Source organism: Lactococcus cremoris subsp. cremoris KW2, from assembly GCF_000468955.1.
Classification (GTDB): Bacteria; Bacillota; Bacilli; order Lactobacillales; family Streptococcaceae; genus Lactococcus; species Lactococcus cremoris.
On sequence record NC_022369.1, the window covers coordinates 1,614,797 to 1,672,467 of the forward strand.

Here is a 57,671-nt window from a genome sequence, read left to right on the forward strand (position 1 = left end):
AGTGATTGTGTTAATCCAGAGCAGCATGTCTTTTCGGTCATCCCAACCCATACCAATATAATCTCCCTGACTTTTCCCATGGCCTCTTAAATCAGGAGTAACAACATTATAACCTTTATTATAAAAATGACGTGTCCAACTAGCCATATCACTTGATTGACCGCCATAACCATGCACAACAATCGCCCACTTATTTGTCTTTGATTTTTGAATATAATCTGCCGCATAAAGTTTCAATTTTAACTTATCAGAGGAAGTGACATAAGAGGCTGTTGGCTTAACCTGAGCCATAAAGGCTTCATTTTGCTCTTTTCTCGCTTCTTCTTTTTTAGAAAGTGGTTTTTTCTTTTTTGAATCATTATTCCCAGTCAAAAAGGATTTGCTGGTATGAGCATTAATAGCCATATCGTAAAAATAATTTCCGATTGCAAAATATCCTCCGACCAAAATCACGGATAAAACTACCAGAATCCATATAATCATCTTTTTCCTTTTTTTCATAATATTCCCTTTTATATTTATATTTTACTATTGTAATATTAAAACCTCTTTTTTGCAAATTCTTATATTCTTTAGTACTAATTTTACAATACGTCATCTTTCGTCATATAAAAAATCATAGACTTCTCAAAGCTAGTGCTTTCAAAAAATGATATAATAGTGAAGTATGCTTTCTCTTTTTATATAAAATTATTCTATGACAAACTGATAAGTTTGATGAGATAAACCTGAAAAGAAAGGCTTGAGGGAAATCTAAAATAGTTTAGCATAAAATATATTTTAGACCCTTGATAAAAGATTGGAGTAAAATAAAAACAACTTATGAATATAAATGATTTTGATTTTGATTTACCAGAAGAATTAATTGCACAAACGCCTTTGGAAAAACGCTCTGAATCACGTTTATTGATTCTCGACCCCAAAACAGAAGAACTTGAAGATAGACATTTTTATAATATTATTGATGAACTCGAGGCCGGAGATGCTTTAGTTTTAAATAATACACGTGTGCTTCCTGCTCGTTTGCACGGTGAACGTGCTGAAACGGGTGGCCATATCGAACTACTTCTGCTCAAAGATATGGGAGAAAATCGTTGGGAAACTTTAGCTAAACCTGCTCGTAAAATGAAAGTTGGCGAGGAAGTTGTTTTTGGTGACGGTCGTTTGAAAGCTGTTGTTGTTGAAATTCTCGAACACGGTGGTCGAATTGTTGAATTTAAATATGACGGAATTTTTCTCGAAATCTTGGAAAGCTTAGGAGAAATGCCATTACCACCATATATTCATGAGCAACTTGAAGACCAAGAACGTTATCAAACCGTTTTTGCTAAAGAAAATGGTTCTGCCGCAGCTCCAACTGCTGGTTTGCATTATACACCTGAACTTTTAGAAAAAATTGCTGACAAAGGGGTTAAAATCGTTGAGTTGACTCTCCACGTTGGCTTAGGAACTTTTCGTCCTGTCAGTGTAGATAATGTTGATGAACATCATATGCATAGTGAATTTTATCGTCTGACAGAGGAGGCTGCCGCCCAACTCCGAGCCGTTAAAGCCAGTGGTCATAAGATTGTCGCTTCTGGAACAACGTCAATTCGTACTTTAGAAACGATTGGTAGCAAATTTGATGGAGATATTCAAGCTGATTCTGGCTGGACTGATATTTTCATTAAACCTGGTTATGAATGGAAAGTTGTCGATGCCTTTAACACTAATTTCCACTTACCAAAATCAACTTTAGTTATGTTAGTTGCCGCTTTTGCTGGACGTGACTTCGTTCTTGAGGCTTATCAACACGCAATTGATGAAAAGTATCGCTTCTTCAGTTTTGGTGACGCCATGTTTGTTCGTCCTAAAAAATAAATAAATTCTAATTAATTTTTATAAAAAAAAGCCTCATAAGGCTTTTTTTATTTATAGTTTCTACTCAGTTTACTTTATTTAGAAGACAACAACCATTCTTGACAAATGATGCATAAATCTTTTTTCTGATAATCATTAAGACTTTCAAAAATAATTCTGGTTCCATTCTTTTTTTTGTCATTGCTTATCCCTAGCAAATACTCCGGTGTCACTCCGAAATAATGGGCCAATTCAATCAGTCGAATTCCCGAAGGTTCCACGCCGTTTTTGTAATTATGAAGCGCATTTCTAGGGTATCCTAGATCTCTTTCAACTTGATTAAAGGACTTTTTTGATAGTCTTATTAATTCTTCTAATCGTGGATAGAATAGTTGATTCTCGGCCATAAAAACCTCCTTCAATTTGTTTTGCTTTACTCAACTTTAATAAACGTAAATAATCATAATTAGAAAATCTAAGTAGATCCTAAATATCTGTCCCATCAGAATTATTATCTTTATTTATTTGTGCTCTCATAGCTTCAAGTTGAGCTTTCAATTTTTCTTTTTCTAAATCTTGCTCTTCTTCCCCAGCCTCTTCTTCCTTTTTACGTCTCTTCCATAAAACAAAGAATAAGAAGAAAAGAGCTAAAAGAATTAATAATAAGCCTAACCAGATAAGCCAATTTTCATACCAAGGAGTTTTTTTAACCGTTACATCCTTCGAATTTAATTTACTTGCTGTTTTACCAGAAACTGTAAAGTCTTTTGTAAATTTCCATTGATAATCAAATTTTTGTTCTTTTCCTTTTGAATTAACATAAGTAAACTTTCCATCATTATTTTTTTGCCCATATACTGTCATTGATAGACGATACTTACCTGCTTCAAGCTTATTTCCATCACCAATAGAAACAGGATAATCAAAATTACTATTAGGTGCCATTTGCAACATCTCTTTGTTGGCCTTATAAGATAATTTAGAATTACTTACACCTTTGACCTCTGCTTGGACATACATCTGATTTAGATATCCAGCCATTGGATTTTGCAAATTGGCATTGATTACATTTCTATAATTAACCTGACTCGGCTCTACCTTATTTAATTTCAAATCTGGTGCAACAGTATTTTTATTTTGTTGCATCAGTAAAGCTACAACATAAGCATATTTATTTTGAATACTTAATCCCTTAGAATTGGAATTTGTTTTCTCTGAGTCTTTCTCTTTAAAAGTAATTCCTCCAGCAATTACACCATTAAAAATTTCCTTTGGCATAGTAACACTCACTTTTACTTGTTGTGAAGAATTTGGTTGAAGTGATACTTCTTTTGGAATTGAGGCATGGTCTACTAGATTATACTTTAGTGTTGAATCTGCTTTAATTTTATTTGGTGAATATTCAACCACACCATTAATATTTGTTGTCGCACTTGCTATTTCTTCTTCAACCACCACTGTTTTGTCAGTAGTATTTTTCAAAGTAATCGTCAAAGTTTGCGATTGCCCTGGACTCATTTGTAAATTAAAGTATCCGTTCTCGCCAATTTGGTTTTCTGGAAGAACCGGGTTCACAGAAAAATTAAATTCATTTGCATGAACTTCTTTACTGACAGTCCCTAAAGTAAAGATAGTGGCAATGAACAGTAAAACTTTTTGATAAATTTTCATAATGTTCTCTTTCTAGAACTACATCTCTGTAGTATTTTGATTAAAATCTTATAATAAAATTAAAATAAGTCCATTATACAAAGTAGGATTAATCCCACTTTGTATAAAATGCTATAAGCAACTAATTAGAAGGTACATTATTTAAAGACCAAGTTAATTGTCCCTCGTATGTTCCCTTCTCTTGATGATCAACCGGAATATTCAATTGGATTCCTTCGTCAGAGCTTGAATTCCAGTTTTGGTTTAACTTAAATGTACCAGTAGTTGGTGAAGTATTGGCATAAATCTGTAAAGCATCACTTGTGATTACTTTACTTTCTGTACTATCCTTGAAGAAAAGATATGAAGCCAAATTATTATTATTCGTCAAACCTTTTAAATCTTGAGTTTGTGCGACACTTACATACCAAGGCTTTAGGGCAGAACCTGTCCGGGTGTCCGTAACAACCACATCACTGGCAGGACTTTTGGCCCATGAAATTAATGGTTTAGGACTTACGTCTAATGTACCAAAGTCGTAAGAATTTGGTGTAGAAAGACTTATAGATCCAAAAGTTAGATTAAGTGTAATATCTTTTGATAATCCATTGTAAGTATAAGTAACAGGACGAATATTACCATCTCCATCAATGATTGGATTATTGGCTTGTATTGTTTGCAAGGTTGTAACCAAATCTGACGGACTGCTAATCACTGGTTCTTCTATCGTTCCATCCGCTTTAAATGCTAAAGCATAAGTCCAATTACCATCCAAATCTTTTTGATCCTTTAAATTATGAGCATCATCACTTGTCATACTTGCATCATAAACATTTAGGGCTGTTTGACTATCTGATGAAATAACTGCTGCCTGTGGTAAAACAACAATGTTACTATTGGTAGAATTTTTTCCCAAAGTCCAGGTCACAGGTATTTCTGCATATGATTTATCTTTTACATTAGTATCACTAGTAGTAGGATCTTGAATCGTATTACCTGCATTATTTATTGAAGCTAACGGATTACCACTCGTCGTAATATCAGTTATTACACCCACCCCTTTTAAACCAACAATTTTTTGGAGTTGTGCTTGAGTCAACAAAGATGCATTTACTGCAGACCCTTTATTTGGCAGGATATAGTTTCCAGCACTTAGACTAGTAGTATTATCAGTAGTCACATTTTGTACAATATAGCTTCCATATGTTGCTTGATCGTTTGTACCATCTTGTTGATTTCCTACAAAGTAGTCTCTCGTACCAAAGTTACGTGTAGCACCAGTAGTCCCAGCATTGACATCAAAATTAGGATTAGTTGATGGATAATTATTTAAAACCTTTCCATCAAATGCCGTGGCTGTTCTAGATTTTATGTAATATGGTGCTTTAGCAGTAAAGCTAAAAGGAGCTGTTGTGCTATCACTATATCCCATCACATACATTACTTTGATAGAACTTGCATCAGTATCAGATGCTACCGAGGCCCACGCTTGCATCGTTTGACCAGCAACAGGATTCCCTGTTGTAATGTTAGATTTTAAATGATGCTGCCAATTTCCTGAATCTGCATCGCCAGTTGTATTATATACACGCACCTGTCCCGGAACAACATAACCAATCCAAGTTGGATTACTTGGGGTGGAGAGGGAAGACATTGTATAATCTCCTAAAAATGCATAATTCTTTGCCGAATCCACACCAGAAAAATTATTAGGCGTAATATTTGCTGCGCCAGATTTTGTTGAAGTATCTCCACCATTAAATGTCAAAATTGGGAAAGCCGATTGTGTCCCCCAATAGGCTCCATTATAGGTATTACTAATACTTGCTGGTGGATTACCGATAGGCTTCCAAAATAAATTACCCTTGTTAGTTGAAAGGTCTAAATCGGATAAATTAATCAATCCAGAAGTTTGGACATAGGGTGTAGAAAGTGTTGCATTTGGATAGGCAGTCAACTTACTCCCTGATATCACTGATGTTGATGAAGATACGGCCAATATAGAATCTTCATCCATTTCGATCGTACCATGTTTAGAATAAGTTGCAGCATGGTTTGTTGCTGTAGCATTTGTTCCGTTTAAAAGGCCACCAGATACAGTTGTATTAACCCCTGAAATCACTTTAGCAGAAGTGAAATTAACGACTTTTCCTGTAATCATAATAGGATTAGAGGCTCCACCAGATCTGTCACCAAACTGAACCATAGAAACATTACTACCAGAATTAGCATAAACAGAGGTCAAATTATCGCTTGAAGCACTGTTGTATATGCTACCCGCAATTGTAGTTCCTTCTCCAATTTTTGTAGTAACATTACGAGCTAATCCACTTGATGAAATGATTGAACGATTTGATGCATAAACATTACCAACTGTAGCACCATCAGCGTCAATTAACATATTAATAGTTCCAGCCTTAATATTTGTTGAGTTAGAACCATCTCCATAGATTGTCGCACTAGATAGTTTCGTTGCTGTACTAGCGTTCGCTTTAATAGTTAGATTAATCGTATTTTTGGCATCTGTACCACTTTGAACACCTGTTTTGTTATAACCTGGTCCTGCCGAAAGATATGTATTTTGTGACGGAAATTGAAATGTATTACCATTTGGTCCTGTCAAATCAAGTGTCAATGAGCTATTACCATAAACAACTGAATTACCTGAGTTGAAGTTACCTCCACATACTGTTTTAGGACCATCCTGACGTGGAGCATTTGAGAAATCACCACCATAGATATATACGCTAGAATCTCCACCTGTAACATTATTCCCGGCAAGGGCATAATTTCCACCTGTATTAGCAGGAATTACGCCATTATTTACTATTGTTGTCATATTTCCAGATATATATCTACCGTTCCAAGCTCCACCTGATAAGAACCAGTCCGTTTGTCCATTATTGAATTGGGCACTAGTATTTCCATATACAGTACCACCGCTCCCATACATTCCTCCTTCAAGTGTATCTGTCACAGCTCCATTATTGAAGTTATAAGAATTACCTATTTGGTTTCCTGACCAACCTGCTCCATATGTCCAACGAGCTGCAGAATTGTTTTGTATAAGGTATGAGTCACCAACTTGCCAATAATTTGAACCATTACCAGCATCGTTACCACCCCCTCCAACAATATCATTGAGATAATATGAATTGGCAATATTTGTATTATTACCATTGTAGTTCACTCCATTTGCTGCTTCAGTCGAAGCAAGAGAGCCATCCCCTTGATCACCTATTACAACAAATCCTGAACCACCGATACCAGTACGAGTTGAGGACGAACGACTACCGTCGGTTACTCCATTCTCACCACTTGTATTCCCTCCTGGTGCGGTTGAAGCATCTCCGACTTCCATAATTGTATTACCTTTGATGAAACCATATCCACCGCCAAGTACAATATTATAATCATAGCCTGCACCAACTAGTCCCGAGCGAAGCCAAGTATAAGCGTTACCGTAAAGTTTCTCTGAGGCGGAAGACTCAGCTGTTGCTGCTGCTGCTGTTGGATTAGCATCATTAGCTGTACCAGATGCAGGCATTTTTGTATTATAAAGATAATCCGCACCATAAGCACCTGCAGCCCCGCCCATAAAACTAGTACCGCTTGTACCGTATCCTGTTTTCGTATAGTTAATGACATTACCATACACAGTAACAGAATTACTATTACTTCCTCCAGCATTATTAGCTCCAGCTATTCCAGCAAAATTAGCATAGCCACCAGTAAATTTTGAGGTATCATAATCATTTACAATTGCGGAATTTGTGACCCCAGATACTCCAACAGTACCATTTTGAACACCGCCATTATACATTTCTTCGCCATTGTATGATCCCAACCCCTTAAAAGTATTGTAGATTGTACCTTTAATTGTTCCGTAACCTGCACCACCATAGTAAGTACCGTTGTAACTTGCACCAGAAATTGTAGAGTTCCAATTGTTATAAACGTTACCGTTCACAGTAACAGGATTAGCACTCGTACCAACCCCTGCTCCATACATGGATGCAATATTACCAGTAAATCCTGTTACCGAGACATTGGTGTCCCCACTAATTATCCCACCAGAAGCATTACCTCCTGTAACAGTTCCCAAGCCAGAAGCATTTATTATAGATACATGAGTATTACCTGAGATATTTCCTCCAGCGCTATTCCCGCCGTAGAAACTCATTGTTCCAGTACCAGTTGAACCTACATAAATATTGGTATCGCCCATTACGCTTGAAGTACCATCTGAACCACCATAGACCGATATACCTGTTCCTGTAAAGTTTGAACCAGGCATAAATGCAATGGGATTTCCCTGTGCATAAAAATTATCATTTACCGCTGCAACATTGACGTTACGAAAAGCAGTTGATGCACCAAAATAGTTATTGGTTGGTGTTGTAATGGTGTAATTTCCTGACGCTGCGACGTTTGGGGAACTTACTAAGCTATCTGTAGTATTCGCAATAATCGTAATGGATTTTACTTTACCATTCAAACTAGCAAAAGTTCCGCCAGTTGTTGTATTGGACATCGTGGTTGAACTAAGTGTAACGTTACCTCCGATGAAAAGTACAAAGTCACTTGAGCTATCCGCATTGGAATAAATATATTGTAATGCAGTTTGTACATTAGAATCGGTTACACTTGTATAATTTTGGACAGGAACACCATTTTTTATAACTTCAATCTGCCCTGCAGTAATCCCCGTTAAACCAGCTATACTACTTTGATATCCAAAGCTGGTTCCGTTGGTCGCCTCTGTTGGCAATTTCATATTTAAAGCTGGACGACTAGGTTGTGGGATTGTAGTCCCTTCAAAATCAACACTACCAGTTGGAACAACGCTTTTAAGCATGGAACTCATGTGAGTATTAGACGTTGTCGCTCCTACTTCTTGAGGTGATAACATCTTCCCAAGAGATGTTGGCGTAACACGTCCGCTATTAAAATCTTGAGGAATCGTCCCCAGGTTCATAGATGGGACCAATGCTAGCAACATTATAAAAGTCACAAGTTTAAATTTATATTTTCTTTGCATGAAATCTCCCTTGCTTGTTTTTCACCACTAACAATATTAATTAGATGGTGTATCGTCAAGTGTCCAGGTTAAATCTGCTGTATACTTGGCTGCACCTGCAACGCCTGCCGGAACAGAAAGTTTGATGGCTGTGTCTTTTGTAGCTCCATCTTTCCCACCAAAGTCAAGCAAACTATTACCAGAGCCGTGACCAGCCGTTGCTCCCAATATTGTTGTCGATTGTACTCCAGGTGTCAAAACTGTAGTAGCTGAAGAAATATCTGCTGGGTTTGCTGTACCAGCTCCTTGAATCTCAGCATCACCTAGAGTCACTGTTGCTCCTGTTAATGTACCATGACCATTCGCTACTAAATTGCTATCTGCTGTGGTGAAATCGGTCATTTGAACTTTTAAATTCCAACCTGAGAAAGTCCCACGATTATCTGCAACTTGAACATAGTTGGTACGTGTTGTATTATCATCTAATTTTTGTGCAGCAGCGTTGTAAACTTCTGCTTTATTGCTTACAGGGTGACTTCCAAAATCAAAACTTGAGGCATAGACAATAGTCAAACCACTATCAGGCATCGTTGGTCCTACCGGATTAACGCCATCCGGCTCAGTTGGTTTTACTGGAACGGTTGGGTCTTGGGGGTCAACTGGACCTGTGGTATCTGTTCCGGCGGTAAAAGTCACCTCTCCCTGCGTGCCATATGATTGCGTTGTAGCTGCACTGGCAAGTTGTGGAGTTACTGATGCTGCTAATAGCCCTAAAGTTGCTAGAGAGATATATTTTGTTACTGATTTAGACATATAATGTCCTCTTTTCTATAATAATGTGTGTTACAAATTAATTTGGTGCGTTTGTCGGTAAATCAGACAATATCCAATTTAAAGTTGTAGTGTAAGCAGTCGCATCCTTGGGGGTATCTCCAGGAACAAATAATAAAACTGCTGTTGTTAAGCCATCTTCAGTGACCATTGAATCGTTTCCCCACCGAATTACCCAAGTTCCAACTCCTTCGCCAGTTGAGGCAAGAGCTACTTGAGTTTCAACACCGGGAATAAGTCCCGAAATTGTTTGTGTTTTGGGAGATTTTTCATTAGTAAAAGAAGCTGTTTCTGAACTTTTTAAATTAATCGTTGCTCCTTTAAGTACTTTGTACTTCTGAGGGCCTGAGTCAATTTGAGTAAATTGTGTTTTCTCGACTACTTTTAAGTTCCAACCGGCAAATGTTCCTCGACGATCGGTTATTTGAACATAATTCGGTGTTAAAACTTCAGAATCAAAATACTTTTGGGCTTTAGCTAAATATGTTTGATCTTTATTAGAAATTTTATGATTTCCAAAGTCAAAACTTGAAGCAAAATCAATTGTCAGTGAGCCATTCCCCCCTGGATTAGGCTTTGAACCATCTGGATTTTGTGGAAATACAGGTAAGGTTGGATCAGGTTTGTTAGGATTAACAGGGGGTTGAATTCCGCTACCTGGACCAAAACCAACTATTCCTTGCGAATTATAGCTTTGAACTTCTGCTGCATTAACTCGAATTTCCAATCCTAATGTCATTAAGATGAGAGGTATACTTAACCATCTTATTTTTTTCACAGTACCCTCCTTTTCATAGTTTAGAAATTATAGACATTTAATTTCCTGGGGTATTCGTTAAGGACCAAATTAATTGTGTCGTATATGAGGTCGCTTTATTTGTACCAGCAATAACTTTAAGACTGATTGGTGATGCTGTAGAAACTGCTTCATTACCCAGATGCGCTCCACCATTTTCTTGGTAATCTGCATTAGCTCCTAGACCATATACCCAAGTTCCCATCCCTTGATTTGGACCAGCTCCTAAAATTTTGCTAGCAGCTGTACTAACAACAAAATTAGTGGTATTGATATAACCGGGTTTTGCAGTAGTGGTTCCATCGGTATAACCTTTACCAAAAGATAGTTCTGCTCCAGTTAGCTTGTCTCCTGAAGCATTTTGAAATTGATCGGATTCTGCAACAGTCAAGGTCCATCCAGCCCAGGTTCCGCGTGTATCAGTAACTTGAACATAATTAGGACGTGTCGTATCAACTGCACTTCCATCTTTATCTTTGCTAATCCACTGGGCATGAGCATAGTATGTGGCATCATTTGAAGAAATTTTTTGTGTTCCAAAACTTAGACTTGAAGCAAAATCGATTGAAAGTGCTCCTCCTGTTCCAGGTGTTGGGTCGGTACCATCAGGATTTGTTGGTCCTACAGGGACAGAGGGGTCTAAAGGATCAACGGGGTTAATTCCAGTATTATCTCCTTCAGCAAAGTTAACATAACCATTTGATGTATAATCTCCCCCAGTGCTTGCGGCATCAGCTTCACTGACAATTATTGGTCCCACGATTAATGCAGTAGTTAGCAGTACCGTTGATTTCAATAAAATTTTATTCATTTATTCTCTCCTTTTATCAAAATCAAACTTATGGTACTGGTGTAACCGCAGATGTATTTCCGTCCCAATCATTTCCTGGAACGGCTTGTAAGCTCCAATACAAATCTGTAGTATATGGTGCTGCCTTCTCAATCAAACCTGCAGGAACAGCCAAACTAATTGCTGATTTTGTTGCCACTTTAGTATGATCTGTGGTATTGGCTGTATCAACTGAACTTGCATCATAAGCATCTACATCGCCAAAATTATATAACCAAGTTCCAGCTCCTTCATTTTTTGCAGCTGAAACTAGTTTTGTTGCTACTCCTGGTGTAAGCGCTCCTGAAGCTACAACGTCACTTGGTTTCCCAGCAGTAATGCCGTTTCCTCCAAGAAGAGTGCCACCGGTAAAGCTAATTTGTGCACCACTAAGTGCATATCCAGGATCTGTTGATGTTCCAGTAGTCATATGAAGATCTGAAGCCTGTGTTAAACTTAATGTCCAACCTGATAGCTCTCCTGATTGGTCTGTTACTTGAGCGTAGTTAGGCACTACTTTTACAGCGTTAGATTGATCTTTTACCATATCAGGATGTGCATAATAAGTTTTAGATTGAGTGGAAATTGATTGGGTTCCGAAGTAAAGTGTAGATCCATAATCGACAGTAAGATTTCCAGAAGCACCTGGAGTACCAGGATCTACTGGTGTTACAGGATTAGTTGGATCTGTTGGATCAAGAGGGTCGACTGGACCAGTTCCTGCTTGTAAAGTCAGATTTGCACTTGAAGTGTAATCCCCGCCTGTAGTCGCCGCACTAGCAGTTGTGATTATCATAGGTGCAGAGATCAGTATGCCTGCAAGAAGTGTTGTTGATTTTAAAATTAGTTTATCCATTAAGTTTCTCCATTTGTTTTATCCTTAAAAAAGGTGCAGTAATTGACGATTATTTATTTTCTATAAAGTTAACCTCCCTCTTTCTTTTTTATAAACTATTATGCTTGCCAAAATTAATAAGCCAACATAACTAGTTAGCATTGATGAGAATTCCATATCTCCTGTTTTCGGGAGTATGGTCTGAGTAATTGGAAGGCCTTTTTTAGGATTTTCTTGACTACTTGATTCTGGATTTATCCAATTTCCCGTAAATCCGACTTGACCTTTTGTATCATAACTTGTTGTATCTGCTGAACTCTTGTTCGCCAATAAAATCGACGATGAGAATAGCAATAAGATAATTAATACGAATTTTTTCAATATTCTTCCCTTTCTTAATCTTTACATTTACACACTTTTATCCTTGTAATCAATAAAAAGCCTCTCTTTCTCTCTATTTTCTAATGTAATTTTCAGAAAAACTTCAATTTTTCTGAAAATTTTTCATTATATTGCAATATTTTTGCTTTATTTTAGGTCTTGATTTGTGTAGGTAATTGAGCAATGTGTAATTTTACAGATATATTTATTAATAATTGTGTAGTTAATCTTGTACAAAATAATTTATTATTATATAATATACTTGTATGTATCTAATTTTTTTAGTTACAAAATAATTCTACAGTGAAAATTGGATAAGTTATCTTGTATTCTTTCCGAAAAATTGAAGTTTTTCGGAAAGAACCTTGGTAATAAATCGTATTTTATGCTATTTTTTCTAATCAATCTTTATATTTACTAAAAAAACAATTTATTACTTTATAAATTGTTTTTTTTGTATCATTTAATTGTGTGTAGATATGAAAAAAAATAGTATAAAATTTACCAAAAGTGATACAATGATAAGAAACATTTGCAAATTTAACACCTCTTCTGTCAGTAAAATTTACCCAAAACCTTACTGACAGAAATTTTTAAGGAATTTATACCATGAGTTTTATCAATATTGTCATGTTACCTGATTTTATCAGCGTCATCTCCGATGGACAAATTACGACCAATGAACTTCTGACGCAAAGTCATTTTAAAAAATTTGAAAGTAATCCGAATGGTTTTGTTGTTGGAATTACAGGATTTGAATTAATCACTAATAATATTCGAAAAAAATTCTATTATCAGCCAAATTTATCTTTTGAGGATGCTGAGCTTTTACTTAGAAATGAACTCGAAAAATATAAAAATAAACAAGTGATTTTTGGTCAGAATATCTCATTTAATGCAATGATTGCTGGGTTTCCTCTGGCAGCTCCGTTTCTGCCAAGAGCAATCAGTTTTCACGTTGAAAATCAAACGATTTCTGAACAAAATTATGAAAAATCAGCAGTTCTTTCTCTAGTTCCTGACGATATCAATTTTAATCCTAATCAAATTATCACTGATAATCTTCATAAGACGAATAATATCAGCCCAGTTTTCCAAATTCAAACTCTTCAACGTAATGCACTCTATAAAGTTGCTGACCAATCTAAAACGGTCAATAAAGTCATTTTTCAGGAAATAATTCAAGCCAAAACTACTGACAGAAGACAATAATCTCTCTGTCAGTAAAACTATAAATTTCGTCAATAAAAAAAGACTGAATTAATCAGTCTTTTTTTCATCATTTTTCTGTTGATTAGCCTTTGATAAAGTCAATTTACCGTGAGGATTGTATTTTTTTAATAAGTCATCAATCCGTTCATCTGTCCAATAATCGGCTGAGGCAATAAAATTTCCGTCTTTGTCACGGTCACCAATAATTTTAAATCCCATTTTTAATCTCCGAAAATATTGATATTTTTAGTCTACAAATTCAAATTCAAATTTTTGAATTCGTACATAATCTCCGTCTTTGGCACCCATTGAGCGAAGTGTTTCATCGACACCGAAGGCACGCATTTGCCGAGCGAATTTCATTACTGATTCATCATGGTCAAAGTTTGTCATGATAAAGAGTTTTTCAATTTTCTCACCAGATAAACGCCATCCACCATCATCATCGCGTGAAACTTTGAATGGTTTTTCTTCGTCTTCAAAGCCATAGTAAGCTACTTCATCACCCAAGGCATCTTCATCATAAAGTAAGAATTCTGGTGTTTGAGCAAGTAATTCACTCGTACGAGCTAACAAGCCTTGTAATCCTGTTTTAGTCAACCCAGATACTTCAAAAATTTCAGGCATTTCTTGATCTGCTTCTAAATCAGCAGCTAATTTTTCTTTAAATTCGGCCAAACGTTCTGCTGCTTCTGGCATATCCATCTTATTGGCAACAATAAGTTGTGGACGTTCCATCAAGCGGAGATTGTAAGATTCCAATTCATCATTGATTGTTTTGTAATCTTCATAAGGGTCACGTCCCTCAAGTTCAGACATGTCAAGAATATGAAGAAGGACACGTGTCCGTTCAATATGACGCAAAAATTGAATTCCAAGTCCTGCACCAGAGTGTGCTCCTTCAATTAATCCTGGCATATCCGCCATAACAAAACTATCGCCATAACCGACTTGAACCATCCCAATATTTGGTGTAATTGTTGTGAAATGGTAAGCTCCAATTTTAGGACGAGCATTTGAAACTACTGACAGCAAAGTAGATTTCCCAACTGATGGGAATCCAACTAAACCAACATCTGCTAAAACACGAAGTTCCAAAAGTAGAATCTTATCTTCTCCAGGTTCTCCATTTTCTGCCACTTCTGGCGCTGGATTACGTGGTGTAGCAAAGCGAATATTTCCACGACCACCGCGGCCACCTTTAGCAACCACAAATTCTTGATTTTTTTCAATCAAATCGACTAAAACATCGCCAGTTTCATTATCTTTAACAGTTGTCCCTTGAGGAACATGAACAATTAAATCTTCGGCTCCACGACCGTGCATCCCTTTGTTCATCCCTTTTTCACCGGGTTTCCCACGGAAGATGCGGTTGTATCGGAAATCCATCAAAGTTGACATTCCTTCATCAACTTTAAAGATTACAGAACCCCCTTTACCTCCATCACCACCGGCAGGACCGCCATCTGGTACATATTTTTCACGACGAAAAGCAACTGCGCCATCGCCACCTTTACCAGCTTTTACTTCAATTCGTGCTGTATCTAAAAATAAAGACATACAGTTTCTCCTCTAAATTTTCTTTAAATATTTTATATATTATTTTTCCACAAAAATGCGTGCTATTCATTATAGCATTTTATCCAGCTTTTTTATAGCTTGCCCTATGCTAAAAAAGTGACAATCCTAAATTATCACTTTTTTACTTTTAATTTGAACTTGTCGTTGTACTTTGAGCAGTACTCTCTCCGCTTGTTTCAGCCTTTTTAGCATTTTGAGCCGAAATAGAAGCCGACTTAGAAGTGGATAATTGAGAAAGATAAGCATCATAGGCCGCTTTAGGTTTCGTATAAATTCCCGCTTCCATATCCACTACTTGTGGAGCCTGAACTTGTTTAGCAATGCTTGGATAATAAGGAAGTCGATCAGCCATTTGACTGAGAGAGACACGAACCTGATTTCCATCACTCATATCAATTGCGATAAAATCTTTGGTCGCATCTGTAGGAGTTTTCGTTACATTCGTCATCAAAGCTTTGATAGCTGGTTTAAGAGTTTCATAGGCTTTGACAAAAGTCTGGACTTCCTCATCAGTAAAATCTTGTAAAACTGGCAATTTTTCAAGTTTGCTGGCATCAACCGGTGTCTTAATCACATAGCCATTATTTAAGACAAGATAAGTTTGATTATTCCTTTTGACATAAACACTATTGGTATGTTCTTGAACAACCGCCTCAAATCGATTTGGAAAATGATAGTTAATCGTGACAGTAGAAATTCGAGGAAATTTTTGTTCAATTGTTGACTCAATTTTCGCCTTATTATTAAGAATTTTAAAAATACTATCACTTGTCTTAATTTCTGAAGCGAGGGCTACTTGTTCTGAACTTTCATTTTTATTCCCTGACACGTTAAAAGTTGATATTTTACTCAAAGGTGAAATCAAATAGAGGGAGCCCAAAAAGACCAGAATAACAACCAATAAAGCCGGCCACATTTTCTTTAAAAGTGGAGCTGAGCCTTCAAACAACTTTGAAAATCTAGCTTTTTTTGGCTTCTCTTCTTCTTCGACTTCTTGAGAAAGAGAATCTAGTTGAGCAACAATTTGTTCATTTTCAGTTGAATATTCGCTTGATTGGCTTTCTTCTTGGTTTACTTCCAAGTTTTCATCTAACAACTCAGCTGACTCAGCTTGACCTTCAGTGTCATCAAAGTTTTTTTCAGTTTTTGGAAGACTTTTAAGAAAAGGAGAGCTCAAGCGAGCCTTTTTAGGCTGATTTGCTTTCTTTTCTTTTTTAGCTTCTTCAGCTTTTCTTTTCTGATATTCAAGATGTTTTTGCTGCCAAGGGGTTAAGTTATTATCTTTTTCACTCATTTAGTTACTAATCTCTTTCACTAGATTGTAAAGGCGTTGGCTAGCATCTGGAACGCCTGCTTTTAGACTAGCTCTTTGCATTTCTTGATATTTTTCTGTGTTTTCAAGAATATCTGAAATCGCTTCGACTAAACTTTGACCATTCAATTCTTCATCTTTTACAATAATTGCTGCTCCTTGATCAACGTATTCTTGAGCATTTTTAGTTTGTTGGTCTGCTGTGACATTTGGACTAGGAACATAAACCGCTGGTAAACCTAAAGCTGTCACTTCCGCGATTGTTGTTGAGCCAGAACGCCCTAAAAAAAGTTGACTTTTTGCTAAAAGTTCAGTCATATTATTGATGTAAGGTCGAATATCTAAATTTGGATTTTCTTTATATTGATCAAAAGTTTCTTTGTAATCATCATAATAAATCTCACCTGAAGCATAAACTGTTTTGAATGAACGTTTAGCCAATTCAGGCAGGGCTTCAATAAAAGCATTATTAAGTTTTAAAGCTCCACGAGAACCCCCAAAAATCACTACTGTTGGTTGTTCAAACTTTTCAACTTGAGCAGCTGCATCAGCAACTTCTTGAGCTCTTGGATTTCCTGTGAAACTTGTTTTTTCACTAGGAAAATATTGCTCCGCTGCATGGAAACCTACGGCAATTCGGTCAACTTTTTTGGCAAGAAAACGATTGGTAATTCCTGGAAATGAGTTTCCTTCATGAATAATTGTTGGAATTTTCAATTGTGCCGCTGCAAAAACGACTGGTCCTGCCACATATCCACCAGTTCCTAACACAACATCTGGCTTAAAATCCTTCATAATTTTTTTAGCATCTGATACTGATTTAAAAAATTTAAAGGCAGTTTTTATATTTTGTGGACTTAATGAACGTCTTAGCCCTTGAATATCAACTGTTTTCAATTGAATTCCTGCTCGTGGAACAATTTTAGATTCTAAACCTTTTTTAGTTCCAATATAAAGGACCTCTGTATCTGGTTCCTCTTGTTTTAAATATTTCAGGAAAGCTAGGGCTGGGTAAATATGACCGCCTGTGCCGCCACCTGTAATGATAATTCGCATATTTATTCTTCTCCAATGGTTTGGGGATTTGCTGATAGATCTAAACTTTTTGAGCTTTAACCGCTATCTTCTTCACTCAAATCAATAAATCGAAAAAAGTGGACGACAACGAAATAAATAACCTACGAGTTAGACCTAATAATTGTCAGTAAAATGAACTTGTTTATATTAATCTGTCAGTAAATTGAGTATTCAAATTAGTCCCAATTATAATTGTCAGTAATTTATTCTATCATATTTTTTATTTTAAGCTCTCAAAAGCCTCGATAAATAAATCGCCTCGTTCTTCAAAGGTTTTATATTGATCCCAACTTGCACAAGCTGGGCTAAGTAAAATGGTATCACCAACTTGCGTTTGAGGCATGATTTCTTTAAGAGCAGTTGCAACATTTTGACTAGCAAACACAGGAATATTCAATTTTTCAGCCGTCAACCGCAATTTATCCGCAGTTTGTCCAAAGACAACCATTCCTTTTAAGTCTTCTAAATCTTTTTCTAAATCTTCAAAGCCATTGCCTCGGTCAAGTCCACCAGCTAAAAGCCAAAGTTTACTGTTGTCAAATCCTGACAAGGCTTTTTGAGTAGCCAAAATATTAGTTGCTTTACTGTCATTATAGACTTTTCGTCCATCAATTTCACCTAGATATTGCAACCGATGTTTTACACCTGCAAAACTTGTCAGTACTTCAACAATTGCTTCATTTTCTGCTCCACGTAATTTTGCAGCGACAATTGCCGCCAAAGCATTTTCTAAATTATGATCCCCAGGAAGTGAAAGCTCAGAAGCTTCCATGATAAATTCATCTTTAAAATAAATTTTCCCTTCATTAACATAAGCACCTGAAACTTTTTCTTTAGTTGAAAAAGCAAGGACCGTTGCCTTTGTTTTATCTGCTAATTTACGGCATTTTTCTTGGTTAAAATTGAGAATTAGGAAATCATCTGCTGTCATATTTTCTTGAATCCGCCATTTAGCAGCTTCATATGCTTCTTGTGAACCATGGTAGTCCAAATGAGCAGAAAAAAGATTTGTAATTAAAGCAATTTTAGGTCTGAAAGTATCAATTCCCATCAATTGGAAACTTGAAAGTTCCATCACTAATGTGTCAGTAGCTTGAGCTTTTTGGGCAACTTCTGACGCTGGAAAACCAATATTACCTGATAACTTAGCAGATTGACCATCAGCATTTAAAATATCAGCAATTAATGTCGTTGTTGTCGTTTTACCATTTGTTCCTGTGATGCCAATAATTGGTGCCTCACTCACTAAATATGCAAGTTCAACCTCAGTAATCACTGGAATTTTTAGAGCTTCTGCTCGCTCAACCATAGGATTATCATAACGAATTCCTGGATTTTTAACCATCAGTGCAAAATCTTCGTCCAACAAATCAATTGGGTGACTTCCTGTGATGACTTTAATCCCTTCTTCTAATAGCACTTGAGCTTCTTTATTTTCTTCAAAAGGTTTGCCATCATTAACTGTAACAATCGCTCCCAACTCATTGAGCACAAGAGCAGCAGCCATTCCAGAACGGGCAAGTCCAAGAACTAAGATTTTTTGATCTTTAAATTTCGTTATTTTTTTCATTTTCTATTCCTTTTTAAGTTGTCAGTAAAATATTTCACTGATGACTTTATCTAATCTATTTTACCCCTAATCAGCCTTTTTTTCAACAGTCATAATTACTGACAGCACTATCAATAATTTTTCAAAGAAAACAAAAAAAGGCTGACCCATTTGTCAGCCCATGTTTACTTACAATGCTTGGGCATCTTCTTCTGATGTCCGAATACGAATCACACGTTCTACTGGTTGAATGAAAATCTTTCCATCTCCCACTTCACCAGTTCGCACTGCTTTAGTGATTACATTAACAATTTGATCAACTTTCTCATCAATTGAGACAATTTCTATTTTTATTTTAGAAAGTAAAGTTGTTTCAATTCGCTGACCACGAACATATTCCGCAAAACCTTTTTGTTCACCATAGCCAAGAACTTGCGAAACAGTCATTCCATGTACCAAGCCATTGTCTGATAGAGCTTTTTTCAAATCTTCTAATTTATCCGTTCGAATAATCGCTTCAATTTTTTTCATATTTTTTCTCTCTTATCTTTAAAAATACATTTCCTTCATTTTTTAATATAAATTTACTGACAGACTTATCAATAAACTAAAATCAAGAATCTAAACCTAAAAATGTTGGATACGCAGTTTCTTCATGCTCACTATCATCAAGACCAATTGCCTCAGCACGGTCAGTAACTCGAATCGGCATAATAAGTCCAATCACCTTAATAATAATCCAACTGACAAGGGCCGTAAAAATAACTGTAAAAACAACCGCAGTAAGATTAGCCAAAAGTAATTTTCCTGACCCATAAACTAGCCCTACATAACCTTTTTCTGGAGCCAAAGCTGGTGTTGCGAAAATTCCTGTCATAATTCCGCCAAACATTCCACCAATTCCATGACAACCAAAAGCATCCAGTGCATCATCATAACCAAATTTCTTCTTAACTACAGAAATCATGAAATAAGACAAAGGACTAACCAATAAACCAATGATTATCGAAGACCAAAGAGAGACAAAACCAGCACCTGGAGTAATCGCAACTAAGCCAACAACCGCTCCAGAACAAGCACCAACCACTGAAGGTTTACCAATCATAATTTTTTCAATAATCATCCAAGAAAGCATCGCTGCCGCTGCGGCCGTATTAGTAGTCATAAAAGCATTAATCGCAACACCATTGGCAGCAAGAGCAGAACCTGCATTAAAACCAAACCAACCAAACCAAAGAAGACCAGCTCCTAAAACAACGAAAGGAATATTATGTGGACGATAATCTAAACGTTCATAGTCTCGCCTCTTTCCAAGCACCAATGCTAGAACTAGACCTGTAACCCCACTAGAGATATGAACAACGTCTCCCCCAGCAAAGTCAATCGCATGAATTTGAGCCAAGAAACCGCCACCCCAGACCATATGAGCCAGAGGATAATAAACCAAAATCAACCAAGCTCCCATAAAAAGTAGAATAGGAGTAAATCTCATTCTCCCAACTACCGAACCTGTAATCAAAGCGACCGTAATAATCGAAAACATCATCTGAAAACCAGAAAAAAGACCGTCAGGAATGTGATTGGCAGGAAATAATGAATTTTTGGCCATATCTACACCATTCATAAACAAATGGTCAAAATTTCCAATCCAACTATTATTTCCAGAAAAAGAAAATGAAAAGCCAATAATTACCCATAAAATGGAAGCCAGAGCCATTGGTGCCAATGACATCATCATTGTATTCAATACATTTTTACGCCTTCCAAGCCCCCCATAGAAAAAGGCCAGTGCAGGTGTCATTAATAAAACCAAAGCTGCACAAATTAAAATAAATGCAATCGATCCTGTGTCCATAAAAATTCTCCTTTAAAATTTCGAGATTAAATAAGAAATTTACCGATATTTTCTGAATATTTAATCATGTCATAAAATATAACACAGTTTTTTATCAAAGTCAATCATTTACTCATTTCATGTTATATAACATAACATGAAATGAGCAGATAAATAGGAATTATCTAAAAGATAATTCCTATTTATCACATTTTTGGAAATTTTAAGGTAAAAGTTGAACCAATCCCAAGCTCAGAACTAACTTCAATCTCCCCTTGATAATTTTCGGCTAAACGAGCAAGAATTGGTAAACCTAAACCAGTTCCGCCAATCTCACGGTTACGTGCCTTATCCGCTCGAAAGAATCGCTCAAAAAGATGATTAATATCTTCTTCGGCAATTCCGATTCCTTTATCAGAAACACTAGTAATGACAAACTGTTCATCTTCTGAAACAGTAATCACAATCTCCTTTCGATCATCCGGAGAATACTTAACAGCATTATCTAACAAAATGCGTAATCCTTGTTCAAAATGATTTTCAGATATCCGGGCATGGACAGGGTAGATAAGCTGATTATCAAGTACAATCTCAAAATCCTCATGTAGAAGTTGGAAGTTTTTAAGCGCATGATTAGATACTTTCCCAACGTCACAATCCAATTCTTCACTGGACAAATCTACATTTTCAAGTCTGGCTAAAGCAAGCATTTCTTCAAGCATTTTCTTCATTCGGTCTACTTCATCCAAACTCGCCTGCAAAGATTCATCCAAAACTTCTGGATCATTTTTTCCCCAACGATTTAAGAGATTAATATGACCGTCCAAAACTGCTAACGGAGTCCTTAATTCATGTGAAACATCAGAGACAAACCGATTTTGCTGTTCAAGGTATGCTTTCATTTTCAGCATCATATCATTATAAACATGAGCTAATTCTTCAATTTCATCACCACTTTCAATTTCGATAGGTTTGAAATCATTCGTGGGGTCACTCGCCATTTCCTGCATTCCCTGATAAAGTTTTTCTAAAGGCTTCATAAAATAATTCGCCATAAAATAACCAATCATTTGCGCAACGATTAAAGCGACAATTTCTAAAATTAACAAGACGACTAAAAGGAGATTGGAAATCCGATGATAAGTTGTCGTGTCATAAAATGCCTGTAAATAGCCTACAACCTGTCCCGTCCCTTTAGAAACAATCTTCCTTTGGACTAAATAACCTGGATTCTCACCTTGAATTTCTTTCATCTCATTATTGCCTTGCTTTTGAAATCCAAAATCATGTCGATTAGTTGAATATAATAATTTATGATTTAAATCATAAATATAAAATGCTTTCCGAGTCCCGATGATACTTCCCAGACTCATTCCTTCCGATTCCCCATTTTGAATCTTTGATGTCGCTTCAATATAAGTATTCAAATTAGTTGAATTTAAAGGAGCATCCGCTTGTTCTAATACCTCTTCAACGCTGTCCATTGAACCTGTCAATAACCTTTGTTCCTCCTTAATGAAAGAACTTATGGTCAGTTGATAAGTTAATGTTGCAAAAAGAGTAAAAGTAATAAAACAAAAAACGGTGTTAGCAAAAGCCCACCTAAGCATAATAGACCGCTTAGCCGAACTTTCTTCTACCGTTTCCTTTTTCTTGTTGAAAGTGAATAATTTTTTCATTTTTTTATTTTTTTATTTGCGTTCACGCATCACATAACCCAAACCACGAACGGTTTGAATATAGCTGTCTTGTCCTTCAACATCAATTTTATTTCTAAGATAGCGGATATATACATCAACAACATTTGTTTCCGTTCCTTCTTCATATCCCCAAACTTGTGAAACTAAATGTTCGCGAGTGACAACATCCCCAACATTTTGCATCAATGTCAAAAGAAGATCGTATTCACGACGCGTCAAATCAATTACTTTTTTACCACGGTGAACGGTACGATTTGTTTTGTCAATTACAAGATCACGAAAAGAAGTGTTTTCAGCACGTTCTACAGCGTGACCATGTTCTTCACGACGGAAGAATGCACGAACACGAGCCAAAAGTTCTTCAATCGCAAAAGGCTTAGTAATATAATCATCTGCTCCAATATCAAGACCGGCAACACGGTCCATTGTTGAATCACGCGCGGTCATCATAATAATTGGAGTATCTTTTTCTTTGCGCAAACGGCGGGCAACTTCAAAACCATCAAGTTCAGGAAGCATCAAATCAAGCAAGATTAAATCATAATCTTTTGAAGTTGCTTCTTCAAGCCCAGAACGTCCGTTATCTTTAATCTCAGTGGCATAGCCTTCATGCTCTAATTCTAATGAGACGAAACGAGCTAAATTCTTTTCATCCTCAATAATCAAAATTTTCTTTGATGCCATATTATTCTCCTTTGTTAAAAAAACTGCATAATTCGATTTCTTATAATACTATTATAAGATAAATTTAATTTATGTACAAACTATTTAACGCTTTTTTTTATATTGTTTTCGCTTTCTTATGCTTAACAACAGAAATTGTTAAAAAATGAGAGCTATCTAATCAAATAATCCGTTCAAACCATCAAAAGGAGATTTCTTTTCTTCCTTTTTATCTTCTTGTTGTTTGGCATAGTCTTCTTCACTCAAAACAGACCAAAACTTCCCGCTTGGCAATTCTTCTGCTTCTTCATTTTCAGCTAAAATTTGCAACGGAATTTCCAATAGAATATTATCAGTCACTGACTCATCTAAACTAATGGTATCTTTATCTAAAACAATAATTAAATCATTATCTAGTAATTCCTGATTTCCTTTTAGCGTTTCCTCGGTTGCGAAAACTTCGTTGACTAGGATATCAATTGGATATTTGACTGGTTTCAAACTTCTTGAAGAAGGTAGGGTTAAAGTCGTTTTTATTTGATAATCCAAATAGAACAACTCATCATCATAAGCAATTTCACCACTAACTTCAATTGGTAGACAATCTAAAATTTCTGCAGAACGTTTCACAAGTTCCTCGCGAAGGTCTAAATTCTCATTGAAAGCAATCTGTTTTTTTTTTGTTAATTCATTTAAAGACCATTTCATCTTTTAATATTCTCCCACAATTTAATCATTTTTCTTTATTTTATCTTATTTTTACATTTTTTCATAATAAAAAGCTGTCTAAAGACAACTTTGATATTGCTAAAAATAAAAATGGTCGAATGACCATTTTTATTATTGTTTGCCGTATTTCTTTTCGAAACGAGCGATACGTCCGTCCGCTGCTTGGAATTTTTGACGACCTGTGTAGAATGGATGTGAATCTGAAGAGATTTCAACACGAATCAATGGATAAGTGTTTCCGTCTTCCCATTCAACAGTTTCTTTAGAACCTTTAGTTGAACCAGTCAAAAATTTGTAACCAGTTGTTGTGTCCATGAAGACTACTGGTTGGTAATTTGGATGGATATTTTGTTTCATCGTTAGAATTTCCTTTCTGCCTTGGACTGTTTGCCAGACCAAAGTTGTACGAATACTTAAACATTCTATCAAAATTCGAAGTAAATTTCAAGCTAAAATAATCTTTTGTCAAGAAAAAAACTTTACAAATTATTTCTGTCTCTAAGTAAGGTTAAAAACCAAGTATTTTCAGGCTAAAAGTCTCTTGGCAAAAAGTAAATTTACTTTTTAAATCATTTCATAAGCAAGCTTTGACTAGTCTCTTTTAGTCAAATAATTAACCACACGCTCAAACTTCTTGTTTTATATTCATGACTTTTGAAAGTTTTGAAAGTAGGTTTCTCTTAGATTATTATACCTTTTTCCTTTAAATTTTCTATGCAGGATTCAAGATAGGCTTCATTATGCTCTGGATATATGGGCAAAGTCTGAGTAATCTTTTTTAATTCTTGATAAGCTTCACATTTTTGACCTCTATACAACGGATCAAACCAGCTTTCATCAGGATGATATCCTCTTTTTTTCATCTCATTCATCACTTCCAGATGATATTGAAAAAGTTTATATGGAGAATAATTGAAGACGTAATTTACCGTCGAATGTTTTTTCGCCCAGCCCTTTCCACGTAAGGCGCAACACTCTCGATGTTGACCCAATAATTGTGCTCTTGGAAGTTTTTCAATTAAAGCTTCATGCCATAATCTCATTGCTTGTCATCCTTTTCTCTTATCTTTTAGTCTATTAATCACTTTTTAATCAAAAAATTCCCCCGAAGGAGAACTTTCTTTTCTCTATGTTACAACAGATATTAACTGCTTCTTCCGATTGTTCAACCGATGAGTTCTAGAATGAAACAATTAATCTCTGAAATACAGATAGCTTTATTATACCTTGATAAAATGATGCTCTCAAGTATTTTGACTTCACAACCTTATCCCAAAAATCATTTCCCAATTACATAACGTAAACGACTGGCTTGTTCTTTGCTTAAAACTTGATAAGAGAACAATGTATTATAACCAGTTCCTGATTGCGAAATTAATATAGAGCCATCCGGACGAATTTTTTCTACAAAAGCAACATGACCATAGGTAGGGTCAGCACCATCTTGTCCCGCTTTATAGCTAACTGCACTATGAAGTTGAGGAGTGGATGTAACTTGATAGCCTGATTGATTTTGCCAGTCTTTGCCATTTCCCATGTAAAGACCATAATTTATTCCGAATTCTTTCGCTCGATTATAGACCCACCATGTACATTGCTTATAGGCGTAAGTTTGAGTTGAATAATTTTCAATATCCATCGGTCTATCAATAGTCCAACCCACTGGAGTGCCTGGTAAACTGTCAGAAGGCATTGTCTTCCACGCAGTAGCTCCATATTTCCAGCCTACTTTTAGCAGACTATTTTGCTCAAAAAAGTTCGTTGTATAATTGTGTGCTCCGGACTTAGCATTTGGGTTGTAAGCAACGTAAAGATTAACCGTTCCCGCTGAATAAAAAACCGGTTTGGCCCCATTATCCCAACGCCAACCTGCTTTTACTAGGCTTTGAGCCTCATAATTACTCAAGGTATAATAGTGGTCTCCCCCTTTAACGTTTGGATTATAAAGGCGATAAACTGGAGCACCTGAATTTGCTGCTTGCCAACCAATTCCCTCATCAAGCCAACCGACATTTTTTAGAGAATTTCCCTCATAAAAATTCGTTGTATAAAAATGTTCCCCGCTGTTGGGATTATAAAGCCGATAGACTGGGCTTTTAGAGCTTGCCTTTACTTGGTTTTCATTAGCTACCGTCCAAGCACTTGTTGCTCCAATCATAGCTAATAGTAAATAAATCTTTTTATGCCGCATTAAGGTCCTCCATCTGGCCTAATTTAATGTATTCTATTTAAACTCTATAATAGCTCGAGTAAAAAGTCAAGCGATTTCATTTCGTAAATTTTTTAAAAATTAAATACAGCAATTTCAGGAACAACACCAAATCTAGCTGATAAGTGAGTTGTTCCAATACCTGTATTCACATAAAGGGTTTCATTTGTATTTAATTGATAAAGCCCTCCAGTGTAATTATTTGAATGTTTCATGACAGAGGCAGCTTTTTTCTGAACTTGAGGGATAAAAGGAATATTTACCTGACCACCATGGCTATGTCCTGATAAAATGAGTTCATATCCTTTATTCTGATATTGACTTACTTCATCAGGTTCATGAGTCAATAGAACGTCATAAGTACTTTCTTCCATCTGATATGATGATGGTAAAGAAGGATTTCCTAGCAAGGCGTCATCTAAGCCAGTAAATAGGATTTTTTCGCCGTTATTCATAGGGACAAGTAAATTTTCATTTCTTAAAAGAGTGAAACCAGACTCCGACATAATATTCGCATATTCTCTGGAAGCTCCGCCTCCATAATCCCTGTTTCCCCAAATCGCAATCTTACCATATTTTGCTTTCATTTTTTGGAGTTTTGAAATGATTTGTTCATTTTCATTATAGCGAGCGTAATTATCGTATAAATCTCCAGAAAACACGATAAAATCAGGATTTTGTTCATTAGTTTTCTGAATAACTTTATCTAAATGCTTTGCATCAAAATCTTTTTTTATATGTAAATCAGATAACTGAACAATCTTTATTTTTTCTTTAGAACTTCTATTTTCCAACTGATGTTGATTAACCACTAATCGGTAGGGCTCAATTTTAAAAGCATAATATAAGCCACCTAAGCAAGTGAGCATCAACAAAATGACTAGTGAAAACACTATTTTTATTATTTTCATATCTTTAGATTATATCATATTGTCTATTTCATAAATTTCAAACTAAAAAACGCCTTAAAGACGTCATTTTTATACATAAAAGGAAATTAGTCTAAAACTCATTGGATAGGTTTATATATTGCTTAAGTTCTGTACTTGTTCTTTTATCAAATCTCTAGTTTTTCTAAATTCTGTTAAAATGTCTGCCTCTGTTCCAACAGCCCGAGCTGGATCTTGTAAGTCCCAATGTTCATGGCTCACTGATTTAGGAATCATTGGACACTTATCAAGAGCATCACCGCATAAAGTAATAATTAAATCACAATCATTAAAATAAGTCATATCAATTAATTCTGATTTTTGAGCCGAAATATCAATGCCATCTTCTGCCATTACTGTTACCGCATGTGGATTTAAACCGTGTCTTTCTATTCCTGCGGAACGGACTTCCCAATCCTTTAAAAATACATGCCCATATCCTTCTGCTATTTGAGAACGACAAGAATTACCCGTACAAAGAAAATAAATTTTTTTCATCAACAAACCTCATTATTTTTTTATTATTTCATTATATAATATTTGAGGCATATTTTTATTTTTAATTCCCTTTAAAATGTAAAAATCTTGTATGCCTTTTGGAACTTAAAATGAAAACCCACCATCTGGCGGGCATCTAAAGAAATCTTCATATAGGAAGAATAGTGATAAGCTCCTAAAAATGGACAGGTGCTTAAGGAGGATGTGGGATTCGAACCCACGCACGCTTTTACACGCCTGACGGTTTTCAAGACCGTTCCCTTCAGCCAGACTTGGGTAATCCTCCAATTCATTAATTAATTATATCATTTTTATCTGAAAACAACAAAAACAAACCAATTGAGTAACAAAACAAATACAGTTATTTTAAATTTGTAGACAAAAGTTGTCAGCAAACTTTGTCAATAAAAAGGTTCTTAACAAAAAAGTTCATAATATATAATTATGAACTTATCAATATCCCTTCTGATTTTATACTATTCACACAAATAAAAAATGCCAGCAAATTACTGACAGTCATGTTTAAGAATTTCATTATAGCAGATTAAACTTAATTAGAAATCACTCAACTAGAAGCGCCCACATAGTATTTAAAAAGAAACTATGACTTTATTTTTACATACTAATTTATCACTTTATTTTTTAATAATTTTCCGAAGATGATTTGAATATAACTCCTTCATTTTCCCAGTCTACTTTTTTGTAGACCACTGTTCTTTAAAGAAAACAAAAAAACTCTGACCAAAGTTAAAGTTTTTCTTTTACAGTCAAGAATTTTTCTAACTCTTTTTCAATATCGACATCTAGTCTGTCTGAAAGCTCAATTAACCACCAAATATTTTCAGCTATTTTTCCTTCTAAAGTATAGGGCGTTTCGTCATAGTAACGTTCAAATTTAGTCATTACAAGTCGATTTAAATTACCGATATCATTAGAAAGTGCCAATAGGTCTTCTTCTACACTCCATTTTTCACCATGGTTTTTTATTTCTAATTCATGATATCTCTTACGAATTTCAACGCTTCTCTCAAGTAACTCTTTTATTTCCATTTTTTCTCCTAGTCTAAAGCAATTATAAACTTTTATATAAAAGTTTGCTCAAATTAGGAAGTGAGCTTAATTTACATTTTTTATTTTTTATATTTTTGAAGGTCTGCTTTTTTAAAATATAGTTGTTGTGCTCCGTTAAATCTAACCAATATCCCTGATTTATTTTCAGAAATCACACTACCAATAACCCCTGGATATTTTGTTTCTGGTAATAATACTAATTCTCCTACTTTATATTCCATAAGATAATTCGCCTTTTCTATATCTGATATTTCTTTTAGTATAACATAAAAAATCCTAACCAAAATCAGGATATTAAGTAATTATTGGATAAATTTGACAGCAGTTCAATCACTGAATGTGTTTTTTTCACTTTTAGAGATAGGTCCTATCTGGTCATTTCAATGTTTTGATTATTCATTTTTTTGCTTTTTGAATTACTTAGAATACATTGTTTTTTCGCATTTTTTTCCGTATAATAAAAGTATTAAAAGGAGAATTAATCTTAAAATAGTTCAAGTAATTTCTAAAAATATTACTAGATATCGTAAAAGATAGATATTACACAGCAATAAACTACGAGCAATATCTCGAATCTCGTTAAAAGCTAGGTAGGAGGATATTTATGAGCCCATTTTTTGGAGTAATAGGCATATTAGCATTTTTAATTGGCCTTGTGATACTTTTTATTAACCTGGTTAAAAAGAAATCAAAGAAACAACCTTTGATTATACTTATTGTTGGTTTCTTACTATTTATTATTGGTGTAGCTATTCCAAATAATTCAGATGCAAAAGAATCTAAAAAATCAACTACTTCTGTATCCACTACAGAAACTAAAAAAGAAGAAACTAAAGTCACTTCTCAAAGTTCTACAAAAAAACCAAAGCCATCTTCTAAAGTACTGACAGCTCAAGAAAAAGCTATTGATGGTTTAACTGGGAATTCGTTAGCTCAAACAAAAACTGCAATTAGTTATTTATATACAGGACATATGAGTAAACAAGGGCTCTATGACCAATTAACTTCTGAGTATGGCTCACAAATGACAGTTGATGAAGCAAACAATGCAATCAATAGAATTGACCCATTAGTCAATTGGAACAACCTTGCCATACTTAGTGCTAAGTCATATCGTGAAACTGGAAATTTAACTGGACAAGCGCTTATTGATCAATTAACCTCTGAATATGGCTCTCGTTTTACCCCTGAACAAGCACAATATGGAGTTTTACATATCGATGATGAAGTAAAATCTTCGGCTATCTGGAATTAATTATTTGTAGAAAAATTCCATTCTATCTTTGGAGCATAAGGATGGATTAAAACATTAAAACAGCGAGCAAACCCTGATTCTCACTAAAAGCTGGTAGGAGAATTTATATGAAATTTAATACTATTCAAGTCCTAATTGCATCCACACTTGCATTAGGTACTGTCGCAGTAGCTCAAGAGGTTAGTGCTGCTGAACAAACCACCAGCATTTATCGCCTCTATAACAAGAATACTGGTGAACACTTTTATACCCAAAGTCGCACAGAGCAATTGAATGCTATTATTGCAGGTTGGAATAACGAAGGAATCGGATGGGTAGCACCATCATACAGTAATTCTCCTGTTTATCGTGTTTATAACCCTCATGCTAAGGGTGGAGACCACTATTACACAAGAAGTAAATACGAAGCTCAATCTCTTGTAAACAAAGGTTGGAAGTGGGATGGAAATGGGAAACCAGTCTTCTACTCAGGAGGAAAAGCATCTGTCTATGTTGCCTACAATCCTAACGCTCAATCAGGCTCCCACAATTACACTCCTAATGCATTTGAACAACAATCATTATTAAATAATGGCTGGAAATTTGGTTCTACTGCATGGAACGCTGTGACTAAGTTTAACTGGACTCTTGCTCAATATCGTGCGTTAACTGTGGGTGATTCTGATGGTAAAGGTGGCGTAAATTATAATGCTATCATTGCTGCACACGATATTCCTTCCGATGTAACTATATACGAAAATGGCAGCTACTCATCTAAAAATGTACTCTATAGTAATTCTGATTTCAATAGTGGAGTCTATCAATATGTAAGTTTAACATTTGTTAAACAAGCAAATGGCGATTACCTTCTTTCAAATAAATCTTATTTAAGTTTATAAGCAAAAATAATTTTTAAAATAGCTAGTCATGTTACTAAAAAATAATGTTACGCATTAATTAATTTATAAAAAAGAGCCTGCTATAAAACAGGCTCTTTTTTTGCTATTTTTAATCATTTTAATGAAAGCTTGACTATCAAAAGCCAGCAATATCAACACTTTATTTTTTGAAGTTATCCATGAGGTCCATGAAATCGTCAAAAAGATAACTTGCATCATGTGGGCCGGGAGCTGCATCTGGGTGAAATTGAACTGAAAATGCAGGGAAATGTTTGTGACGCACTCCTTCAACTGAGTCATCATTGATTTCAACATGGGTAATCATCAAATCTTCTGGTAAATTTTCTGATGAAACGGCATAGCCATGATTTTGTGAGGTAAAATCAATTCGTCCTGTTGCAACTTCGCGAACAGCATGATTAAAGCCACGGTGACCAAATTTCATTTTGTAAGTTGTCGCACCGTTGGCAAGACTAAATAATTGATGACCTAGGCATATTCCGAAAACGGGAATTTTACCTTGAACTTCTTTAATCATTTCAATGGCTTCTGGAACATCTGTTGGATCTCCTGGGCCGTTAGTCAGCATAACTCCGTCAGGTTCCATTTCCAAAATTTCTTTAGCACTGGTATTGTAAGGAACAACTGTCAAATTACATTCGCGTTTTGATAGTTCACGTAAAATGCTGTGCTTCAATCCGAAATCGACAACAACGACTTTTCGACCTGTATTTGGTGATGGATAAGCAGTCGCTGTACTACTTGTTTCAACCTGATTAGTTGGCAATACAGTGGCTTGAAGTTGGCTCATTTGATGGTCCACTTCATCTCTTGCTTGAACCAGTGAAGCTTTCATTGTCCCATGTTCACGAACAATTTTAGTGATTGCTCTTGTATCTACACCAGTGATTCCGGGAATATTTTTTGATTTTAAAAATTCATCAAATGACATTTGCATCCGCCAGTTTGATGGGCGACGTGCTGCTTCATGAACGACAACGGCTTTACAAGTTGGGTGGATAGACTCGTAATCATCACGATTAACTCCGTAATTTCCTACGATTGGATAAGTGAAAGTCAAAATTTGCCCGTTATAAGATTGGTCAGTAATTGATTCTTGATAACCGGTCATTCCTGTATTAAAGACAAGCTCACCCGTCACATCTAAATTTGCCCCGAGGGCTTCTCCTTCAAAAATAGTTCCATCTTCTAAAATTAAAAGTCTTTTGCTCATAATAATTATTTCCTTTAAACTTTGCTTTAAAAACAGAACAATTTAGTTTTGAATATTTCTTTTTGTCCTATTGTCATCAATTTCAACTTACTTCGCTTTTTTTCCAGCAAGAATGGCTTCAAGAATGGCCATACGTGTGTAAACACCATTGCTCATTTGTTGAACAATGCGACTTTGTGGACTTTCAACGAGGCTGTCAGCAATTTCAACATCACGATTAACAGGAGCTGGGTGCATAATAATTGCTGTTGGTTTCAACATTTTTGCTCGTTCTTGCGTCAGTCCAAAATGAGTGTGATAACCTTCTTTTGAAAAACTTTCACCACTGTCATGACGTTCATGTTGCACGCGTAAGAGCATATGAACATCAAGTTCTGGTAAAATACGGTCTAGGTTGGCATAATGCCCGTAATCGTCAAATTCTTCACTGTACCATGCTGCTGGACCAGTGAAATAAAGTCTAGCCCCAAGTTTTTGCAACATCATCATATTTGATTTAGCCACACGTGAGTGTGTTAAATCTCCAGAAATTGCAATTTTTAGTCCTTCAAATTTGCCAAATTCTTCATAAATAGTCATCAAGTCAAGTAAACATTGACTTGGATGTTGTCCTGAACCGTCTCCACCATTGACAATGGCACAGTGGATATTGTCTGAGTTCACTAATTCTTCGTAGTAATGTTCTACTCCAGAGCGAATGACACAGATGTCAACACCAAGTGCATCAAGCGTTAAAACCGTATCGTATAGTGTTTCACCTTTACTGATTGAACTGGCTTGTGCATCAAATTCAAGAACATCAAGTCCTAGTTTACGTTCGGCAATATGAAAACTGTGATGGGTTCTTGTAGAATTTTCAAAGAATAGATTTGAAGCGAAAGTTTGCTCATCTAAAGCGAAGTCTGCTTTTCCTGCTTTGAAAGCTGAGGCTCTTTTGATAAGTCCCATGACTTCATCAACGCTCAAGTTTTCCATGCTTGTAAGGTTTTCGAGTTGAACTAATCCATTTTTTACTGACATAAGGTCTCCTTTACCCTGACTGTGTGCTCTCTGTCACAACAGTTTTTTGACAATATATTTATTTCGTCAGTAAACTGACAAAATTTTTATTTACTAATGAAATACTTATCGAGATTTCCATCAGTAATAAGTCCACTTTTTTAATTACTGACAGTTTTGTCAGTAAACTGACGAATCTTTTATTCGCCGATTCAATGCTCATTATTCATCACATTGAACTGGCAGTTCTGTCAGTAATTTTTAGATATCTAAATTTCGCTAGCATCTTTTGGTAAGACAAGATTTAAGACAATTCCGAGAATCGTAGCAATAGCTACTGATGAAATTTGTAAGTTTTGAGTGATGTTGATAATCATTCCACCAATCCCGATAACAAGAACCACTGAGCTAATCAATAAGTTGCGCTTAATATCAAAATCAACTTTGTTTTCAACCAAAATTTTAAGACCTGAGGCTGCAATAACTCCAAAGAGTGCAATTGATGCTCCACCAATAACTGGTGCTGGAATTGATTGTAAAAGAGCTGTGATTTTGCCAACAAATGAGACAACAATGGCAAGAACCGCAGCGCCAGCAATCACATAAATCGAATGAATTTTTGTAATTGCCATGACTCCAATATTTTCACCATAAGAGGTCACCGGTGGCGCACCGATAAAGCCGGCGATGATTTGTGCTAAACCATCCCCTGTCAACGTTTTTTCAAGTCCTGGTTCTTTAAAATAATCTTTTTTTGTTAATGAATTCAAGACCATGATATGACCAAAATGTTCAGTCATTGTAACAAAAGCAATGGGTGCCATTGTCAAGATTGCTGACGGATAGAAAGCCCATTTATAGCTAGCAAATGGAATCTCCATTGGTGGAAGTGTTAACCATTTGGCCTGTGAAATTCCCGTAAAGGAAACGATATTCATGCCAGTGATTTTACCAATAATCATTGCTGCAACGTAACCTGTGATGATTCCGAGTAAAATTGGAACGACTGACAGAAATCCTTTTCCATAAATACTGTAAACGACAATTGATAAAACGGTGATGAGGGCAATAATGATATAAGCTAAACTGTATCCTTTTAGATTTGCAACATCGGTATACATGGCATCATTAATTGCTGTCGGCGCAAGGGATAAACCAATAACCATAACGATTGGTCCAACAACGATTGGTGGTAAAACTTTGTCAATCCAACCTTTACCCGCAAATTTCACAATCAGAGCGACAATCAGATAAACCAGACCACCTGTCATGGCTCCTTGGGCAATGGCTGGCATTCCGCCATTTTTCATCAGTAAAGTCATCGCACCAATATAAGCGAAGCTTGACCCCATGTAAGCTGGAACCTTAAATTTTGTAACACTCATGTGTGCAAGTGTACCAAGTCCGGAACTCAATAGGGCAATCGCTGGATTAATCCCAACTAAAATCGGAACTAAAACCGTTGAGCCAAACATGGCAAACAAATGTTGAAATGAGAGTCCAAACCACTGACTGGCAGCTGGTTTCTCATCAACTTTTAAGATAATATCATTATCGTGCACTTTTTTCTCCTAAAACTCTAAGTTGAATATTTATTGAAAACTTTGTCAGTAACTTATAGATTACTCTTTTTCTTAAATTACTGACAGAGAACTTATTTCTTAATCTTCACGTTTGATTAAAATACTGTCATTGCCATCATGCTCAGACATTTGAACGATGATTTCTTCATCATGACCTGTTGGAATATTTTTCCCAACGTAGTCTGCACGAATTGGTAATTCGCGATGTCCACGGTCAACTAAAACAGCCAATTGAACACGGGCTGGGCGACCAAGTTTTACGATTCCGTCAATTGCCGCACGAATTGTCCGACCTGTGTAGAGCACATCATCAACAAGAATGACATCTTTTCCTGTAATATCGATATCAATTTCAGTTGTATCTTCTTGTGCTTGTTTATCATCACGGAATGGACGTGTATCCAACTCACCAAAAGGAATTTCCAAACCTTCCAGTTGTTGCAAACGTTCTTGGATTCTTTTGGCCAAATAAACACCGCGTGTCTTAATCCCAATCAAAACCAATTTGTCCAGTTCTTTATTACGTTCAATAATCTCGTAAGTGATCCGTGTAATTGCACGTTTCATTGTGATTTCGTCAATAATTTCTTTTCTAGCCATTTGGGGCTCCTTTCATTCTTAATGATTAATCTGTCAGTTAACTGACAAATCTTTCATTTATCGATTAATACTTCCATTAATAAGATGTCCGTCAGTATACAAAAAAGCTGCATTCCAAAGAGAATGCAGGTAGGTATCAGAAAATGGACAGTATCCATCATATTATTACATTATTAATTTCTGACCTTGCCTGCCTCTCTGGACAATCTTAAAGGTTAGATAGATTATAGCAAAGTTTTAGAACTTTGTCAAAAAATGTTTTTGATTCTCTTATATCAAAATAATAATAGACTCGCAAGACCTATCCACACCGGAACTAGAGCAAGAAACATAAGCAAAAGTAAGACAAGTTTCCACACAAAAGCAGGAATAAATGTAAATTTTTCATGCAATAAATCAGCGTCAGAAGGCCCTAAATGATGATGAAAAACGGCTCTAACATCCCGAAAAGCGCCCAAAGTAAGAAAGGCAATCAACATCCCTGCAATTCCTGTAAAAACTTCTGACTGACCAAAATAAATCAAACTTCCCGTTAGGATTACCCCTAGTAAACAAATAAGCACCCCATACCAATTCCTTATTACAAAAAGGACAGAGATACTGACAAAAAGCAATACAAACAAAACAAACTCTGGATGATTTAATCGCAAAAACCAGACAAACAGTCCACTAAATAGTAGAGGGCTAGGATAACCTGATAATAAAATAAAAAGACTACGCCAACCACCAGTTGTTTCTGTTACACCTGATGTATCAGGATTTAGATGAATTTTATAAACCTTCCCAAAAGTGACTTTTGCCATAAAAGCATGACCGAATTCATGAAGTAAAGTGATTAAAATAGCTAAATAGCGATAAGCAAAGAGGACAGCTAACAAACCGCCCAAAAGTCCTAAAGCAATTATTTTTTGATTATCATTAAAATTATTGATTTGCTCGAAAAAAAGTTGGATTTTATTTATTAAACTTTGCATTCCTCATTCCCTTCTTTTGTCCTTAATCATCATAACAAAAATACCTTAAAATAAAATATTTAAAAAAGCTTGACAAACATATTATAAAATCATAATATAATAATATGATTAATGAAAAAGATATTGCTGAATTTTTTAAACTTTTTTCTAATGATGGACGTTTAAAAATTATTTCCAGCCTTGCTACTGATAATTTAACGGTTAATGAGATTGTTGAGCGAACTCAACTTTCACAATCACTCGTTAGTCAACAATTAAAATTATTAAAAAACGCACGTATTTTAACCAATGAAAAAATTGGAAAAACAGTCACTTATAGTATTTATGACCGACATATTTTGCATCTTTTGAAAGACGTTGCAGAGCATCTGGACGAGCAAGAAGGAGGAAATCATGAGTCTTAAAAATAAGAAAGCTCTCAAATTGGAGCACGAACATGACCACTTGGACAAGCTCGTTTCTCAAAATGTGACGATTGTTTTTGCACTGAACCTCTTCTTTGCAATTTTAGAATTCATCTTTGGAGTCATTTTTAATTCAACTGCTATTTTGTCTGATGCAGTGCATGACACCGGAGATGCCGTAGCCATTGGTTTGGCCTGGTTTTTCCAAAAATTTTCTAAACGTCGGGAGGATAAACATTTCTCTTTTGGTTATCAACGTTTTAGTTTACTTGGCGCCTCACTGACCAGTGTAATTTTAATTACAGGGAGTTTCATTGTCCTTTTCGAGGCTCTTCCTCGATTTTTTAACCCTCAACCTGTGGAAGCAACAGGTATGCTTGGTTTGGCAATTTTTGCCATTGTTGCCAATGGCTTTGGGGCCTGGCTTTTGGCTCGTGGTTCCTCACGAAATGAAAGTATCTTAAATCTTCACGCGCTTGAAGACGTTTTAGGTTGGTTAGGCGTTCTAATTGTTTCAATCGTCCTTCATTTTGTTGATTGGTACTGGTTGGATCCTCTTCTTTCTATTTTAATTGCTTTGTTCATCTTATCTAAAGCGATTCCAAAATTCTGGGGCACTTTACGTATTCTTTTGGAATCGGTTCCTGAAGATATTGATTACAAAAAACTCCTGATTGCTCTTGAAAAACTCCCAGAAGTACGTAGTGTTACTCAACTTATTATCTGGTCAATTGATGGAGAACAAAATGCGGCCATGATTCACATTGTAATTCCTGAAAATCAAGATTTTTCTGAAGCAAAAATTGCGGTTCGCACGCTTTTGGAAAGTGAAAAAGTGTGCCGCTCAGCAATTGAACTTGACGAAACGGTTGACGAACATAAAAAACACATGATTTATGAAGTCTAATTTACTGACAGCTTTTCATTAAATTTTTATAGATTACACCACTTCTGTCAGCTCAATGTGCTGATTTATACACTTTGAACTGTCAAATAATAGTTTTGATTGTTTGCTGACAGAACTGTAAATTTATGAGATTATTGATAAATATTAAATGGGTAAATAATGATTTCAAGAATTTACTGACAACATCCTTGATAAACAAAAGACTCGACTTTTTATAAGCCGAGTCTTTTATTATTTTTAACGAATTTGTCCTGTGCCATCAATCAAATATTTAGTTGAGGTTAGAGCCTCTAAGCCCATTGGTCCTCTGGCATGAAGTTTTTGAGTTGAAATCCCAATTTCAGCACCCAAACCAAATACAAAACCGTCAGTAAATCGGGTTGAAGCATTGACATAAACGGCCGCCGCATCAATTTCATCTTGAAATTTTTGTGCATTAAAATAATCATGAGTAACAATACTTTCCGAATGACGACTTGAATAAGTATTAATATGCTCGATTGCCTCATCCAAATTATCAACCGTTTTTACTGACAGAATATAATCTAAAAATTCCATTCCAAAATCTTCGTCAGTAGCAGGAATTCCAGCTGACAGAGCTTTCAACGCTCGTTCATCAGCACGAAATTCAACTTCATGGACTTTATTGATTTCATTTTGGAGTTTAGGTAAAAACTCGTCAGCAATTTTTGCATGAACCACTAAACTTTCGGCCGCATTACAAACACTTGGGCGCTGTGTTTTTGCATTAATCACAATCCGAGTCGCCATATCTAAATCAGCCGATTCGTCAACAAAAATCGTACAATTTCCAACCCCAGTTTCAATGACAGGGACCGTTGCTTTTTCTTTGACACGATTAATCAATCTAGCCGACCCACGTGGAATCAAAACATCTAAGAACTTATCAGCTTGCATCATCTTTTCAGCTTCAGCATGACTCGTGTCAGATAAAAGTTCAACCACTCCGTCAGTAATTTTTGCTGACAGCAAATTTTCCTTAATAATTTCAACTAAAACCATATTGGAATAAATCGCATCAGACCCACCACGTAACAAAACAGAATTTCCTGTTTTGAAACAAAGTGAAAAAGCATCGATGGTTACATTTGGACGACTTTCAAAAATCATTCCGACCGTACCAAGTGGCACTCTTTTTTGAACAATTTTAAGTCCGTCAAGATTAGTGAAACCTTGCAATACTTGCCCGATTGGGTCAGGAAGTTCCGCAACTTGTCTCAATCCTGTCGCCATATCAGAGATTCTCTGAGCAGTCAGGCGTAAACGGTCAACCATAATTTCAGAAATTCCATGTCCTTTGGCTTTTGTTAAATCCTTTGCATTTTCGCTGATAATTCTGTCCGTATTTTCGACAAGACTGTCAGCCAATTTTTGCAAAAAAGTGTTTTTTTCAGCAGTTGATAGCTTTGCCACTTCTTTGCTCGCTGTTTTTACCTTTAATCCAAGTTCTTCAATCATCGTTTTATCCTTCTTTCTTTGTGGCCTGCTTTGCTAGGCTGACCATGCTCGCTATGGCGCTGAAACACCTAGTCACATCGCAAAAACGGCTTTGCTTTTTAGAAGTACCTCAAAATTTTTGATGAAAATAAGTTCCAATCTCACGTCCTTCGATAATTTGTTGAATTTCTCGAATCCGCTCGCCATTGGTCAGAACCATTTCTTGATCATTTTCAAATAAAATTTGGGCAGCCGCCAATTTCGAAGTCATCCCACCAGTACCAAAACGAGAACCGGCACCTCCAGCCATTTGACGTAATTCATCAGTAATTTCATGAATTTCATTAAAAATTTTCGCATCATCATAAATCGTCGGATTTTTATCAAAAAGTCCATCGATATCTGAAAGCATAATCAACAAATCGGCATGAACCAACTTAGACACAATCGCTCCCAGTTTATCATTATCGCCAAATTTTGTTTGATGGTCCATTTCATCAACAGCAATTGCATCATTTTCATTGATAATCGGGATAATATCCAGTGCAAGTAGAGCATTCAATGCATTTTCTGCATTTTCACGACTCGTTGGAAAATCAGTTACATCACGAGTCAAAAGTAATTGCGAAACTTTTTGTGAATAACGGCGAAACATTTGCGTATAAAGACTCATCAATTCGACCTGACCGATAGAAGCCAAAGCCTGCTGGTCTGCGATTCCTTTTGGACGTTTGTCCATTCCAAGGACATTCAAGCCCACACCAATCGCCCCAGAAGTCACCAAAATCACTTCATAACCTTTATTATTCAAATCAGATAAGACAAAAGCCAGTTCGTCAATATTTGATAAATTTATTTTTCCATTTGGCAAAATCAAGGAACTCGTGCCAATCTTCACCACAATTCGCTGAGCTTTCAAAATATTTTTTCTTGTCATAATCATTTATTATACCAAGATATACCAACAAATACGAGAGCAAATCGAACAAAATTAAAAATTTTTATAATTTTATTTTCGGTCCTAATGTTATCAAGAAAAGAGTCCATCAGCAATTTTTAACTTATCGGCTAGAAAATTTATCTTCTCAAACAAAAGTCTATTTGTCAGCTAGCATCTTTTTAACAAAATCAGGCATTTCACCGCTGGCAACTTTGTCAGTATTTTTTTTCATTGATTTAGCTACTTGATTCTCATATTCAGAAGTCGTTTTTTCATGACCATCTAAACGCTTTTCTCCTACCAAGTTCTGAATGGCCGTAATATCTTGCGAAACTTCCAAACACCCCAGATATTCTCCTGTTTCTTCATCCCTCATCGCAAAGTAGCGAATATAAACTTTTTTATTAAAACGATGCAGATCAATCCAAAAATCAGCCTGATCACGCGCACCTGATTTAAAGTCTTCCAATATTTTTTCAACCACAGCCATTGATTTTGGCGGATGACAGTCAATGACACGCCGTCCAATCACAGATTTTGCGCGTGGGAAAATTCGTTCTCCCCCAGAGAAAAACCGAACAATATCCTCTTTATCAACAAAACTCAAGTCAACAGGTAGAACATTAAATAAAGCTGTCAATTCATTGAGGTGCATCATTCCAGTTGGCAAAACAACAACTCCCTCACTTTCTACCTTTTCCCAATCATATTGACGCTTTAGCTCTTTTGATTTAACAACTTTAGGAGCTCCCTCATTGGCAATATCTGCTGTCATTGCTTTAGCAGACTCAATCGCCACAAGCCTTTGTGGTTCCCGTTCTTTTTCCTTTGCAATTGATTCCTTAGACGCTTGCCATTTTAAAGGTTCTGCAATAAATGAATAACCAATTTCATTAGAATCCTCCTCAATCTGTTCCCAATCCTTTAAAGAAAAAACATCTAAACACATTGGAATCATGATTGCTTCTTCTTTAAAAATCATCTCTTCAATTTCTGTCAGTAAATTTTCCAGCATTTCGCGTAATGGGTTTAAAGCTGTTTTGTCTGTTTTTAAATAAGCAATGACTTCTTTATTCATCTCTCGCACGGCATCATCTACACCCCACATCACTTTTGGTGGCGCAGTGATTCCATATTTTTCCATAAAAGAAAAAATCAATGTTTCTTTTCTAGCATAATGCTTATCAATATTATATAAGTCTTCCACTGCCGCAAGTAAACGACCCTTCAAAGTCCAATCTCCTTTTTCAATTTTAGAAAAGACCCAACGAATTTCGTCATTTAGTAAGGAAGCAATCACCTGATTTTCGAGTTTCATTGTATGAACTGGATGACCTGGAATATTTTCTTCTAAAGAAGACTGATGGATATCTTTGATTGAACCCTTAAAAACAGCCGCATGAATATTACATAATTTTTGAATTTCTGACGGATTGAGTCCTCCTTGAATTAATGCTTTTTCAGCACCGGTAATTTCAGACACATCAACTCCATCAAACTCTTCATTGAAGATTTGTTTTGCCTCCTCAAATGAACCACCCTCATGCAAAAGCCTTAAAATTTCGACAATTCTTTTTTGACGCTCCATTGTTGTTGATTTTTTCATGTCAGTCATTTTTCTTCCTCCATCGGTTTTGAAAATTCAAAACCAGCTTCAGCAAAAACATAAACAATTTTATCCCAATCAATATGTTTCATTTTTGCACCCATGGGAATCGTTGCCATTCTTCCCGCAGTTTGTAGCATACCAGGCATTTTTATCTCATGAAACCCCAAGCCGTCCATTAAATCAATAATCTCAGGATGAGCGGTTGCTAAATCATAAAGTTTAGTATTTATATCCAGTTGAATCATTCTAATCTCCTTTTCAGATGTAAAGAAACTTTGACATCTCATCTTATTCTAACAAAATATTAGTCTCATTAAAAGATAAAAAGAATCCGTAATTTAAAGATTCTTTTTTGACTTTCTATAAAATAACTTGAATTAATGCGAGAGAGATAATTCCCACAAGGACAATGACCAATAAGTTTTTGCTTAAAATTGCAGCAATAATTGTCGGTAATGAAGCCAATAAATTAGTCCAATTTACAGAAGGAAAATGTCCTAAATGTTGAACAAAAAGATTAGAAATCCACAAAGCGGACATAATAACTACGGGAACGAAACTCAAATATTCTACAAGAGGCTGAGGTAAGTTAACATTTTTGAGTAAAATAAATGGTAAAATTCTTGAGAGTAAAGTGACAAGTCCACATATAATAATCGTCAGCATAACAAAATTAAAAGAATACATGTTTTACCCCCACTCCTATAGCACAAACAAGCAAAGTGACAAATAAAATCAATAAATTACTTGGAATAAAAATTAGTCCAAAATAAAATAAGATTAAAGTAATCCCAACCATCAACAATTGTAATTTCAAGCCTAAAGTCTTATCACCAATAAGTTGCAAATAGAGTAAACCAATAAACATTGCAATAATTGCAAAACCCAGCCCCAACTTTTCTGGATTTGTTAATAAATTTCCTAGAAGTGCGCCTATGAGACTAGATAAAGCCCAAACCGTATATGCCAGTATGTTCGAGGCATTAAACCAAGAAAAACTTAACTTACCCTCAGTATAATTTTGTTTATTCATCCCCAGAGCAAAAGTTTCATCTGTCAGCAAAGTTCCAATAAAGATATTTTTTAATAAACTTTCATTTTTAAAATAAGAGGCTGTCGTCATAGACATCAAAATAATTCGTGAATTAACTAAAAACACACTCAATACAATCGATAAAAGTGGACTATGAACTGCAAGCATGGTAATAATAATAAATTGTGCTGAACCTGCATAAACAATCAGTGAAAGTAATAAAATTACCCACGCACTAAACCCTGCACTATGACCGATCATTCCAAATGCTGCTCCGATACCAATATATCCAAAAACTGTTGGCAAAGTATCCTTTAATCCTTGCCTAAAAGTCAATTCCGAATTCATATTTTTAACCCCTACTTCCAAAAGATATATCTAAATATTATCACATAAATATTCAGCTAATGTCAATAAAATCTCATTATATTTTTGCCTTTTAGTTAATTTGTCTCTTATCGAGTAAGATTATTATAGATTTAATTTTTTCAGTGATATAATCAAATTAATAACTAAAATACATAATTAAGAGGAGGAATATCATGGATATTAGTATTTTTGGTAAAGGGAAGATGGGGACAGCAATTGGTGATAATTTTACCACTTCCGGAAATGCAGTCAATTACATCTTATCGGATTCAGACAAATCACCTCTAGGAGAAATTGTCGTTTTTGCAGTTCCTTATAGTGCGCTTGAAGAAATTATCAACGAATATGCAGACGAGCTTGATGGTAAAATAATTGTTGATATTACTAACCCTGTTGATTTTTCTACATTTGATGACCTTCTAGTGCCAGCTGATAGTTCTGCCGCTGCAATTATTGCTGACAAACTCCCAAATTCCACCGTTGCCAAAGCATTTAATACAAGCTTTTCCGAAACTTTAGCAACAAAAAAAGTCTCAAACAAACACCAAACAACTGTTCTTTTAGCAAGCGATAGTCAACAAGCCAAAGAACAAATCTTTCGTGCTCTTGAAAAGAGTGGCTTATCGCTGGTTGATGCTGGTTCTCTTAAACGTGCACGTGAACTTGAAGCATTAGGATTTTTGCAGATTAGCCTAGCCGCTTCTGAAAAAATATCTTGGAATGGTGGTTTTGGGCTTTTTAAATAGTCGCTTAAAATTTTGAGTCTTGTTATAATTAAATAACAAGACTTTTTATTTTTAAGAAGAAAATTCAAACAAGGAGTAAGAAAAATGACGACATTAACGAACGAAACAACAATGAGAATTAGAGCCTTAGAACGAACAGATTTAAGAAACATTCATATTATTAATAATAAGGCTGAAACCATGCGTCTTTGGTTTGAGGAACCCTATGAATCATTAGATGAATTAACCAGTCTTTACGATAAACATATCCATGATAATACAGAAAGACGATTTGTGATTGAAGCCAACGATACATTTGTGGGCATTGTTGAGCTAATGTCGATTGATTATATTCATCGTACTTGTGAAATTCAAATTATCATTATTGGTGGTTTTTCTGGAAAAGGCTATGCCCAAAAGGCCCTAAAAACCGGTGTTGATTATGCCTTCAATACTCTAAACATGCACAAAGTTTATTTGTGGGTAGATATCGACAATGCCCCTGCCGTTCATATTTATAAAAAATTAGGTTTTAAAATTGAGGGAACGATTAAAGAACAATTTTTCGCCGGTGGAAAATATCATGACAGTTATTTCATGGGGATTCTTAAATCCGAGTATGCCCAGAAAGAAAAAATGATTAAATAAAAAAAACAGGAGAAATTCCTGTTTTTTTATTTCTTAGCGTTTTTTCTTACCTTTTTTCATTTTCTTTTGAGCACGTTTCATGGCTTGCTTCATAGCAAATTCAGTTGCTTTACCTTTCAAACCACCACCAAACATAGAACTCATATCTGGCATTCCGTTTGCGGAACCATTTCCCATCATTCCTTGTAAATCTCCCAAGGCTGACATATCTGGCATTCCAGAACCGGTTGGCATATTTGGCATTTGTCCACCAGCTCCACCCATCATTTTTTGCATCATCGCATTCATATCACCATTCATGATTCCTTGCATCATTTCTTTGGATTGATTAAATTGCTTAATGAATTTATTTACTTCAATAAATGAATTCCCAGAACCTGCGGCGATTCGACGACGACGAGCTGGCGATAGTTCTGCTTCTAAATGACGTTCAGCTGGGGTCATTGACAATACCATTGCTCGTTTTCTAGCAACATCTTTAGGATCAACTTTAACTTTATCCAAGCCAGGCATTTGTGACATTCCTGGAATCATTTTCATAATATCTTCCATTGGTCCCATATTTGTAACTTGATCTAGTTGCTCAACAAAATCCTCATAATCAAAACGGTTATCAGCCATTTTTTCAGCGAGTTTTGCAGATTGTTCCTCATCATAATTAGCTTGCGCCTTCTCGATCAAAGTGAGCATATCACCCATACCAAGAATTCTTGAGCTCATACGATCAGGGTAGAAAACTTCAAGGTCGGTTAATTTTTCACCAGTACCTGTAAATTTAATAGGTTTTCCGGTAATTTCACGAATTGATAAAGCCGCACCACCACGTGTGTCCCCATCGAGTTTGGTGATGATAACACCGGTAATATCTAATTTTTCATCAAAAGTTTTAGCCACTTGTGCGGCCACTTGACCAGTCATCGCATCAACAACGAGTAAAATTTCTGTTGGTTGCGCAAGTGCTTTAATTTCTTGAAGCTCATTCATCAATGTATCATCAATTTCAAGACGACCTGCCGTATCAATCAACACATAATCTTTACGTTCTTCTTGAGCTTTTAAAAGACCATTACGGACAATATTAACGGGCTTTTCAGACGTTCCTTCATCATAAACAGGAATGTCAAGTTGTTCTCCCAAGGTTTTTAATTGGTCAATCGCTGCCGGACGATAAACGTCGGCTGCAATCATCAGTGGGCGAGCATTTTGTTCTTCTTTAAGTTTTTTTGCAAGTTTACCAGCAAAGGTTGTTTTACCTGCCCCTTGCAAACCAACCATCATGATAATTGTTGGGATTTTAGGAGATTTGAGTAATTCGGCTTCACCACCGCCTAAGATAGCTGTTAATTCTTCATCAACAATTTTGATAACTTGTTGAGCTGGGTTCAAAGCCTCTGATACTTCAACACCGACAGCTCGCTCACGAATTGCCTTAATAAATTTTTTGACAACTGGGAGAGCAACGTCGGCTTCAAGAAGAGCTACTCGAATTTCTTTTGTAATTTCTGTGACGTCTGTCTCAGTAATTTTTTTCTTTCCACGCAGATTTTTAAAAACGTTTTGTAAACGTTCAGTTAAGTTTTCAAATGCCATATTTTATAATCCAATTCTATTTTTTACAATTACTTCATTATAACATTTCTTTACTTAAATTTGAATACATCTAAAGTTTTAGTTATTACCTTTTTTTCTCTTTTTGAAAAATATAATGAACCATCCTATAGCACTTCCAATGATTATTATTAAAAGACTAATGAAAAGCTTAATTTTTGAATTATTTTTACTTAGTACATTAGTGTTACTTAGTTTATGATTATCACTAATTATCGCGCCAGCTTCTTCTCTTTCAGAAAACAATTTATCTCGATTTTCTATATTGAATTGTCCTTCCTGGTTCAAATTATCACTATCACTCTTACTTGAAATATCCGAATTTTGAGTGCTAGAATCAGGAGTTGTCAAAGTCATTTCGCTCTTTTCCACTGCAATCCTGTCAAAGTCAGGACTTGTTTTCCAACTTTCATCCTCATTTTGATTTTGCTTATCTTTAGCTATTAATTTTACATTACTGATTTTATCTGAATCTAAAGCTAGCGGTAAATCTTTCGAAAGTTGTGACTGACTCTTTTGGACCTCTTTATTGAACTTTAATATTTTTTTAATTATTCCTTGGTCAATGTTCGCTGAATCTATCGGACTGTTTTTTAGTATAGGCAGAATTTCTTTCAAATTCTGAGCCGGATTTTGTTCTGTTAAGTGTGAATTTGAATCCTCTGGCTCGACTTTATTAATCGTATTTTTTTCAGGTAAATTAGGCAATATTTGTAAAATGTTTTGTGGACTGGCTGCTTTATCACTGCTCTCCTGACTATTTGCTGGAGCATTTGGAAGCTGTTTGCCTGAATCAGCTGACTTATCAGGTGACTCTTTTAGTGGCTTTTCATCAACTAGTTGGTTTTTATCCAATTCTTTTGATAAATTTGCAGTAGCAGATTTATTAGAATCAACTTTACTTTGAGCTGATATAGCTATTGTTTCTTCTGTATCTTTTCTACTTTCGGTAATTTTATTAATAACACTTGTGTTCGTAGTTGGACTTCCTTCTGACTCAAAAGTTGGGGCAGATTGGTCCGTTTTGATTTCTGAACTTGAACTAGTTTTTTTGTCAGTCAGTGATTCTGGACTAGAACTTCCATCAGAACTATTGGTTAGGGCAGAATCCGGTTTTGAACTTTCTGTAGTTGAACCTGTTTGGGATGATTTTTCATTACTAGTTTCTACAGTTATTGATGGAGCATTTTCTTCTGTCTTTAAATCTTTCTCTTGGTTTGTTGATAAGTCTGAACTAGAATTACTAGCTGACTTGTCAGTAGCTTCAGAAGAGAGTGAGTTTGAGGTCGAATTTTCTGTATTTGAACTTATTGGGGCTGTTTCTGAGTCGATACCTTCTGATGGGATTGTGGTGGTGGTAGTGGTACTCGAATTTTTCTCTTGGTATGTTGGTAAGTTTGAACTAGAATTACTAGCTGAATTGTCAGTAACTTCAGAAGAGGGGGAGTTTGAAGTTGAGGTTTCTGTATTTGAACTTATTGGGGCTGTTTCTGAGTCGATACCTTTTGATGGGATTGTGGTGGTGGTAGTTGTACTCGAATTTGTCTCTCGGTTTGTTGGTAAGTCTGAACTAGAATTACTAGCTGAATTGTCGGTAGCTTCAGAAGAGGGGGAGTTTGAAGTTGAGGTTTCTGTATTTGAAGTTATTGGGGCTATTTCTGATCCTTTGATTATCTCTGGAGGAGTGGTCTGAGGAGTTTCAGTTTTTGGGTTTAGATTTGTACTAGCCGATACATCTGAACCTGAACTATTACTAGCATTATCAACTATATCTGGGGAAGATAATATAGGACTTGTATTTTCATTAGCTTGAGCACTGGAATCATTCCCTGAATTACTGGGATCTACCGATGTTGAAGAAGCGAGTGAACTATTGTTAGCTTCTTGGTTCAAGACGGTTCCCTCATTTTCTGATGTATTTAGGGCTGAATTATTATCAGGATTATCAGTTTCCTCGGAAGAGGGTAGGGTTGAGTTTTCAACATTTGAAGTTTTTGGAACTGAACTGGTCGAATCTAAACTAGAATCATTTTGTTCATTAGAAGCTGAATCCATTGATAAATCTGAGTCTAAACCATTAGCGGGATCCTCATTCGAGTTGGAGCCTAAAGAACTGGAATCAGACTCTGAATTAGGTTCTAAATTTTCATCTTGATTAGGTAAAGTTGTTGTTGAATCGTTGGAGGAACTATTATCAGAAGCATCAGTCAATTTTTGATCAGACAAACCCGACTGTTCAGTTACTTCATCTGAAATTGCTGCATCTGTGCTCGGATTATTTGGGTTATTATTTGTAGAATTTGAACTTTCAGTATTTGTCCAACTTTTTTCCAAAATTCCATTACTATCTACTATAATTGTTCGAATGCCACTTGTTGGTAAATCAGTTAATTGTCCAAAAAGAGGACTAACTTTATTAAAGGCATCATCAGCTAAACTCACTCCATTTCCCAAGGTCAAAAAGCAAACAGGACTTCCTGAAAATGCTGTCGAATCAACTGTTGTCAGTGAGTCAGCATCAAATGTGATTGAACTTATTTGATTGCTTTGAAATGCTTTAGGCATGATTTCAGTTACATTTGGTCCAAAAGAAAGTTCGGTCAGATTATTATTAGCAAAGGCTCTCGTTGCAATCTTAACGACTGAATTTGGAAATATGATACTGGTCAAAGCATTCCCAGCAAAAGCATCTGTTTTTATGTTTTGGACACTTTGTCCCAAAACAACTTCTGTTAAAGCATTTTTATAATAATCTGAATAGGCAGCCGTTGTTTGAAAGGCACTTGTATTAATGTCCACAACATTATTTCCAATAATAACCGAATGAATTCCTGTATTTGAAAATGCATAAGTTCCGATTGAAGTTACAGCGTAGGTTTGACCGTTACTTACAACTACATCTGGAATGATAATATCAGCACCGGCCGAACCAGAAAATGACGTAACCTCGGCAGTTTTTGCTACTGAATCCAAACTGTAAGTAACTTGCTGAGCATCTGTATAGGTGATTTTCGCACTCGCCGCTTCTACTGATGAATCTAACACTACTTGCTGATTGATGACAGAAGGACTCATGATAGCTGTCAGTAATCCTACTCCAACGGTCATTGTAATTTTCTTAATCGATTTTTTTGACATAAAAAACCTCCTAACTTTCTATACGAAAAAAAGGAGATTTTGTAACTTTTATTTTTTATTATGATTTTTTTTGGTGTAACGTTTGTTTAAATCTTGAGGTTGACGGGCTTCCATCACGACTGGAAGAATCACCGGTTTACGTTTTGTTTGCTCATATAAGAATTTACCAAGAGCATCACGAATTGAACCTTTAATTTCTGCCCAATCAAATTCTTTACCTGCAAGATATTTGTCAACTGTTTCATTTACTAACTCACCAGCTTCACGCATCAAGTCACGCGATGTTTTAACATAAACAAAACCACGAGTATGAACACGAGATTTGCTGACAATTTTGCGTTCTGTCTTAGAAATCGTGATAACCGCAATGAAAATTCCATCTTCTGACAAGACTTTACGGTCACGTAAAACAACTGAACCGATATCTCCAACTCCTGAACCATCAATCATAACATTTTCAGCTTGAATGACTCCAGCAGGAACCATGTCTCCATTTTCCAAACTTACGGTTTCACCGCGTTTGGCAATAAAGATATGCTCTGGCAAAATATCCATTTCCATAGCTAAATCAGCATGAGCACTAAGTTCACGGTATTCACCTTGGATTGGAATCAAGTTTTTTGGACGGAAGATATCAAGAAGAAATTGTAAGTCGCGGGCATTAGCATGACCAGATATTTTCAAATCTGAAGCCAACATTTTCATGACACCACCAGCTTTATAGATTTCATTTTCAATACGAGCAATCGTTGTTTCATAAGAGACAGATGGACTTGTCACAGCAAGGACTAAATCTCCATCTTTAATTTTAACGTATTTATGACGGCGATGAGCCATATCTCCCAATGCTTTGAGAGGCTCACCCATTCGTCCTGTTTCTAAAATAACTAATTCATTATCAGCAAATTTTTTGATTTCAGCTGGTTTAATGATTGATTTTTTATCAACAATTTGTAATTTATTAAGACGAGTTGCTGTTTCAATAATTTGGTCCATGTCCTCACCAGTAAAGGCGACACGACGACCGAGCTTGATTGCTGCATCAATCGTTTGTTGAATTCGTCCTAAGTTACCTGCGTTACAAGCAATAATGACCCGACCTTCATTGTCATCAATGTGGTCATAAATTTTTTCATAAATTTCATGTTCACTGGCAGATTGCATTGTTGACAAAGCATTCGGTGATGATGAAAGCAAGGCAAGAACGCCACTATTTCCAATTTCCGCTAAGCGACGCATATTTGTACGGTAACCTTTGGCAACTGCTGGGTCAAAACGGAAATCACCTGTATAAACAATGTTCCCGTCAGTTGTTGAGATGACAATTCCTAAACTTTCTGGAATCGTATGTGTCGTTGAGAAGAAAGAAATCACTGCTTTACCAAAGTCAATTTCTGTATCTTCAGTGACAACATGAAAATCATTAAACTTACGGCTGTCAGCATAATTTTTTACATTAATTTTTGCAAGTTCAATTGTCAATTCTGAACCGAATACAGGAACTTTTAATTCAGAAACAATATAAGGCAAAGCGCCAATAGAGTCCGCGTGCCCATGGGTTAAGAAAATTCCAGCTACGCGGTCAGCATTTTCTAAAAGATATGTAATATCAGGAATAACAAAATCAACACCAAGTTGATCCATTTCAGCGTATTTAAGCCCTGCATCAAGCACAAAAATTTGCTCTTCAACTTCAACCAAATACATGTTTTTACCAAATTCACGTACACCACCTAATGGGGTGATTTTAATATTAGACATAAAAACCTTTCTTGTCAGTGTAATTTATAATTTTTTCGATATAAAAAGAATCTGTAAGTTATTGACAAATTCTGTCAGTAAATTTACAGTTCTGTTTTTTGCAATTTCCTTGCCTTATTCACTCTCGAAATCGGTCGAGTGGGACAAGCGATATTGAAAAGATAACTCTAATGAGAATTAAAATAAAAGAGATTGGCATTCCAATCTCTACCGAGAATACACTAATATAAGTTTAACCCAAAGCAAGCAAAAAAGCAAGTCTGTTTCATTTTTTATGAGTCTTCCTTTTTTTCTAATTAAAATAGCGATATAATGGAAAGTAAGTTTTAAACTACAAGGAGGAAATTTTATGCAGATTACTTTCTTAACACAAATGGATTGGTTGATTCGTCTAATCCTAGCCGGAATTTGCGGATATGCGATTGGTTACGAAAGAAATAGTCGTTCAAAAAATGCGGGAATCCGGACCCATTTAATTGTTGCCTTAAGTGCTGCTTTGATGATTATTGTCTCCAAATACGGATTTATGGACATCATTAGCACTCATGGGGTCAGTCTGGACCCTTCCAGAATAGCTGCTCAAATTGTTAGTGGTATTGGTTTCTTAGGAGCAGGGATGATTTTTGTTCACAATCAATCGGTAAATGGTTTAACGACTGCCGCTGGGATTTGGGCGACTTCGGGTATCGGAATGGCAATCGGTTCTGGCTTATATTTTATAGGTATTGTTGCCACTTTACTCATCTTGCTCTTTCAAATTATTTTACATCAGAATTATCGTTGGATAAAATCAGCAACAAGTGACCATCTTATTCTTCAGTTGGAAAACCTTGAAGGACTTCAACTTCTTCAAAATCAATTAAAAGATGATCAGGTCAAAATTCTCAGTTTAAAAGTTGAAAAGAAATCAAATAATTGTTTGAGAGTTGATTTATATTTGAAGTTACCTAAAAATTATGAAATCACTTCAATTCTAAACTTATTAGAAACAAACGGCAAAATTAAGTCAATTGAATACTGACAAGAATATTTTAATAAAAAAATACCTTTAAAGGTATTTTTAATTTTCAATTTGTTCAATAATTATTTTTGCTTCCTGATCAGTACAAGCGACAAGTGGTAAGCGTAATCCTCCAACTGCATAACCTTTATTGTTCAAGACTGTTTTAATTGGTGCTGGACTTGTCACACTAAAGAGCGCATTGATTTTTGGTAATATTTTTCTTTGAATAGCCGCGGCCTCTTGAATCGAGCCATGGTCTATTTCAGCAAACATTTCAAAAAATTCTTGCCCCAAGATATGGCTGGCAACCGAGATGACTCCTTGCCCTCCTAGAGCTTTCGCATGAAAAGCTAAGCCATCTTCTCCAGTGTAAACAAGAAAATCTTCTGGTACATTCTCAATAAGATAAGCTAGGTTGTCAGTACTTGTACACTCTTTAACTGCAATTACATTTTCCAACTGGGCCAAACGTAAAATTGTATCTGGTAGAATTTCAGTCACTACTCGTCCTGGAATATTATACAAAATAATTGGCAAATCACTGGCAGTAGCAATTGCTTTAAAATGCTGATAAATACCTTCTTGGGAAGGTTTATTGTAATAAGGAGTCACCGCTAGTCCTGCATCAATATAGCCTAATTTTGCAACTTCTTTTATGAACTCAACTGAATCCCGAGTATCATTAGTTCCTATGCCGGCAATCAAAGGAACCCGTCCATCTACGAGCTGATTAATTGAGGCAAAAATTTCTAATTCTTCATCATGCGTGAGCGTTGGCGATTCGGCTGTCGTTCCTGCTAAAATAAGCCCTTCTGTATGACTGGCAAGCAAATCCTCAACAAGTTTTGGAAATGCTTCAAAATTAATTTGGCCATTTTCTTTAAAGGGTGTCACTAAAGCCGTGATAATTCGTGCTTTTTTTAATTTTTCAATTGTTTCTTTTGCTGACATGTCTTCTCCTTTTGGGTGAGCTTATTGATAAGCTTCTGTCAAGAGGTCAAAAAGAACCTCTTTTTATGCAAAAGAGGTTCTCAAAAGTTCGTCAAAAATAATTTTGATTAGCTCCCCCTTCTGTCAGTACTGACAGAAAGACAGTCTGTAGGATTTAACCATACAGCCCAAGAAAAATTCTGTGACAATTTTTCTTTCGGCAAAGAACGCCGCCATCAGTTTCAATGCGTCCACCGCTCCACTAATTTTTTCGTCTTTGCAACCTCTAATTTTGTTTGATTCATTATAGCATACTTTAGTAAATAAGGTCAAAAATATTATTTCATCGTTACTCTTTGGAAATTTTTCGAATAAAATCTTCAATAACACGTCGATTTGGCTCATGAATATTTTTAGGGATCTCAGTAATTTCAAACCACTTGAGTTGCTTGACCTCCTCATTTTGTGGTCTTAAATCACCTACAAAATCACGGCAAATATAGTAAATCCCTGGCATATAAACTTGGTCTTCATTTGGATACGTGATAAAGCGGTCTTGACCCGAATAAATCCCTAAAAGCTCAAGATTTCCCGCTTTTAATCCTGTTTCTTCGAGTAACTCTCGGCGAGCAGTCTCTTCAAGTTTTTCACCAACCTCAATTCCTCCGGCATGTAAACCCCATTTACCATTATCTTTTCGTTCTTGTAAAAGAATTTTCCCATCATCATAAACAATGACGCCAGCTCCAATATAAATTAATAGATCATGCCCAATTTTCTTACGGATATCACTGACATAGCTCATTTAAATACCTTATTTCAATTCAAATTTTAATTCTTTAGTTGGTCTAACCAAGCCACGTTCATGCAACGTTTCGGCAATTTGGACAGAATTCCAAGCAGCTCCTTTGAGTAAATTGTCAGAAACTACCCAAAGATGAATCCCATTGGCTGCATCCAAATCACGACGAATACGGCCCACAAAAGTTTCACGACGACCAACTGAATTAATGGCTTGTGGATAAATTTGATGTGCGACATCATCTTCCAAGATCGCCCCTGGGAACTCAGAAATTAGACGCTTGACCTCAGCAATATCTGCTTCTTTTTTCGTTTCAACATAAACTGATTCAGAATGACCATAGAGAACTGGAATTCTGACACAAGTTGCCGAAACCGCAATTGAATCATCTTCCATGATTTTCTTGGTTTCATTGGTCATTTTCATTTCTTCATAAGTATAATCATTGTCAGTAAAAACATCAATTTGTGCAAGGGCATTATAAGCAATCGGATAATGCTTTTTATCACCAGCAGATGGTAAAATTTCTGCTGACAATTCTGTCAGTGCTTTTCCATCAAGAGCTTCTTGAAGTTCACGATTAGTTTCATTAATTGCGGACTGACCAGCACCAGATACTGCTTGATAAGTACTGACAATCACACGTTCAAGGCCATAAGCACGACGAATTGGCTCTAAAGCAATCATCATTTGAATTGTTGAACAATTAGGACAAGCAATAATTCCATTATGTTGTTCAAGTGCATGTGCATTAACTTCTGGAACAACTAGAGGAACATTAGGATTTTGACGGAAAAACGATGTATTATCCACAACTACCGCTCCAGCTTTTACAGCATAAGGGGCAAACTTTTCAGAAACCGAACCTCCAGCTGAAAACAGAGCGATATCAATGCCTTCAAAACTGTCCTCAGTTAACTCTTCTATGACAAGCTCTTGACCTTTGAACTCTACAATTTTACCCGCCGAACGTTTACTGGCAAGTGCACGTACGGTTTCTATTGGAAGAGTAGATTTTTCTAATTGCTCAAGCATTCTTGTTCCTACGGCACCAGTAGCCCCAACGACCGCGATATTATATTGTGTCATAATTGTCTGTCCTTTTCAGTAAATTATAATCATTATAGCGCTTTTAAGTTCTAAGGGCAAGAAAAAATCTGCCTATCAGACAGATTTTTTTCATTTTATTTAAACATGAGTTTAAATACTGTAGCTGCAATTACTGCACCAACGATTGTGGCAACCACTGGAACCCAAGCATACCACCATTTAGCGTCTTTATTTTCACCAACAACTGATTGTGGCAAGAAGCTATAAACGATACGAGGACCAAGGTCACGTGCTGGATTCAATGCTGCACCAGTTGGTCCACCAAATGCTGTAACCAAACCAACAAACATTAAACCAATGGCAAGGGCACCAACCATTTTAGATGATGAAGCGCCTGAAACAGAAGCCCAAATTTGGCTAAGTGTACCACTAGAAGTGATATCTGCACCTTGTTGTTGAGCGTAACTTGTCATCCATTTGATTGATTCTGAGCCAAAGAAGTTCGTTGTAAAACTGAGAATTCCAAAAACAAATACAAACATTCCGATTACTTCATTGACAAAACCGTTGAAAATTGCTTTTCCACGATTTGAACCATCATCCAAAGCGTTAGTTGTGGCAAAGGCGCCTAAAGAAATTGCTCCGTCATTAGTTTTAGCAAAGTATTCTTTGTAAATCGCTACGACGAGTAACTGACCAATAATTGCACCAATAAGTTGAGCCAAGATATATTGCGCAACATGAGCCCAAGGGAATAGACCAGCTGAAGCAAGTCCAAGTGTAATTGCTGGGTTAATATGAGCCCCTGAAACATTTGCAAAAGCAAGAACAGGAACTAGAATCGCAATTCCGTATCCCCAAGCGATTGCAAGGCCACCCATGCCCTCATTTTTAGAGCCTTTGAGGGTTACTCCCGCAATTGTACCATTACCAAGCAAAACGAGAAGCATAGTTCCCAATCCCTCAGCAATATATTTTGTCATCCATGAAACATCCATGATAGTTTCCTTTCTATTTTTAAAAATACATAAAAGATGTGACACTATAAGTTTATCATATTTTTCTTAACTCTTGCTAATAATAACATTGCAAAATACAATTATAGTGTTAAAAAATTCTTTAGCAGAAACATTTTTAGTCTAGTTAACTTTCAATAAATAAAATCACAAAAAAAAGCCCTTTTACAAGGGCTTTTTAAGGCACTAAAAGTGTGTCAAAAAGGTTCACACATTTTGACAAATGCTCACGCTTCCTGCGCGGAAAACTCAATTTCCCAGCACTCCTTAGCTTCGAAATTCTACAAAAGTAGAATTATTCGACTCATCGCATAAACCTATTCTATCATATTAATTCAAATGAAACAAGAAGGCAAGCAATATTGAGCCTGAACCCACAAAACTTATAACACAAATAGCAAATCTTATTGTAAAAATAGATACGCCATTATTCTGATAAGACTTTCTTGTCCGTTTTCCTCGATAAACAAACAAGGAGATCACTGACAGAGCTGTCAGTAAATATTGAATCAGTTGGTTTTGACCATACATAAAATTCAAAAGCGAGCCCCCACCCGCAAGAATTGCAAGTAAAATTCCCATATTTAAAACCTATAATTTTCCTTTATTTTTCTTGACAAATAATTTTCGTCAGCAATTTTTACTGATCGTTTTATCAAAATAGAACCCTCAGTAAATTTTATCAGTAATAAATGTTACTGACAAACAAATAAGCCTTGACATCTGTCAAAGCTTATTTTATAGATTACTCAATCTAAAGATTGATATACTTTAATTACATTTTCAGCGGTAAATCCGTAAGCCGGAAGAACGATATTTGCTGGTGCCGAAGCGCCCCAAGTGTCTACTGTGACTGTTGCACCATCAAGTCCAACATATTTACCCCAACCGTAACTTGTTCCAGCTTCAATCGCTAAACGACGTCTAACTGATTTAGGTAAAATTTCTTCGCGATAGTCTGCTGACTGTTCGTCAAAGATATTCATTGAAGGCATTGAAACAACACGAATACCAGAACCTAAAGTCTTCTTCGCTTCAAGAGCCAATGCTACTTCTGAACCAGTGGCAATGATGATTCCTTCAAGTTTTCCTTCTTCTTTTGAAAGAATATAAGCCCCACGATTCAGACCTTCTTCAGCCAATTCATAAGTATCAGGTAAAACTGGAAGATTTTGACGAGTCAAAATAAGTGCGGTTGGACGGCTTTTACTTGAAGCAGCACGACGCCATGCAGCCACTACTTCATTTCCATCAGCTGGACGAATCACATCCAAATTCGGAATTGAACGAACAGAAGCCAGTTGTTCGACAGGTTCATGAGTTGGTCCATCTTCACCGACAGCAATCGAATCATGTGTCCAGACATAAGTAACTGGCAAGCTTTGTAAAGCAGCCATCCGAACAGAAGGAAGCATATAGTTTGAGAAGACAAAGAATGTTCCACCATAAACACGAGTTCCACCATGCAAAGCAATTCCGTTCATAATGGCACCCATTGCAAATTCACGTACACCGAACCAAATATTACGTCCAACATAGTTATCTGGCATGAAGTCTTCTTCAACTTTAACCATTGTATTATTTGAAGCTGAAAGGTCAGCAGACCCTCCCCAGAGATTTGGCATTTGAGCAGATAGTTCTTGAATGGCTTCTTGGGAAGTCACACGACTTGCTTTACTTGTTTCCTTTTCATGTTTGGTCAAAGTAAGCTCTGGTGTTTCATTTTCAAAAGCTTTTACATATTGTTCAGCAAGCTCAGGATATTTTTCAGAATAATCATCAAAAGTGCTACGCCATACTTGCTCCATCGCTTCACCACGCGCAACTGTTGTTTCTAAAAAGCGTTTTGATACTTCTTCAGGAACTGTAAATTCTGGATAATCCCAACCATAAGCTTTCTTAGCAAAAGCTACACCGTCAGCTCCAAGAGGGGCTCCGTGAACTGCTGAAGTTCCTTGTTTTTCAGCACCAAAACCAATGACTGTTTTAACTTCAATAATTGTTGGTTTAGATTTTTCAGCTTTAGCCACTTCGACAGCTGCAGCAATTTCTTCCAAATCATTACCATCTTTTACCAATAAATGTTGCCAGCCATATGATTCAAAACGTTTTTGAATATCATCAATAAATGACATAGATAAATCACCATCAAGAGAGATATTATTTGAATCATAGAAAAGAATCAATTTACCAAGTTTCAAT

The 57,671-nt window shown here is 35.9% G+C and carries 56 protein-coding genes and 1 tRNA gene (2 of these 57 running past the window's edge); 9 read left to right on the top strand and 48 right to left on the bottom strand.

Going from position 1 to position 57,671, the window contains the following annotated elements:
- Window positions 1-501, bottom strand: partial view of an alpha/beta hydrolase gene (locus KW2_RS07620; RefSeq protein ID WP_041168649.1) — the 5' portion only. 471 nt of this gene lie to the left of the window's left edge; 501 of the gene's 972 nt are visible here — the first part of the coding sequence; the start codon lies at window positions 499-501; its stop codon lies beyond the left edge, outside the window.
- 321 nt (window positions 502-822) lie between these two features.
- On the opposite strand from KW2_RS07620, the gene queA reads away from it, so the two are divergent.
- Window positions 823-1,860 carry a tRNA preQ1(34) S-adenosylmethionine ribosyltransferase-isomerase QueA gene (gene queA, locus KW2_RS07625; protein WP_021037544.1) on the top strand — a complete coding sequence of 346 codons (1,038 nt, stop codon included), beginning with the start codon at window positions 823-825 and terminating at the stop codon, window positions 1,858-1,860.
- Window positions 1,861-1,934: 74 nt separating this feature from the next.
- Here queA and KW2_RS07630 read toward each other — a convergent pair whose 3' ends face one another.
- The 8 genes from KW2_RS07630 to KW2_RS12135 form a co-directional block, all read right to left on the bottom strand.
- Window positions 1,935-2,246 carry a helix-turn-helix domain-containing protein gene (locus tag KW2_RS07630; RefSeq protein WP_011834872.1) on the bottom strand — a complete coding sequence of 104 codons (312 nt, stop codon included), beginning with the start codon at window positions 2,244-2,246 and terminating at the stop codon, window positions 1,935-1,937.
- Window positions 2,247-2,325: 79 nt separating this feature from the next.
- On the bottom strand, window positions 2,326-3,510 hold the full coding sequence (locus KW2_RS07635; RefSeq protein WP_021037545.1) for a WxLIP family cell surface protein: 1,185 nt from the start codon (window positions 3,508-3,510) through the stop codon (window positions 2,326-2,328).
- Between the two features lie 121 nt (window positions 3,511-3,631).
- On the bottom strand, window positions 3,632-8,530 hold the full coding sequence (locus KW2_RS07640) for a beta strand repeat-containing protein (protein WP_021037546.1): 4,899 nt from the start codon (window positions 8,528-8,530) through the stop codon (window positions 3,632-3,634).
- A 36-nt stretch (window positions 8,531-8,566) separates the two neighbouring features.
- Window positions 8,567-9,322: a WxL domain-containing protein gene (locus KW2_RS07645; RefSeq protein ID WP_021037547.1), complete on the bottom strand. Its 756-nt coding sequence runs from the start codon at window positions 9,320-9,322 to the stop codon at window positions 8,567-8,569.
- 37 nt (window positions 9,323-9,359) lie between these two features.
- The gene (locus tag KW2_RS07650; protein ID WP_021037548.1) at window positions 9,360-10,118 is read right to left on the bottom strand and encodes a WxL domain-containing protein; all 759 of its coding nucleotides are present in this window, start codon (window positions 10,116-10,118) and stop codon (window positions 9,360-9,362) included.
- Window positions 10,119-10,155: 37 nt separating this feature from the next.
- Window positions 10,156-10,947 (bottom strand): WxL domain-containing protein, encoded by a 792-nt coding sequence (locus KW2_RS07655; protein ID WP_021037549.1) that lies wholly within the window; start codon window positions 10,945-10,947, stop codon window positions 10,156-10,158.
- 28 nt (window positions 10,948-10,975) lie between these two features.
- Window positions 10,976-11,821 (bottom strand): WxL domain-containing protein, encoded by an 846-nt coding sequence (locus KW2_RS07660; RefSeq protein WP_021037550.1) that lies wholly within the window; start codon window positions 11,819-11,821, stop codon window positions 10,976-10,978.
- 60 nt (window positions 11,822-11,881) lie between these two features.
- Entirely contained in the window at window positions 11,882-12,181 is a 300-nt protein-coding gene (locus KW2_RS12135; RefSeq protein WP_021037551.1) for a hypothetical protein, read from the bottom strand.
- Between the two features lie 609 nt (window positions 12,182-12,790).
- Between KW2_RS12135 and KW2_RS07670 the strand changes: the two genes are divergently transcribed.
- The gene (locus KW2_RS07670) at window positions 12,791-13,393 is read left to right on the top strand and encodes a hypothetical protein (protein WP_021037552.1); all 603 of its coding nucleotides are present in this window, start codon (window positions 12,791-12,793) and stop codon (window positions 13,391-13,393) included.
- Between the two features lie 48 nt (window positions 13,394-13,441).
- On the opposite strand, the gene KW2_RS07675 is transcribed toward KW2_RS07670, so the two are convergent.
- From KW2_RS07675 to KW2_RS12140, 18 genes are all read right to left on the bottom strand, one after another.
- Window positions 13,442-13,612, bottom strand: coding sequence for a hypothetical protein (locus KW2_RS07675; protein ID WP_011676623.1), 171 nt, complete (start codon window positions 13,610-13,612; stop codon window positions 13,442-13,444).
- A 27-nt stretch (window positions 13,613-13,639) separates the two neighbouring features.
- Window positions 13,640-14,953, bottom strand: a complete 1,314-nt coding sequence (gene obgE, locus KW2_RS07680) for a GTPase ObgE (RefSeq protein ID WP_021037553.1) — start codon at window positions 14,951-14,953, stop codon at window positions 13,640-13,642.
- A gap of 148 nt (window positions 14,954-15,101) precedes the next feature.
- The gene (locus KW2_RS07685) at window positions 15,102-16,268 is read right to left on the bottom strand and encodes a cell division protein FtsQ/DivIB (RefSeq protein ID WP_021037554.1); all 1,167 of its coding nucleotides are present in this window, start codon (window positions 16,266-16,268) and stop codon (window positions 15,102-15,104) included.
- A complete protein-coding gene (gene murG, locus KW2_RS07690; protein WP_021037555.1) occupies window positions 16,269-17,342 on the bottom strand; it encodes an undecaprenyldiphospho-muramoylpentapeptide beta-N-acetylglucosaminyltransferase in 1,074 nt (357 codons plus the stop codon).
- A 241-nt stretch (window positions 17,343-17,583) separates the two neighbouring features.
- Window positions 17,584-18,933, bottom strand: a complete 1,350-nt coding sequence (gene murD / locus KW2_RS07695; protein ID WP_021037556.1) for a UDP-N-acetylmuramoyl-L-alanine--D-glutamate ligase — start codon at window positions 18,931-18,933, stop codon at window positions 17,584-17,586.
- A 168-nt stretch (window positions 18,934-19,101) separates the two neighbouring features.
- On the bottom strand, window positions 19,102-19,443 hold the full coding sequence (locus KW2_RS07700) for a P-II family nitrogen regulator (RefSeq protein ID WP_011676628.1): 342 nt from the start codon (window positions 19,441-19,443) through the stop codon (window positions 19,102-19,104).
- Window positions 19,444-19,525: 82 nt separating this feature from the next.
- Complete coding sequence (locus KW2_RS07705) at window positions 19,526-20,767, bottom strand: ammonium transporter (protein ID WP_021037557.1); 1,242 nt, start codon at window positions 20,765-20,767, stop codon at window positions 19,526-19,528.
- A 185-nt stretch (window positions 20,768-20,952) separates the two neighbouring features.
- Window positions 20,953-22,425, bottom strand: coding sequence for a HAMP domain-containing sensor histidine kinase (locus tag KW2_RS07710; RefSeq protein WP_021037558.1), 1,473 nt, complete (start codon window positions 22,423-22,425; stop codon window positions 20,953-20,955).
- Between the two features lie 12 nt (window positions 22,426-22,437).
- The gene (locus tag KW2_RS07715) at window positions 22,438-23,130 is read right to left on the bottom strand and encodes a response regulator transcription factor (protein ID WP_011676631.1); all 693 of its coding nucleotides are present in this window, start codon (window positions 23,128-23,130) and stop codon (window positions 22,438-22,440) included.
- Between the two features lie 156 nt (window positions 23,131-23,286).
- The gene (locus KW2_RS07720; protein WP_021037559.1) at window positions 23,287-23,817 is read right to left on the bottom strand and encodes a YceD family protein; all 531 of its coding nucleotides are present in this window, start codon (window positions 23,815-23,817) and stop codon (window positions 23,287-23,289) included.
- Window positions 23,818-23,949: 132 nt separating this feature from the next.
- Complete coding sequence (locus KW2_RS07725; protein ID WP_011676633.1) at window positions 23,950-24,195, bottom strand: type B 50S ribosomal protein L31; 246 nt, start codon at window positions 24,193-24,195, stop codon at window positions 23,950-23,952.
- A gap of 323 nt (window positions 24,196-24,518) precedes the next feature.
- Window positions 24,519-24,881: a TIGR02328 family protein gene (locus KW2_RS07730; RefSeq protein ID WP_021037560.1), complete on the bottom strand. Its 363-nt coding sequence runs from the start codon at window positions 24,879-24,881 to the stop codon at window positions 24,519-24,521.
- Between the two features lie 236 nt (window positions 24,882-25,117).
- Complete coding sequence (locus tag KW2_RS07735; RefSeq protein WP_021037561.1) at window positions 25,118-26,029, bottom strand: CHAP domain-containing protein; 912 nt, start codon at window positions 26,027-26,029, stop codon at window positions 25,118-25,120.
- A 92-nt stretch (window positions 26,030-26,121) separates the two neighbouring features.
- Complete coding sequence (locus KW2_RS07740) at window positions 26,122-26,958, bottom strand: metallophosphoesterase (RefSeq protein WP_021037562.1); 837 nt, start codon at window positions 26,956-26,958, stop codon at window positions 26,122-26,124.
- A 111-nt stretch (window positions 26,959-27,069) separates the two neighbouring features.
- Window positions 27,070-27,474, bottom strand: a complete 405-nt coding sequence (arsC, locus tag KW2_RS07745) for an arsenate reductase (thioredoxin) (protein WP_021037563.1) — start codon at window positions 27,472-27,474, stop codon at window positions 27,070-27,072.
- 196 nt (window positions 27,475-27,670) lie between these two features.
- Window positions 27,671-27,760: transfer RNA gene (locus KW2_RS07750), tRNA-Ser, on the bottom strand.
- Window positions 27,761-28,221: 461 nt separating this feature from the next.
- Window positions 28,222-28,524 carry a nucleoside triphosphate pyrophosphohydrolase family protein gene (locus KW2_RS07755; RefSeq protein ID WP_021037564.1) on the bottom strand — a complete coding sequence of 101 codons (303 nt, stop codon included), beginning with the start codon at window positions 28,522-28,524 and terminating at the stop codon, window positions 28,222-28,224.
- Between the two features lie 80 nt (window positions 28,525-28,604).
- Complete coding sequence (locus KW2_RS12140; protein WP_011834856.1) at window positions 28,605-28,766, bottom strand: hypothetical protein; 162 nt, start codon at window positions 28,764-28,766, stop codon at window positions 28,605-28,607.
- Between the two features lie 383 nt (window positions 28,767-29,149).
- Between KW2_RS12140 and KW2_RS07760 the strand changes: the two genes are divergently transcribed.
- Window positions 29,150-29,800, top strand: a complete 651-nt coding sequence (locus KW2_RS07760; RefSeq protein ID WP_021037565.1) for an Ltp family lipoprotein — start codon at window positions 29,150-29,152, stop codon at window positions 29,798-29,800.
- Between the two features lie 107 nt (window positions 29,801-29,907).
- Window positions 29,908-30,678 (top strand): hypothetical protein, encoded by a 771-nt coding sequence (locus KW2_RS07765; protein WP_021037566.1) that lies wholly within the window; start codon window positions 29,908-29,910, stop codon window positions 30,676-30,678.
- Window positions 30,679-30,838: 160 nt separating this feature from the next.
- On the opposite strand, the gene KW2_RS07770 is transcribed toward KW2_RS07765, so the two are convergent.
- The 6 genes from KW2_RS07770 to KW2_RS07790 form a co-directional block, all read right to left on the bottom strand.
- The gene (locus tag KW2_RS07770) at window positions 30,839-31,912 is read right to left on the bottom strand and encodes a carbamoyl phosphate synthase small subunit (protein ID WP_021037567.1); all 1,074 of its coding nucleotides are present in this window, start codon (window positions 31,910-31,912) and stop codon (window positions 30,839-30,841) included.
- A gap of 87 nt (window positions 31,913-31,999) precedes the next feature.
- Window positions 32,000-32,932: an aspartate carbamoyltransferase catalytic subunit gene (locus KW2_RS07775; protein ID WP_011676640.1), complete on the bottom strand. Its 933-nt coding sequence runs from the start codon at window positions 32,930-32,932 to the stop codon at window positions 32,000-32,002.
- Window positions 32,933-32,990: 58 nt separating this feature from the next.
- The gene (locus KW2_RS12145; RefSeq protein WP_153927095.1) at window positions 32,991-33,134 is read right to left on the bottom strand and encodes a hypothetical protein; all 144 of its coding nucleotides are present in this window, start codon (window positions 33,132-33,134) and stop codon (window positions 32,991-32,993) included.
- Window positions 33,135-33,180: 46 nt separating this feature from the next.
- On the bottom strand, window positions 33,181-34,473 hold the full coding sequence (locus tag KW2_RS07780) for a uracil-xanthine permease family protein (protein ID WP_011834850.1): 1,293 nt from the start codon (window positions 34,471-34,473) through the stop codon (window positions 33,181-33,183).
- A gap of 99 nt (window positions 34,474-34,572) precedes the next feature.
- The gene (gene pyrR, locus KW2_RS07785) at window positions 34,573-35,094 is read right to left on the bottom strand and encodes a bifunctional pyr operon transcriptional regulator/uracil phosphoribosyltransferase PyrR (RefSeq protein WP_011676642.1); all 522 of its coding nucleotides are present in this window, start codon (window positions 35,092-35,094) and stop codon (window positions 34,573-34,575) included.
- A 275-nt stretch (window positions 35,095-35,369) separates the two neighbouring features.
- Window positions 35,370-36,068: a M50 family metallopeptidase gene (locus tag KW2_RS07790; protein ID WP_021037568.1), complete on the bottom strand. Its 699-nt coding sequence runs from the start codon at window positions 36,066-36,068 to the stop codon at window positions 35,370-35,372.
- Window positions 36,069-36,172: 104 nt separating this feature from the next.
- On the opposite strand from KW2_RS07790, the gene KW2_RS07795 reads away from it, so the two are divergent.
- Both KW2_RS07795 and KW2_RS07800 read left to right on the top strand, forming a co-directional pair.
- On the top strand, window positions 36,173-36,472 hold the full coding sequence (locus KW2_RS07795; protein WP_011676644.1) for an ArsR/SmtB family transcription factor: 300 nt from the start codon (window positions 36,173-36,175) through the stop codon (window positions 36,470-36,472).
- Entirely contained in the window at window positions 36,462-37,379 is a 918-nt protein-coding gene (locus tag KW2_RS07800; protein WP_021037569.1) for a cation diffusion facilitator family transporter, read from the top strand. The genes KW2_RS07795 and KW2_RS07800 overlap by 11 nt, the downstream gene beginning before the upstream one ends.
- A gap of 237 nt (window positions 37,380-37,616) precedes the next feature.
- On the opposite strand, the gene KW2_RS07805 is transcribed toward KW2_RS07800, so the two are convergent.
- The 6 genes from KW2_RS07805 to KW2_RS07830 all read right to left on the bottom strand — a co-directional run bounded on the left by KW2_RS07805 (window position 37,617) and on the right by KW2_RS07830 (window position 42,767).
- Complete coding sequence (locus tag KW2_RS07805; protein WP_021037570.1) at window positions 37,617-38,858, bottom strand: glutamate-5-semialdehyde dehydrogenase; 1,242 nt, start codon at window positions 38,856-38,858, stop codon at window positions 37,617-37,619.
- A gap of 109 nt (window positions 38,859-38,967) precedes the next feature.
- The gene (proB, locus tag KW2_RS07810) at window positions 38,968-39,774 is read right to left on the bottom strand and encodes a glutamate 5-kinase (RefSeq protein WP_011834845.1); all 807 of its coding nucleotides are present in this window, start codon (window positions 39,772-39,774) and stop codon (window positions 38,968-38,970) included.
- 160 nt (window positions 39,775-39,934) lie between these two features.
- Entirely contained in the window at window positions 39,935-41,392 is a 1,458-nt protein-coding gene (locus KW2_RS07815; protein ID WP_011834844.1) for a DUF438 domain-containing protein, read from the bottom strand.
- Window positions 41,389-41,631 carry a DUF1858 domain-containing protein gene (locus tag KW2_RS07820; protein ID WP_011834843.1) on the bottom strand — a complete coding sequence of 81 codons (243 nt, stop codon included), beginning with the start codon at window positions 41,629-41,631 and terminating at the stop codon, window positions 41,389-41,391. Before KW2_RS07820 ends, KW2_RS07815 begins: the two co-directional genes overlap by 4 nt.
- Before the next feature lie 115 nt (window positions 41,632-41,746).
- A complete protein-coding gene (locus KW2_RS07825; RefSeq protein ID WP_011676650.1) occupies window positions 41,747-42,073 on the bottom strand; it encodes an AzlD domain-containing protein in 327 nt (108 codons plus the stop codon).
- Window positions 42,060-42,767, bottom strand: a complete 708-nt coding sequence (locus KW2_RS07830) for an AzlC family ABC transporter permease (protein ID WP_011834842.1) — start codon at window positions 42,765-42,767, stop codon at window positions 42,060-42,062. Before KW2_RS07830 ends, KW2_RS07825 begins: the two co-directional genes overlap by 14 nt.
- 191 nt (window positions 42,768-42,958) lie before the next feature.
- Between KW2_RS07830 and KW2_RS07835 the strand changes: the two genes are divergently transcribed.
- Together KW2_RS07835 and KW2_RS07840 are read left to right on the top strand one after the other, a co-directional pair.
- Window positions 42,959-43,534, top strand: a complete 576-nt coding sequence (locus KW2_RS07835; protein ID WP_144063211.1) for an NADPH-dependent F420 reductase — start codon at window positions 42,959-42,961, stop codon at window positions 43,532-43,534.
- Between the two features lie 84 nt (window positions 43,535-43,618).
- Entirely contained in the window at window positions 43,619-44,161 is a 543-nt protein-coding gene (locus KW2_RS07840) for a GNAT family N-acetyltransferase (RefSeq protein WP_011834841.1), read from the top strand.
- Window positions 44,162-44,194: 33 nt separating this feature from the next.
- On the opposite strand, the gene ffh is transcribed toward KW2_RS07840, so the two are convergent.
- The 3 genes from ffh to KW2_RS07855 form a co-directional block, all read right to left on the bottom strand.
- On the bottom strand, window positions 44,195-45,751 hold the full coding sequence (gene ffh, locus KW2_RS07845; RefSeq protein ID WP_011676655.1) for a signal recognition particle protein: 1,557 nt from the start codon (window positions 45,749-45,751) through the stop codon (window positions 44,195-44,197).
- 78 nt (window positions 45,752-45,829) lie between these two features.
- Window positions 45,830-48,907: a leucine-rich repeat protein gene (locus KW2_RS07850; RefSeq protein ID WP_021037573.1), complete on the bottom strand. Its 3,078-nt coding sequence runs from the start codon at window positions 48,905-48,907 to the stop codon at window positions 45,830-45,832.
- A 48-nt stretch (window positions 48,908-48,955) separates the two neighbouring features.
- On the bottom strand, window positions 48,956-50,668 hold the full coding sequence (locus KW2_RS07855) for a ribonuclease J (protein WP_011834838.1): 1,713 nt from the start codon (window positions 50,666-50,668) through the stop codon (window positions 48,956-48,958).
- Between the two features lie 349 nt (window positions 50,669-51,017).
- Between KW2_RS07855 and KW2_RS07860 the strand changes: the two genes are divergently transcribed.
- Window positions 51,018-51,689 (top strand): MgtC/SapB family protein, encoded by a 672-nt coding sequence (locus KW2_RS07860; protein ID WP_021037574.1) that lies wholly within the window; start codon window positions 51,018-51,020, stop codon window positions 51,687-51,689.
- Between the two features lie 39 nt (window positions 51,690-51,728).
- Here the strand turns inward: KW2_RS07860 and dapA are convergent, their stop codons facing one another.
- The 6 genes from dapA to tkt all read right to left on the bottom strand — a co-directional run.
- Window positions 51,729-52,622, bottom strand: coding sequence for a 4-hydroxy-tetrahydrodipicolinate synthase (gene dapA / locus KW2_RS07865; RefSeq protein WP_021037575.1), 894 nt, complete (start codon window positions 52,620-52,622; stop codon window positions 51,729-51,731).
- Between the two features lie 328 nt (window positions 52,623-52,950).
- Window positions 52,951-53,406 (bottom strand): NUDIX hydrolase, encoded by a 456-nt coding sequence (locus tag KW2_RS07870; protein WP_021037576.1) that lies wholly within the window; start codon window positions 53,404-53,406, stop codon window positions 52,951-52,953.
- Between the two features lie 9 nt (window positions 53,407-53,415).
- Window positions 53,416-54,492: an aspartate-semialdehyde dehydrogenase gene (locus KW2_RS07875; protein ID WP_021037577.1), complete on the bottom strand. Its 1,077-nt coding sequence runs from the start codon at window positions 54,490-54,492 to the stop codon at window positions 53,416-53,418.
- Between the two features lie 95 nt (window positions 54,493-54,587).
- Entirely contained in the window at window positions 54,588-55,451 is an 864-nt protein-coding gene (locus KW2_RS07880; protein ID WP_011834832.1) for an MIP/aquaporin family protein, read from the bottom strand.
- Between the two features lie 348 nt (window positions 55,452-55,799).
- Complete coding sequence (locus tag KW2_RS07885) at window positions 55,800-56,051, bottom strand: hypothetical protein (RefSeq protein ID WP_011676663.1); 252 nt, start codon at window positions 56,049-56,051, stop codon at window positions 55,800-55,802.
- Between the two features lie 167 nt (window positions 56,052-56,218).
- Window positions 56,219-57,671, bottom strand: the 3' portion of a protein-coding gene (tkt, locus tag KW2_RS07890; RefSeq protein WP_021037578.1) for a transketolase. It continues 524 nt past the right edge of the window; only the last 1,453 of its 1,977 coding nucleotides appear in the window; its start codon lies off the right edge, out of view — the gene reads right to left on this strand; the stop codon is at window positions 56,219-56,221.

Excerpts from the sequence above, each read along its gene's own strand:
- queA (WP_021037544.1), top strand. The coding sequence starts at position 823 with ATGAATATAAATGATTTTGATTTTGATTTACCAGAAGAATTAATTGCA.
- KW2_RS07630 (WP_011834872.1), bottom strand. The coding sequence starts at position 2,246 with ATGGCCGAGAATCAACTATTCTATCCACGATTAGAAGAATTAATAAGA.
- KW2_RS07635 (WP_021037545.1), bottom strand. The coding sequence starts at position 3,510 with ATGAAAATTTATCAAAAAGTTTTACTGTTCATTGCCACTATCTTTACT.
- KW2_RS07640 (WP_021037546.1), bottom strand. The coding sequence starts at position 8,530 with ATGCAAAGAAAATATAAATTTAAACTTGTGACTTTTATAATGTTGCTA.
- KW2_RS07645 (WP_021037547.1), bottom strand. The coding sequence starts at position 9,322 with ATGTCTAAATCAGTAACAAAATATATCTCTCTAGCAACTTTAGGGCTA.
- KW2_RS07655 (WP_021037549.1), bottom strand. The coding sequence starts at position 10,947 with ATGAATAAAATTTTATTGAAATCAACGGTACTGCTAACTACTGCATTA.
- KW2_RS07660 (WP_021037550.1), bottom strand. The coding sequence starts at position 11,821 with ATGGATAAACTAATTTTAAAATCAACAACACTTCTTGCAGGCATACTG.
- KW2_RS07670 (WP_021037552.1), top strand. The coding sequence starts at position 12,791 with ATGAGTTTTATCAATATTGTCATGTTACCTGATTTTATCAGCGTCATC.
- KW2_RS07675 (WP_011676623.1), bottom strand. The coding sequence starts at position 13,612 with ATGGGATTTAAAATTATTGGTGACCGTGACAAAGACGGAAATTTTATT.
- obgE (WP_021037553.1), bottom strand. The coding sequence starts at position 14,953 with ATGTCTTTATTTTTAGATACAGCACGAATTGAAGTAAAAGCTGGTAAA.
- KW2_RS07685 (WP_021037554.1), bottom strand. The coding sequence starts at position 16,268 with ATGAGTGAAAAAGATAATAACTTAACCCCTTGGCAGCAAAAACATCTT.
- murG (WP_021037555.1), bottom strand. The coding sequence starts at position 17,342 with ATGCGAATTATCATTACAGGTGGCGGCACAGGCGGTCATATTTACCCA.
- murD (WP_021037556.1), bottom strand. The coding sequence starts at position 18,933 with ATGAAAAAAATAACGAAATTTAAAGATCAAAAAATCTTAGTTCTTGGA.
- KW2_RS07700 (WP_011676628.1), bottom strand. The coding sequence starts at position 19,443 with ATGAAAAAAATTGAAGCGATTATTCGAACGGATAAATTAGAAGATTTG.
- KW2_RS07705 (WP_021037557.1), bottom strand. The coding sequence starts at position 20,767 with ATGGACACAGGATCGATTGCATTTATTTTAATTTGTGCAGCTTTGGTT.
- KW2_RS07710 (WP_021037558.1), bottom strand. The coding sequence starts at position 22,425 with ATGAAAAAATTATTCACTTTCAACAAGAAAAAGGAAACGGTAGAAGAA.
- KW2_RS07715 (WP_011676631.1), bottom strand. The coding sequence starts at position 23,130 with ATGGCATCAAAGAAAATTTTGATTATTGAGGATGAAAAGAATTTAGCT.
- KW2_RS07720 (WP_021037559.1), bottom strand. The coding sequence starts at position 23,817 with ATGAAATGGTCTTTAAATGAATTAACAAAAAAAAAACAGATTGCTTTC.
- KW2_RS07725 (WP_011676633.1), bottom strand. The coding sequence starts at position 24,195 with ATGAAACAAAATATCCATCCAAATTACCAACCAGTAGTCTTCATGGAC.
- KW2_RS07730 (WP_021037560.1), bottom strand. The coding sequence starts at position 24,881 with ATGAGATTATGGCATGAAGCTTTAATTGAAAAACTTCCAAGAGCACAA.
- KW2_RS07735 (WP_021037561.1), bottom strand. The coding sequence starts at position 26,029 with ATGCGGCATAAAAAGATTTATTTACTATTAGCTATGATTGGAGCAACA.
- KW2_RS07740 (WP_021037562.1), bottom strand. The coding sequence starts at position 26,958 with ATGAAAATAATAAAAATAGTGTTTTCACTAGTCATTTTGTTGATGCTC.
- arsC (WP_021037563.1), bottom strand. The coding sequence starts at position 27,474 with ATGAAAAAAATTTATTTTCTTTGTACGGGTAATTCTTGTCGTTCTCAA.
- KW2_RS07755 (WP_021037564.1), bottom strand. The coding sequence starts at position 28,524 with ATGGAAATAAAAGAGTTACTTGAGAGAAGCGTTGAAATTCGTAAGAGA.
- KW2_RS12140 (WP_011834856.1), bottom strand. The coding sequence starts at position 28,766 with ATGGAATATAAAGTAGGAGAATTAGTATTATTACCAGAAACAAAATAT.
- KW2_RS07760 (WP_021037565.1), top strand. The coding sequence starts at position 29,150 with ATGAGCCCATTTTTTGGAGTAATAGGCATATTAGCATTTTTAATTGGC.
- KW2_RS07765 (WP_021037566.1), top strand. The coding sequence starts at position 29,908 with ATGAAATTTAATACTATTCAAGTCCTAATTGCATCCACACTTGCATTA.
- KW2_RS07770 (WP_021037567.1), bottom strand. The coding sequence starts at position 31,912 with ATGAGCAAAAGACTTTTAATTTTAGAAGATGGAACTATTTTTGAAGGA.
- KW2_RS07775 (WP_011676640.1), bottom strand. The coding sequence starts at position 32,932 with ATGTCAGTAAAAAATGGATTAGTTCAACTCGAAAACCTTACAAGCATG.
- KW2_RS12145 (WP_153927095.1), bottom strand. The coding sequence starts at position 33,134 with ATGAGCATTGAATCGGCGAATAAAAGATTCGTCAGTTTACTGACAAAA.
- pyrR (WP_011676642.1), bottom strand. The coding sequence starts at position 35,094 with ATGGCTAGAAAAGAAATTATTGACGAAATCACAATGAAACGTGCAATT.
- KW2_RS07790 (WP_021037568.1), bottom strand. The coding sequence starts at position 36,068 with ATGCAAAGTTTAATAAATAAAATCCAACTTTTTTTCGAGCAAATCAAT.
- KW2_RS07795 (WP_011676644.1), top strand. The coding sequence starts at position 36,173 with ATGATTAATGAAAAAGATATTGCTGAATTTTTTAAACTTTTTTCTAAT.
- KW2_RS07800 (WP_021037569.1), top strand. The coding sequence starts at position 36,462 with ATGAGTCTTAAAAATAAGAAAGCTCTCAAATTGGAGCACGAACATGAC.
- KW2_RS07805 (WP_021037570.1), bottom strand. The coding sequence starts at position 38,858 with ATGATTGAAGAACTTGGATTAAAGGTAAAAACAGCGAGCAAAGAAGTG.
- proB (WP_011834845.1), bottom strand. The coding sequence starts at position 39,774 with ATGACAAGAAAAAATATTTTGAAAGCTCAGCGAATTGTGGTGAAGATT.
- KW2_RS07815 (WP_011834844.1), bottom strand. The coding sequence starts at position 41,392 with ATGACTGACATGAAAAAATCAACAACAATGGAGCGTCAAAAAAGAATT.
- KW2_RS07820 (WP_011834843.1), bottom strand. The coding sequence starts at position 41,631 with ATGATTCAACTGGATATAAATACTAAACTTTATGATTTAGCAACCGCT.
- KW2_RS07825 (WP_011676650.1), bottom strand. The coding sequence starts at position 42,073 with ATGTATTCTTTTAATTTTGTTATGCTGACGATTATTATATGTGGACTT.
- KW2_RS07830 (WP_011834842.1), bottom strand. The coding sequence starts at position 42,767 with ATGAATTCGGAATTGACTTTTAGGCAAGGATTAAAGGATACTTTGCCA.
- KW2_RS07840 (WP_011834841.1), top strand. The coding sequence starts at position 43,619 with ATGACGACATTAACGAACGAAACAACAATGAGAATTAGAGCCTTAGAA.
- ffh (WP_011676655.1), bottom strand. The coding sequence starts at position 45,751 with ATGGCATTTGAAAACTTAACTGAACGTTTACAAAACGTTTTTAAAAAT.
- KW2_RS07850 (WP_021037573.1), bottom strand. The coding sequence starts at position 48,907 with ATGTCAAAAAAATCGATTAAGAAAATTACAATGACCGTTGGAGTAGGA.
- KW2_RS07855 (WP_011834838.1), bottom strand. The coding sequence starts at position 50,668 with ATGTCTAATATTAAAATCACCCCATTAGGTGGTGTACGTGAATTTGGT.
- KW2_RS07860 (WP_021037574.1), top strand. The coding sequence starts at position 51,018 with ATGCAGATTACTTTCTTAACACAAATGGATTGGTTGATTCGTCTAATC.
- dapA (WP_021037575.1), bottom strand. The coding sequence starts at position 52,622 with ATGTCAGCAAAAGAAACAATTGAAAAATTAAAAAAAGCACGAATTATC.
- KW2_RS07870 (WP_021037576.1), bottom strand. The coding sequence starts at position 53,406 with ATGAGCTATGTCAGTGATATCCGTAAGAAAATTGGGCATGATCTATTA.
- KW2_RS07875 (WP_021037577.1), bottom strand. The coding sequence starts at position 54,492 with ATGACACAATATAATATCGCGGTCGTTGGGGCTACTGGTGCCGTAGGA.
- KW2_RS07880 (WP_011834832.1), bottom strand. The coding sequence starts at position 55,451 with ATGGATGTTTCATGGATGACAAAATATATTGCTGAGGGATTGGGAACT.
- KW2_RS07885 (WP_011676663.1), bottom strand. The coding sequence starts at position 56,051 with ATGGGAATTTTACTTGCAATTCTTGCGGGTGGGGGCTCGCTTTTGAAT.